The following is a 57,039-nucleotide window of genomic DNA, read 5'->3' as shown; positions in this document are numbered from 1 at the left end:
CGGCAGGCGATCCTCGCCGGGATGGTCGCCACCCCGGCGAGCCAGGCCCTGCTGTTCTGCTCGCCGGGTCCGGTCACGCTCTCGCTGGCCGCCGCACTGGTGGGCGCGGCCGGCTCCCTGCACGCGCCGGGCGTCGCCGCCGTCATCGTCGACTCGGCCGGCCCGGCGCGCCGCCAGGCGGCGTTCGGCCTCTACCACTGGGCGATCAACCTGGGCGCCGCCACCGCGGGCGCCGTCGGCGGCTTCCTCGTCGACCGTGGCTTCTGGCTGCTGTTCGTGGTGGACGCGGTGACGTGCCTGGGCTTCGCCGTGGTCGCGGCGGTGGCGCTCCCGCGCACGGCGCCGGCGGCCCGGGTCAAGGGAGCGCCGGGTGGCGGGGGTTATGGCGTGGTCGTGCGCGACCGGCTGCTGCTGGCGTTCGTGACGGTGTCGGTGGCGGGTGAATGCGTGTACGCGCAGACGGAGTTCACCGTCCCGCTGGCCATCCGCGACCACGGCCTGCCGGCCACCGTCTACGGCCTGGTGGCGGTCGTCAACGCGGCTCTCGTCGTGGTGCTGCAGCCGGTCACCAATGCCTGGGTGCTGCGTTTCGACCGGATGAGGGTCTGGGCGGCGGCCTCGGTGCTGGTGGCCGCGGGCGTCGGTCTCACCGGCACCGCCCGCACCACTGGCGGGTACGTGCTCACGGTCCTGGTGTGGAGCGCGGGAGAGGTGTGCGCGGGCGGCATCGCGACCTCGGTCGTCGCCGACCTGGCGCCGGACGACGCCCGCGCCCGCTACCAGGCCGCCCTCAACTGGGCGCGCGGGGTGGCGCGTTTCCTCGCCCTCGGCGTGGGTCCCGCCCTGTACGCGGCGGCCGGTCCCGGCACGCTGTGGTGGTCGGTGACCGCGGTCGGTCTCACCGGCGCCGCGGGCGCCCTGCTGATCCGCCCGGCCCTCGCACGGCGAACCGCCTGACCGGCGCGGTGACCGGCCGCGGCCGCCGAAAGAAGGGACCGAGGCGTTCGAGCGGCGGGTGCCGGGGCTGACCGCCGCCTGGGCGTGGGGGCTCGGCCTCGGCGGCGCGGCGACGCTCGCGGTGCTGATCGTCCGTGACCACCAGCAGGGCATCTCTCCGTACGCGGCCCGGCACGCGGCGCCGGCGAGCTGCCACGCATACCTGGAGTTCCGGCCCTCATGCTCATACTCGTCCCGGGCCCCGGGCCCCACCCCTGCCGCCGGTGATCTCCCCTCCGTACTTGACCGGCGCCGCCGGCCCCCGAGTCGCCCTTACGACCGGTAGGGGCGGCCCGCCGCGTGGTCCGTCCCGGCGCTGGTTAGGGTGGTCGGGTGAGCGATATCGGCAGGCTGCGCGGCGCCCGGGACGCGGTGCTGCTGTGGTTCGCACCGGCCAGGGTGCAGAACGAGGGGACCACCCCGGACTACCGTTTCTCGCTCGCCAACGAGCGGACGTTCCTGGCCTGGATCCGGACCGCGCTCGCGCTGATCGGCGGCGGCTTCGCGGTCGACCAGTTCCTGACCAATCACCTCACCCACTGGGTGCGGGTCGTGCTGTCCCTCGCGCTGCTCGCGGCGGGTGTGGCCTGCACCCTCCGGGCGGTCAACCACTGGATGCGCTGCGAGCGGGCGATGCGCCGCGGCGCGAACCTCCCGGTGTCCCGCTTCCCGGCCTCGCTCGCCCTGCTGGTGGCCGTCATCGCCATCGCCATGGTGGCCGTGGTGTTCTTCGGCTGGGCGGGCTGACGGTGGCGCCGGCCGGCCGCTACCCGGTCGAGACGGACCGCGATCCGGGGCTGCAGCCGGAACGGACCCGTCTGGCATGGCGGCGCACCACGCTGACCTGTGCGGTCACCACGGTGATCGCGATGCGCCAGGTCGTGCGCTCCGGGGGCTCCGCCCTCTCGGTGGCCGCGGTGGGCCTGGCGGCGCTGTCGTTCCTGGCCTTCCTGGTGCTGGCCCATCTGCGGATCCAGCGGCTGGGCGCGCCGCGGCCACCCGTGCTGTCGTCGCGGGTGGCCGTGGGGGTGGCGGGCTGCATGGTCGCGCTGGCGGTGTTCGGCGCGGCCGTGGTGTGGTGACCCGCCGGGCGGGCGCCGCCGCCCGGCGTCCGGTCGCCGCCCCGCCCGCGGGTCACCGCCGGTTCAGCGGCTGACCGGTGCCGCGCCCGGATTCGCGGAAGCGCCCTCGCCCGTCGCCTCGGCGTCCGCGCCGGCCGCGGAACCCGTCGCGGAGCCGGCCGCCGACTGCGCGTGGTGCGGCGCCACGTGGATGTGCCGCAGCCCCAGCCAGGCCACCACGGCGACCAGCGCGAGCGCGACCCCGGCGATGGCGAAGCTCAGCGTGTACTGCGACTGCGCGGGCAGTGCCGGCACGCCCGGCGGCAGCTGCGGGACGGTCTTCGAGGCGAGCACGGTGGTGACCACAGCGCTGCCGATCGCGCTGCCGGTGGACCGGGAGATCGAGTTGATGCCGTTCGCGATGCCGGTCTGGTGGTGCGGGACGCTGCCGACGATGATCGCGGGCATCGCGGCGTAGCCGAAGGCGATGGCGACGCCGACCAGGGCGCCGGAGCCGATCACCGAGAAGCTGTGGCCGTGGTCGGCCACCAGCCAGCCGAAGCCCGCCGCGCCCGCGAGCGCCGCCAGCACCAGGACCGCGCGGGGCCCGTGCCGCCGGACGAGCTGCCCGCCGACGGGCGCGGCGATCAGCGACACCAGCGTGCTGGGCAGCAGGTACTCCACGGAGGCCCGCAGCACGCTCGCGTCGAAGCCGTAGCCGACGATCGCCGACGGCATCTGCGCGAGGTAGGAGACGCCGATGAACAGGACGAACGCGCCGAAGCCGACGAGCAGGCCGGCCAGGTTGGCGAAGAGCACCGGCCGGTGGACGAACATCCGCATGTCCACGAGCGGTTCGCGGACCTTGCGCTCGACGAGCACCCACACCGCGGCCATGACCACGGATCCGGCGAAGGTGCCGATGGTGCGGCCGGACGACCAGCCCCACTCGTGGCCCTGGGTGATGGGCAGCAGGAGCAGCACCAGTGTGGCGGCCAGGGTGAGCGTGCCCAGCACGTCGGTGCGCCCGCCGGTCTTGTGCCGGGTGGCGGGCACCAGCGTGACCACGGCGACGAGCACAAGCACGGCCATACCGGTGGCCAGCCAGAACGCACTGCGGTAGTCGGGGTGGGCGCCGGAGGTGAGCAGGCCGGTGGCGACCAGGGCGATGCCGCTGCCGAAGGCGAAGGCGCCGCTGGCGACGGCCATCGCGCCGGGCAGCTTCCGCGGCTCCACCTCCTCGCGCAGGATCGACAGGGCGAGCGGGAAGATCGCGGTGGCGGCGCCCTGCAGGACGCGGCCCACGATCAGCCAGAGCAGCGAGTGGGTGGTGGCGGCCAGCACGGTGCCGGCGATCAGCACCACGAGCACGCCGATGAGGGTGGGCTTCTTGCCGTGCTGGTCGCCGAAGCGGCCGAGCAGCGGGGTGAAGACGGCGGCGGACAGCAGGGTGGCGGTGGTGACCCAGCTGGCGTTGGCCGCCGTGGTGTGCAGGCTCGTCTGGATCAGGCCGAGGATCGGCACGACGATCGTCTGCATCATCGACACGACCATGGCGGCGAGGCTCAGGGCGAAGACGGTCGCCGTCGTGCCGCGGGCGCCCGGTCCGCCGGAGGCCGCGGGTGCGGTCGGTGGCGTGGGGGCCGGGGATGCCGGGCCGGGCGGCGGTGCGGAGCTCATGGTGACGACGTCCTTCGGTCTTTCATGTCCTGGATACTTGAGGTTGCCAAGTAAATGACCGGACTGACGGTAGACCTCAATAGTTAAGGACGTCAAGCGAATGATTGATGGCCTGAAGCTTCCTGGGTACGCTGGACCCATGACCGCCGCGGCCGAGACCACGCCCTCCGCCCCCGCCACACAGGACCTGCTGCAGTCCCTGGCGGTGCTCGCGGGCGCCCAGTGGCGGGACTTCCAGGCCGCCGCCGCCCACGAGGGCCTCACCTCGATGCAGGCCAAGCTGCTGGGCCAGCTCGTCCGGCCGCTGCCCATGCGCGAGTTGGCGGCACTGCTGGGATGTGACGCGTCGAACGTCACCGGCATCGTGGACCGCCTGGAGGCCCAGGGCCTGGCCCGCCGCGAGGCCGACCCGCACGACCGCCGCGTCAAGCGCGTGATCGCCACCCCGGAGGGGCAGGAGACGGTCCGCCGCGTCCGCGCCCGCATGCACGCGATCCACCGCGCGCTGGACGCCCTCGACCCGGCCGAACGCACCGCGCTCTACGCCCTCGTGGAGAAGATGCGGCCGACGCTGGAGAGCTGACGCGCGGCCGCCGCATCGCGGCGCACGGGGCGACGAGCCGTACGGCGGCTACGGCGGCTACGGTGCCAGGATGTCCAGTTCCCGCAGGGCGCCGACGCAGATCTCCCGCATCAGGGACTCCGCGGCGACCGCGTCACGGGCCCGGACGGCCTCGGCGACCCGCACGTGCAGGGTGACGGCCTCAGGGTCCGGCGCGGTGAACATCACATGGTGCTCGGTACGGCCGGTGAGCACCTCGGCCACCACGTCGCCGAGCCGGGCGAACATCTCGTTGCCGGAGGCCTCCAGCACCACCCGGTGGAACGCGATGTCGTGCACCAGATAGGCGTCCAGATCGGCCGCACGCCCGGCGGCGGCCATCTCCGCGGCCAGCACGGTGAGTTCACGGCACTGCCCGGGGGTGGCCGCGTCCGCGGCGAGCCCGGCCGCGACGGGTTCCACCGCCGTGCGCAGGGTGGTCAGCGACTTGAGCTGACGGGAGCGGTCGGCGCCGGCCAGCCGCCAGCGGATGACCGCCGGATCGAAGACGTTCCACTCCTCGGTGCGCAGCACGGTGACGCCCACCCTGCGGCGCGACTCCACCAGGTGCATCGCCTCCAGCACCCGCACCGCCTCGCGGACCACCGTGCGCGAGACCCCGTAGCGGGACTCCAGATCGTCGATGCGCAGCACCGTGCCGGGCGGGTGCTCGCCCGAGGCGATGGCCGGGCCGAGTTCGGCCAGCACGCGGGAGTGCAGACCGCCGCCCTCACCGCGCTCCCGCTGGTCGCGCGGGGATTCCTGCTGAGGCATGGACCAAGCGTAGAGCCCGGCCGAGCGCCGCCGCCGGACGATCGGCTCGGCACAGTCATATGACTTTTGCGTCACAGCATCTTGAATAAGTAGTACCTATGGGTGTTCAGTGGTCGCCACACCGCCGGACGGGACCACCTGACCTCCGGCCGGCGGTTCCTTGACGAGCTCAACCCGAGCCTGAATCCGGCATATCCGGCAGATCTACCGGATCCGCCGGATGCGCCAGATCGGGCACACAGGACAATCCAGACAGCAGAGGTAGGAAGCATGACGGCCGCCGCACCCGCGCCGCTCCCCGTGATCGTGGTCATGGGCGTCTCCGGTTCCGGCAAGTCCACCGTCGGCGGCCTGCTGGCGGAGCGGCTCGGCGTCCCCTACGCCGAGGCCGACGACTTCCACCCGGCCGCCAACATCGCCAAGATGGCGGCCGGTCACCCGCTGGACGACACCGACCGGGCGCCCTGGCTCGACGCCATCGCCGCCTGGATCGCCGAACGCGGCGACCGCGGCGGCGTGGTGAGCTGCTCGGCCCTGCGCCGCCGCTACCGGGACCGGTTGCGCGCGGACGCCCCCGGGCTGTTCTTCCTCCACCTGGACGGCTCGCCGGAGCTGATCGCCTCCCGGCTGGCCGCCCGTATGCAGCACTTCATGCCGTCGGGACTGCTCGCCTCGCAGTTCGAGGCGCTGGAACCGCTCGAGGCCGACGAGGCCGGCGCGGTGATCCCCATCACCGGCGGCCCGCAGCAGATCACCGAACGGGCGCTCGCCGCCCTGCCCTGCCGCTCGGGTTCCGGCTCCGACTGACATCCGCTCAGCCCCTTCGACCCCTTCGTTCCCCCATCCCCCACCCCCATCCCTCTGCCCCCGTCCCCTTGGAGCACACCGTGTCCGCACTCAGCGTCGAGCTGCTGGCCGCCGCCACCCCACCCCCCATCGCCGACGCGGGCAACACCCGTCTCGCGCTCGCCGCACTGGCCGGCTTCGCCGTCATCGTGCTGCTCATCACGCGCTGGAAGATGCACGCCTTTCTCGCCCTGACCATCGGGTCCGGGGTGCTCGGCGTGGTGGCCGGCGCGTCGCTCGCCGACACCGTCACCAGCTTCACGACCGGGCTGGGCGCGACCGTCGCGAGCGTCGGCACGCTGATCGCGCTCGGCGCCATCCTCGGCAAGCTGCTCGCGGACTCGGGCGGTGCCGACCAGATCGTGGACACCATCCTGGCCAGGACCAGCGAGAAGCGGCTGCCCTGGGCGATGGCGCTGATCGCCGGCCTGATCGGCCTGCCGCTGTTCTTCGAGGTCGGCATCGTGCTGCTGATCCCGGTGGTGCTGCTGGTGGCCAAGCGCAGCGGCCAGTCGCTGATCCGGATCGGCATACCCGCCCTGGCCGGCCTGTCGGTGATGCACGGCCTGGTGCCGCCGCACCCGGGACCGCTGGCCGCGATCGACGCGATCCACGCCGATCTGGGCATCACGCTGGCGCTCGGCGTCCTCGTCGCGCTGCCGACGCTGGCGATCGCCGGCCCGCTGTTCGGCCGGGTCGCCTCCCGCTGGGTGGACGTCGCCCCGCCGGAACGCATGACACCGGCCCGGGCCTCGGACGAGCTGGAGCGGCGACCCAGCTTCGTCGCCACGGTGTCCACGATGCTGCTGCCCGTCGTGCTGATGCTCTCCAAGGCGCTCGTCGACGTCATCATGGACGACAAGTCGTCCCTGACCTACCGGGTGTTCGACGTGATCGGCACCCCGCTGATCGCGCTCCTCGCGGCTGTCGTGGTCGGCATGTTCACCCTGGGCCGGGCGGCCGGCTTCAGCAAGGAGCGCATCTCGGCGACCGTCGACTCCTCGCTGATGCCGATCGCGGGCATCCTGCTGATCGTCGGCGCCGGCGGCGGCTTCAAGCAGACCCTGATCGACTGCGGCGTCGGCAAGATGATCCTGGACTGGTCGAACGGCTGGCACATCTCCGCGCTGCTGCTCGGCTGGCTGATCGCGGTGCTGATCCGGGTGGCCACCGGTTCGGCGACGGTGGCCATCATCTCGGCCTCCGGCCTGGTCGCCCCGCTCGCCGCACACCTGTCCAGCACCCACACGGCGCTGCTGGTGCTCGCCGTCGGCGCCGGGTCGCTGTTCTTCTCGCACGTCAACGATGCGGGCTTCTGGCTGGTCAAGGAGTACTTCGGGATGGACATCCCGCAGACGCTGAAGACCTGGTCGGTCATGGAGACGGTGATCTCCGTGGTGGCGCTCGGCTTCGTGATGCTGCTGTCGCTGATCATGTGAACCGTCCGGGTGACGCCGCCGGGCCGCCGGGCGCGGCCCGGGGCATACACGAAGGGCGGGGCGCGACCGTGTCAGGTACGGTCGCGCCCCGCCCTTCGCGGTCGCGGGACGGCGTCACCAGCGCGGAACCGCCGGGGTCCGCCAGTCCGGGTCGGCCTTGCGCATGGCGGCCGCGTCGTCGCGGTCGCGCATGGCGCCGTCGTCGTCCAGCCAGCGCCGGTGCAGCGTGTGGAGGGCGGCGCGGTCCAGCTCGACGCCGAGGCCGGGGCGGTCGGAGACGGTGAGCGCGCCACCGGTGAACACATGCCGCTCGGTGATGACGTCCTCGGTCTGCCACGGGTAGTGCGAGTCGCAGGCGTAGTCGAGGTTCGGCACGGTCGCCGCGACGTGCGTCATGGCGGCGAGGCTGATGCCCAGGTGGGTGTTGGAGTGCATCGACAGCCCCACGCCGAACGCCTGGCAGATCGCCGCGAGCTGCTGGGTCCTGCGCAGACCGCCCCAGTAGTGATGGTCGGAGAGCACAACCTGCACCGCGCCCCGGCGGAAGGCCTCCTCGATCTCCCGCACGGTGGTCACGCACATGTTGGTGGCCAGCGGCACCTCGGTGCCGGCCGCGACCTGGGCCATCCGCTCGGTGGAGCTGGCCGGGTCCTCCAGGTACTCCAGCACGTCGGCCAGTTCACGGGCGACGGTCAGCGAGGTCTCCACCGACCAGGCGCCGTTGGGGTCCAGGCGCAGCGGGCGGCCGGGGAACGCGGCGGCCAGTGCGCGGATCGCCTCGATCTCCTGCTCGGGCGGGAACACCCCGCCCTTGAGCTTGAACGAGCCGAAGCCGTACTGGTCGGCGAAGCGGCGCGCCTGGGCGACCACGCCCGCGGGGTCGAGGGCGGCCCCCCAGTCGTCGGCCTCGCCCTGTCCCTGGGGGTGCTCGGCGTAGCGGTAGAAGAGGTAGGCGCTGTAGTCCACGGTGTCGCGGACCTTGCCGCCGAGCAGCGCGTGCACCGGCAGGCCGGTCGCCTTGCCGAGGGCGTCCAGGCAGGCCACCTCGAAGCCGGAGATGACCGACAGCCGGAGCTTGTCGGCGGTCTGCACGCCGCGCAGCCCGCCGACGTCGACGGAGTCCGACACCTCGGCGGGATCGCCGCACACCTGCTCGGCGAGGGTGAACAGGCCGTTCAGGTCGCTGACCGCGTGCCCGGGAAGGGCCTTGGCCAGCGGTGCGGCCAGGTCGAGGTACCGCGTGTCACCGTAGGTCTCACCGACCCCGGTGGTCCCGTCGGCGGTGACGACCTCGATGATGAGCCGGGGGGTGTAGGGCTGGTGGACCCCCTGGGTGTTGAGCAGCGGCGGGTCGGCGATCAGGATGGGAGTGAGCCGTACCTCGGCGACGGCGAGCGGCCCTGCGGCGGCTTCCGTCCCCGGAACCGCGGAATCCGTCGGCGCCGTCTGCATATGTGAATACTGTTCACCCATAAAACTGAGGGTAGGCGGGACCGCCCGCGGCCGTCAACGCGGCCTTCCCCGAGGTCACCCGGCCGGCTCCGCCCGGCCCCTCGGGCGACCGGCCCACCGGCCACCCGGCCCCACCGCCCGCACATCGGACCGGGCGCGCCCGGCGCGGGGGAACTGGACGGCATACCGACCAGTCGGTACGATTGCCCGCATGAGTGATACCGACGCCCCGCGGGGTCTGGACCTGGGCCGGCTGCGGCAGCACCTCGACCTCGAAAGGCCCGGCCTGGTGTCCGGTGAGCTGAGCGCCCAGCGCATCGAGGGGGGCCGGTCCAACCTCACCTACCGCGTCACCGACGGCACCACGGAATGGGTGGTGCGGCGTCCGCCGCTCGGCCATGTGCTGGCCACCGCGCACGACATGGCCCGCGAGCACCGGGTGATCAGCGCCCTGGCGCCCACGCCGGTGCCCGTGCCGGAGACCGTCCTGCTGTGCGAGGACACCGAGGTGATCGGCGCTCCCTTCTACGTCATGGAGTGCGTGCCCGGGACGCCCTACCGCACCGAGCCGCAGCTCGCGGCGCTCGGTCCCGACCGCACTCGCGCCGTCGCCCTCACCCTGGTCGACACCCTCGTCGACCTGCACGCGGTGGACCCCGCCGAGGTCGGCCTCGCCGGCTTCGGGCGGCCCGAGGGCTTCCTCGACCGGCAGCTCCGGCGGTTCGCCAAGCAGCTCGACGCGTCCCGCAGCCGCGATCTGCCGGGCATCGACGAGCTGCACGCCGCACTCGGGCGCAAGCTCCCGGTATCCCCCGCACCGGCCGTCGTCCACGGCGACTACCGCCTGGACAACGTCCTGTTCGACGGCTCCGACCGGCTGACCGCCGTCCTGGACTGGGAGATGTCCACCCTCGGCGACCCGCTCACCGACATCGGCCTGCTGGTCATGTACGGCGAGCAGCACGACATCCCGGACTTCCCGGTGCCCACGCCCGGCGGCGCGCCGGGTCACCCGACGCCCGAGGAGGTCGTGGAACGGTACGCCCGGCGCTCGGGCCGCGACGTCTCCGCCGTCGACTGGTACACCGCTTTCGCGTACTTCAAGCTCGCCGTGATCCTCGAGGGCATCCACTACCGGTGGACCCTCGGCCAGACGCTCGGAGCCGGCTTCGACCGGATCGGCGCCGTCGTCCCCGTGTTCATCGAGCGCGGCCTCGACCGGCTCCAGGGCGTCCGGCCGCCGCACCCGCAGGAGGGCTGACCCGTATGGACTTCGCATTCGACAGCAGGACGCTGGAACTGCAGGAGCGGCTGCGCGCGTTCCTCGACGAGCACGTCTACCCGGCCGAACCCGTCTTCGACGAGCAGCGGGAGCAGGCCACCGGTGACGAGCGCTGGGGCGCCCCTCCGGTCGTCGAGGACCTCAAGGCCGAGGCCCGGCGGCAGGGCCTGTGGAACCTCTTCCTGCCCGGTGAGCACGGCGCCGGCCTGACGAACCTGCAGTACGCGCCGCTTGCCGAACTCACCGGCCGCAGCCCGCACCTGGCGCCGCCCGCCCTCAACTGCGCGGCCCCCGACACCGGGAACATGGAGGTGCTCGCCGAGTTCGGCACGCCCGCCCAGCGCAAGGAGTGGCTGGAGCCGCTGCTGGCCGGCGAGATCCGGTCGGCGTTCGCCATGACCGAGCCGGACGTGGCGTCCTCCGACGCGACGAACATCGCGACCCGCATCGTGCGGGACGGCGACGCGTACGTCATCAACGGCCGCAAGTGGTACATCTCCGGAGCGATGAACCCCAAGTGCGCGGTGTTCATCGTCATGGGCAAGACCGATCCCGACGCCGAGCGGCATCGCCAGCAGAGCCAGATCCTGGTGCCCCGCGACACCCCGGGCCTCGAAGTCCGGCGCGGCATGCGGGTGTTCGGCTACGACGACGGCGACCACGGCGGTCACGCCGAGGTGGTCTTCCACGACGTGCGGGTTCCGGCGGAGAACCTCGTCGGCGAGGAGGGCGGCGGCTTCGCCATCGCCCAGGCCCGGCTCGGGCCGGGCCGCATCCACCACTGCATGCGGCTGATCGGCATGGCCGAGCGGGCCCTCGAGCTGATGTGCCGCCGGGTGAGCGGGCGCACCGCGTTCGGCAAGCCGCTGGCCGCGCAGGGCGTGGTCCAGGAGTGGATCGCCGAAGCGCGCGTGGAGATCGAACAGTTGCGGCTGCTGGTGCTCAAGACCGCGTGGCTGATGGACACGGTGGGGAACCAGGGCGCGCACACCGAGATCCAGGCGATCAAGATCGCCACGCCGGCGGCCGTGCAGCGGATCGTCGACCGCGCGATCCAGGCGCACGGGGCGGGCGGGGTGAGCCAGGACTTCCCGCTGGCGCACCTGTGGGCCGCGGCGCGGACCCTGCGGCTGGCCGACGGACCGGACGAGGTGCACAAGCGGTCGCTCGCTCGGCGCGAGCTCCGCAAGTACGCCTAGCGGCCGGCCCGCACCCTCCGACGTTGCCCTCCACCCGGGCAGGGGTTCGCCCTCCCGGGCGGGGGGATGCGCCCTGCCCGGGGCCGGGGCGGTTCACCTCTACCGGCGGGCGGTCCGCCTCCCCCGGGCGGGCGTTCACCTCTGCCGGCGGAGGGTTCGCCCTGTGCGGGCGACGGTCACCATCAGGGGCGCGGGGAACTGCGCGACCAGCCACGACGGCGTCGCACTCCGTCTGCCGCCCCAAAGGGGCTGTTCGGTCCGTTCCGAACCAGGGCTGCCGACGGAACGTGTTGACCTGCCGAAACGTGGGTCTTGGCGGACGTGTGGTCCCGGGAGGGAATGCCGTGTTTCCCTCGATGAGCTGACTGGGTTCTCGGCCGGTCAGGCCGCGTAGATGCGTTCGGTCACGCCCTTGGCGGAGGTGCGGTGGCGGTCCGAAGGCCGGGAGTTCAAGAGTGGCCGTGGGCGGTTGAGGCTCGTACGTGGGCCGGTGCCCTCATTCGTGGACGATGAGGATGGTGACGTAGTCGCCTGGCGCGGCACGGGTGCCTGCAACTGGGGAGGTTCGGGTGATCGTCCCCGGAGCGATCAGTCCGTTCTTGCCGACCAGGTCCGCGTGGGTTGGATGCTCGGAGCGGAAAGCCTCAGGGGAATACGGCTCGGTGATGGCGCCGACGGAGACGTTCAGGCCGGCAGCGGCGAGCGCGTGGGTGGCTGTCGTCTGGTTCATGCCGATCAGGTCGGGCACGGTGACGGTCTTGCGGGGGTCGTCGGATGCAGACGCCCCGGGCTGGGCGAATCCGGAGGTCGGGGAGGCGGAGGGGGCCAGTGATCCCTGGTGGGAGATCGGTGCTGCAGCTACGTCAGCCGGCTTCGAGGGCGACGAGTCGAGGGTGGCGACCAGCCCCGCGGCGGCGGCCAGTACCGCAGCGGAGGCGGTGAGTGCGAGGGTGACCCGGCGGCGGCGAGTGCGGCGTCGTATGGCGCCGGAGTCAAAGGATGGTGCTGGTGTGGAGCGGCCGTAGTGGTCCATCGCCTGGATCAGTGTCCTTTCGATTTCGGTGTCCGGCAGGGGGCCACGGCGCCCTGCGCGGTGGTCGGGGTGGCTGGGGAAGTTCACGGTCGTCACGTGCCTTAGGAGTGGAAGGAGGCGGAGGGTTGTGCGCCCCGCCTGTCCTTCGGCGGACTTGGGCTCTCCTGTGCGGTGCGCAGTTTGGCGAGCGCGCGGCACAGCTGTGACTGCACGGTGCCCGGCGAGACGCCCAGCATTTCGGCGACCTGTCGGTCGTCCATGTCGTGGAGGTAGCGCAGGACCACCACGGTGCGCATACCGATGGGCAGGAGCTGCAGGGCCCGGACCAGGTCCTCACGCAGGTCGATTAGCGCGTACGGGTCGCCGGATGCGGCCTGATCGACGAACTCGATCCGCTCGCCGATGCGGCGCTGCCGACGCCATCGGTCGTTGGCGGCGTTCACCACCATCCGACGCAAATAGGCCTCCGGCGAGTCTGTGGCACACACCCGCTGCCAGCGCCGATAAGCCTTCTCCAGCGACTCCTGGACGAGGTCCTCCGCCACCTCCCGGCTACCGGTCAACAAGAAAGCCGTACGGAACAACGCGCCCGACCTCAACGCCACGAACTCACCGAAGTCGATCCGCTCAACCTGGTCACGCTCCCGCCAGCGAGGTATCACCTGCGGGCCGCCGACGCACTCATACGTTCCTCCTGGTGTGTGCTCGCCCTACTGACGATCGGCCACCACGATCGACTGCACGACCCCACAGAATGTGACCCACGTCACTCACGGAGGATCAGTCCCCTGTGGCGACGACCAACCGACGGCAGGTGTTGACCTCAGAGCGCCCGCGCCGGCCCTCGCGTTCCGTCACCCCAGGAGTCTCATTTCGTCGGTTCTCCAACCACCGGCCGGTGACCGGTTGCTCGCGTTGGGGGCACCTCCCGGGCGAAGCCTGGGGGACCCCGCGCCCCCGAAGGGTTGCCCTCTGCCCGAACAGAGCGAACCGCTGCCCGAGCAGGGCGAAACGCTGCCCGGGTAGGGCGGACCCTGGCGAGGGGTCAGGGGGTGATGGTGAGGCGGCCCATGGTCGTGCCGTCGGCGACGCGCTGGACGGCGTCCCCCGCCCCGGATAGCGGCAACCTCTCGCTGACGAACGGCTTCACGACCCCCTCCGCCGCCAGCCGGCTCAGCTCCTCGTGGGCGGCGTGTACGGCCACCGGGTCGTGGCGGTTGTACAGCCCCCAGTGCAGCCCGAGGACCGAGTAGTTCTTCACCAGCGCGTGGTTGAGGCCGGGCGCGGGAATCGTGCCGCTGGTGAAGCCCACCACCACGATCCGGCCCTCGAAGGCGATGCACTTGGTGGACCGGGTGTAGGAGTCGCCGCCCACCGGGTCGTACACGACGTTCGCGCCGCGCCCGGAGGTCGCCTCCTTCACGATCGCCACGAAGTCCTCGCGGTGCCGGTCGACCACCAGGTCCGCGCCGAGGTCCTGCGCGGCCTTCACCTTCTCGGACCCGCCGACGACGCCGATCACCGTCGCCCCCGCGGCCTTGCCGAGCTGGACGGCCGCACTGCCCACACCGCCCGCCGCCGCGTGCACCAGCAGCGTCTCGCCGGGGCGCAGTGCGGCCCTGCGGTGCAGCCCGAACCAGCCCGTCTGGTACCCGATGTGCAGGGCCGCGGCCTCCGCGTCGTCCAGGGCCCCCGGCGCCGGGAACACGCCCGCGGCCGGTACGACCGCGAACTCGGCGAACGCCCCGCCGGGCAGCGCCGCCGGCCCGAGCACCCGGGTCCCGGGCTCCGGTCCGGTGACGCCCTCGCCCAGGGCGACGACCTCCCCGCACAGCTCGACACCGGGCGTGAACGGCAGCGGCGGCCGGACCTGGTACTCGCCGCGGCACAGCATGGCGTCGGGGAAGTTCACATTGGCGGCGCGGACCCGCAGCAGCACCTCGCCGGGGCCGGGCTCGGGGGTGGGGATCTCGTCGAGGCGCATCACCTCGCGCGGCTCCCCGTTCTCGTGCACGCGCCATGCCTTCACGTCGGGACTCCCAGGTGGGTCAGGGCCGCTGCACCGAGTGCAGCAGCAGGTCGGAGAACTCGGTGGCGACCTGGTCCGCCGACAGCGGACCGTCCGCCCGGTACCAGGTGCCGAGGTGGTGCACCGAACCGAAGAAGAAGTCCACGACGAGATCGGGCCGCAGCTCCGGCCGGAAGTGGCCGTCGCGCTGGCCCTCCTCGATCAGCGAGCGGAACGTCTCGTGGTAGCGGCGGCGTTCGGCCCGCACCGCCTTCTGCTTCTCCGGGCTGAGCTGGTGCATGGAACGGAAGAAGATCTTGGTGTCGTCCAGGTTCTGGATGCTGGTGACCACCACGTCCGCGGCGGCCTCGGCGAGCCGCCCCCGGACGTCGGTGTCCCGCGCGACGATCGCGTCCAGGCGCTCGGTCTGCAGCCGCAGCACCCGTCCGTAGATCTCGTGGAGCAGATCGTCCTTGGAGCCGAAGTAGTGGTAGAGCGCGCCCTTGGTGACGCCCGCCGCCTCGACGATCTCCTGGACGGAGGTGCGGTCGTACCCGCGTTCGGCGAAGAGCCGGGTGGCCTCGGCGAGCAGCCGCTCGGGGACCGCGGCGCCCGCGCCCGTTCCCGTGCCGCCGCCCGCACTCGTCGCGTTGCGTGCCATGACCTGCCCTCTCTTCCCGCCCGCCGGCTCGGTACCCGCCGGCGTTCCGACCGGTATGGACCCTATCCGGCCGTGGCCCTCAGTTCCCGCCGCAGGATCTTGCCGGTGGCGGTCTTCGGCAGTTCGCCGAGCACCTCCACCTCGCGCGGGTACTTGTACGCGGCCAGCCGTTCCTTGCAGTACGCCACGATCTCGGCCGGATCGGCGCTCGCGCCGGGCCGCAGGCTCACGTACGCCTTGACCGTCTCGCCGCGGTAGGCGTCGGGGACGCCGACGACCGCCGCCTCGCGGACGCCGGGGTGGGTGTAGAGCACGTCCTCGACCTCGCGCGGCCACACCTTGAAGCCGGACGCGTTGATCATGTCCTTCTTGCGGTCGACGACGTACAGCCAGCCGTCCTCGTCCATGAACCCGACGTCTCCGGTGAGCAGTTCACCGCCCGGCAGCGCGGCCTGCGACTCCTCGGGCCGGTTCCAGTAGCCGGGGACGACCATCGGCCCGCTGACCGCGATCTCCCCCGCCGTGCCGAAGGGCACCTCGGCGCCGGTGTCGTCCAGGATGCGGACCATCGTGCCCGGGCCGGGCACGCCCACCGCGAGGGTGCCCGAGGCCGGATCGACCGGGGCCTCGCTGCCCGGCGGGACGCTCGCGCACGGCGCGGTGCACTCGGTGAGTCCGTAGCCGTTGGCCAGGTACAGCCCGCCGGTGCGGGCCCGGAACGCCTCGACGACGGCCGGCGGCAGCGGCGCGCCGCCCGAGGAGATCAGCCGGAACGACGCGAAGTCCGCGGCGTCCGCGTCCGGCCGGGCCAGCAGCGCCATGAAGGCGGTGGAGGGGCCGACGGTGTAGGCCGGGCGGTGCTCGCGGAACGCGTCCAGCACCACACCGGGCTCGAAGCGGTACGCCAGCGCCAGCGTGTGGCCCCCGGCCAGCGCCGCGGAGAGCTGGCAGACCATGCCGGTGATGTGGAAGAGCGGCGCGAGCGCGAAGACCACCGCGTCGTCGTCCAGGCCCTGGACGCGCACCTGGCGGTGGGCGTTGAAGGAGATGTTGCCGTGCGTGTTGAGCGCGCCCTTGGGCCGGCCGCTGGTTCCCGAGGTGTAGCTGATCAGGGCGGTGTCGTCCGCCGCGGGGAGCACGGCGGCGTACGCCGGGCCGCCGGCCCGGGCGGCGGCCAGCAGGTCCTCGGCACCGCCGCCGCGGTCGGCCGCGCCATCCGCCGCGTCCTTCGCCGCGCCATCCGCCGCGCCACCTGCCGCGTCATTCGCCGGCCGGCGCGCGCCGGTCAGCACCCGCGGGTCGTCGCGGGTCTGCAGGTCGAACTCGCAGGCCGTCAGCGCGATCCGCACCGGCGAGCCGGCCGCGGTCTCCCGGACGTACTCCTCCCAGGCGGCCCGCGAGCACACGATGGCCGCGGCCCCGGCGTCCTGCAGGATGTGCGCCAGCTCCCCCCGCTTGTACATGGGGTTGACCGGGATCACGGCGCCCCCGGCCCGCCAGGCGGCGAGCAGCGCGACGACGAACTGCGGCACGTTCTGCAGCATCACCGCGAGCCGGTCGCCGGGCGCGAAGCCGCGCGCGACGAGGTGCCGGGCCAGGCCGTCGGACAGGGCGTCGAGTTCGCCGTAGCCGAGGACCCCGTCGAAGTAGCGCAGCGCCGGGTGGTCCGGGATGCGCTCGGCGGCGGCGAGGAAGGCGTGCAGCACGGACGGCGGATGCTCGACGTCCTGCTGCTGCTCCTCGGTGAAGTGCTTGAGCCAGGGCCGGTCGGCGTACGTGGTCATGCCCGGCCTCCTTCGGGGGCCGCCTGGGTCTCTGCCGCGGGGGCGGCCCCGGCGCCGGCCCCGCCCTCTCGTGTCTGCAGCGCTTCGAAGCCGCGCTGCAGCTTGTTCATGCCGCCGAGCCAGCGCTCCGGCTCGGCGGCGCGGGCTGCGTAGTACTCCGCGACCTCGGGGTGCGGGAGGATCAGGAACCGCTCCTCGGCGATGCCGTCCATCACCGCCTGCGCCACGTCCTCCGGTTCGATCGCGCCCGGGGCGAGCACGAGTTCGCCGGCCGCGCCCGCCGACCGCAGCATCGCGGTGCGCACGCCCTGCGGGCACACCGCGTGCACCCGCACACCGCGGTGCCGGTAGGTCAGGGACAGCCACTCGGCGAAGGCCAGGGCGCCGTGCTTGGTCACGGAGTAGGGCGCGGCGCCGATCATGGTGAGCAGGCCCGCGGCGGACACGGTCGAGACGAACCGGCCCTCACCGCGCTCGAGCCATTCCGGCAGCAGGGCGCGGGCGGCGCGGACGTGGGCCATGACATTGACGTCCCAGGCGAGTTCCCAGGCGGCGTCGTCGGCCTCGGGACCCCCGCCGGTGCCGACGCCGGCGTTCGCGCAGAAGACGTCGATGCCGCCGCCGAGCGCGGTGCGGGCCGCGGGCACGATGCCGGAGGCGTCACCGGGGACGACCGCCGCGCCGATCTCGTCGGCCACCTTGCGGGCGGCGTCGGCGTCGAGGTCGTTGACGACGACCCGGGCGCCCTCGGCGGCGAAGCGGCGGGCGAGCGCGGCTCCGATGCCGCCGCCCGCACCGGTGACGACCACCCGGGCGTCGCGCAGGGCTTCCACGACCACGACGTGTCTCCTTCGACTCGGTGTCCGGTCGGACGTGGCCCCGCATGCGGCTCCGGCATGCGCGGGCCGATCCGCCCACGCTCGCATACTAAGCGGTCGGTCACATCCACGGAAGGGCCGGAAGCTGCGCCGCGCCACATCCGGGACGCGTGGTGCGCCCCCGGCGGCGGCTCGCGGCCCGCACGCCCCTGCCGTCCGTGCGTAACTGCTGCGTATTCACCCGCCCGAGGGATGGACGGTTTCCCGTGCGATGAGGATGATGCGGCGCACAGCGGACAATAGCGGCGCTCCCGGGCGGAACGCCGCACGTTTCGAGGGGGAAGCCGTGGCCGTGGACGCCGGGGTGAGCGCGACCAGCGTGACACAAGTGACGAGCGTGCAGCCGTACTGGGACCTGACCTTCGACGCCGGCGGCGATCCGGACCCGCATCAGCGCGACGCGCTGCTGTCCGGCGCCCGCGGGCTGACCGACCTGGTGGTCTTCTCGCACGGCTGGAACAACGACCTGTCCACGGCCAACGCGCTGTACGACCGGTTCTACGCCCCCTTCCCCGGGCTGGTGGCCGCCGCCCCGAAGGCCCGGTTCGGCTACGTGGGCGTGCACTGGCCGTCGATGCGGTTCAGCGACGAGCCGATCCCGGACTTCCCGCACGCCGCCGCCCTCGCCGCGCCGGCCGCCGGCGGTCCCGCCCTCGCCGCCCCGGCCGTCGGCGGCACCCCTTCCGCCGCTCCCGCCGCCGGCGGCTCCGCCCTGGACGCGCGCACCCGGGCGGATCTGGCGGCCGTCTTCCCCGGCAGTGAGGACGTGGTGGCCCGCATCGCGGACCTGCTCGCCCAGCAGCCCGAAGAACCCGAGCGGCTGGCGGAGTTCGCCGGGCTGGTCCGCCGGCTCACCGGCGTGGCACCGCAGGCGGCGGTGGCCTCCGTCCTCGCCGAGGACATGGCGTCCGCCGCCGCGGGCATCGAGCCGCAGTTGCTGGCCGGCGATCCGGCCGCGATGTGCGACGTGCTCGCCGACGCCCTCGCGCAGGTGGGCTGCCCGGTCGCGCCCGCCCAGGGCGAGACGATCCTCGGCGGTCTGGGCGGGCGGGTGTGGGACGGCGCCAAGGAGCTGCTGCGGCAGGCGACGTACTACGCGATGAAGCGCCGGGCGGGGACCGTCGGCGAGCAGGGGCTCGGGCCTCTCCTGGGCGGGCTCGCCGCCGCCGCGCCAGGCGTGCGGGTGCACCTGGTCGGGCACAGCTTCGGGGCCCGGCTGGTGTCCTTCGCGCTGCGCGGCCTGCCGCCGGGGGTACGGGTGGCCTCGGTGACCCTGCTGCAGGGCGCGTTCTCGCACTACACCTTCAGCGGGCCGCTGCCCTTCGACGCCAAGGGCGGCGCGCTGCACGGCATGCAGCAGCGCGTCACCGGGCCCGTCGTGGCGTGCCACTCCAGCCACGACCAGGCCCTGTCGGTCTTCTATCCGCTGGCCTCGCGGATCGCCGGGGAGGACGAGTCGCTGCTGGGCTTCGGCGACCGCTGGGGCGCCATGGGCCACGACGGCTTCCAGTCGCTGGACGGCACGCCCGTGCTGACGCTGGCGGCCGCGCTGGCCGGCCCGTTCCCCGGGGGCGGCTGTGTGAGCGTCGACGCCTCGGCCGTGGTCTGCGCAGGCGGACCGCCGTCCGGCGCCCACAGCGACATCTGCCACGAGGAGCTGGCCCGGCTGGTGCTGCGCGCGACCAAGGTCTGACGCGCGGGCCGCCGCTCTGGCCGGCCGGGTGCCGGGCCGGACGCGGAGGCGGCGGGCCGGGCGCCTCGGTCCGCACAGCAACCGCGCAACGGCCCGGGTGCCCGGAGGAATCCTGCCGGAGCAGGTCCGGGGCACCCGGTCCGCGCGCCCCGCCGCCGCTGAGACCGGTCAGCGGTGGGCGGGGAACTCCACGACCTGCTGGAAGGTGGGCCGGTTCTGCCAGCTGATCCGGTCGTCGGTGACGCCGCCGAGTGGCCGCTGGACGATCGAGTCGGCGCACCACTGGTCGCCGGCCGAGCAGCCGCCGTCGTCACCGGGGTACACGGTGTTCGCGGGGACCGCGGCGGCCTGCTTCAGGGTGGACAGCAGCATGTCGCGGCAGGCGGAGAGCTGCCCGCCGCCGCAGTAGGTCCGGGCGAGGCCGCCCTGCACGGGCTTGCCGAGCACCGCGCGCAGGTCCTTGTCCGCGTAGGACCACCAGCCGTACTGGAACGAGCTGCCCGCGTGCGACCCGGTCGGCCCGTGCCCGGCGGAGGGCGACTCGTCGACGGTCAGGTCGGCGGTGAGCGCGCTGTACAGGTCGCTGCCGAGCCCGGGCTCGAACTCGCCCTGGATCAGCAGCGGCCACCAGGCGTCCATCAGCCGCACCGCGGTCGCGTCGGCGTAGGTGTGCGAACCGGCCGAGGTCTCGCGGCGCTTGGTGCCGTCCTGGGCCCACTGCGTCAACTGCTGGACGGCGGTGGCCTCCTGGGGATCGGTGACGGGCGCGCTGTTGACGACCTGGAGCAGGTCGGGCAGCACGTCCTCGCCGCGCAGGTCGGTCAGCGCCGCGTCCTCCATCGCCTTGACCAGGGCGGACCTGGTCACCGCCCCTTGCTGGACAAGGGCCTTGACCCGGGCGTCGAGCAGGTTGCCGCGGTGCACCGAGCCGTCCCCGAAGCCGGCCGCGGTGTAGCCGCGGGCCTGCCTGTTGTTCCAGCTCACGTAGTAGTCCTGGTTCACCGACTGGGGGTGCTGCGAAGGCGGCGTGTAGTCCGCGGTGTTGTAGGCCGGGTCCCAGCCGCGCCAGTCATAGGCCGCCTGCGCCCACACCGGGAACGACGGGTCGACGCCCGGCGCCCGCACCGGGTTGGTGCCGCTGTTGTAGTAGGCGGTCTGCCGGGAGTCGGCGTAGAACCAGTTGAAGGTGTAGTTGATGTTCTGCGCGGCCTGCTGGAACGAGGCGGCGTCATGGACGAAGCCGGGGTCGTTCAGCTCCTGGAAGCCCAGGATGGAGTCGGCCTCGTGCCGGTAGGAGCTGCGCAACTGCGTGTAGGCGACGGGCTTGCCGCCGACCGTGGCCCGGTACTCGACCGGTCCGTACGCGGTCCGCCACACCTGCATCCGGTACGAGCCGGCGGGCGTGGAGTCCGCGGTGGTCGGCGACCAGGAGTTGGTCCGCTCCAGCTTCTCCATGGGCACGCAACTGCCGTGGTACAGGTAGTGCGTGGAGTCCTGGCAGAGCTCGACCGCGTAGGTGTCCGTGACGTCCTGCGAGGCGGAGGTGGCGCTCCAGGCGTAGTCCTGGCCCCGGCCGAGTTCCACGTACATGCCGAGTCCGGCGAACGAGGCGCCGCGGGCGCTGATCCCGGGGCCCTGCAGCTCCTGGAGCATCAGCAGCTGCGGCGCGAAGTAGCCGGTCTGCGGGCCGAACACGGCGATCGGGTGGCCGCTGGCGGTGTGCGCGCCGCTGACCAGCAGCGCGTTGGACATCCCCTTGCGCGGCGAGGAGAACAGGTTCGACGGCAGCACGCCCGGGCTCTTGGTGGTGGCCTGGGTGGCGCCGCCGGTCGCGTCGTAGACCAGCGGTTCCGGCACCACCGAGCCGGGGTCGGGCAGCGCCTCGCCCTGGGGGTTCGCCGGCTTGCCCGCGTACGGGAAGGAACTGCCGTCGTGGACGGTCAGCATCGCCTCGGGGTCGTCGCGCTCCCGGAAGGACTCCCAGACCTGGGTGCCCTGGTCGACCCCGTACTTCTGCTGGGAGGCCAGCAGCGACAGCGCGGACTCCACCTCTCCCCCGCCGCCGGTGCCGAAGAGCGCGCCGATCACCGACGCGAGCGCGATGAGGTCGGTGAGCTGGAACGGCTCGATCGTCCCGGCGTTGGTGATGGCGTCGACGTGCCCGGTGAGCACGTACTCGCCCGGGAAGTAGCGGCCGTTCTTCGCCGCGGTGATGTACGCGTTGATGCCGTCGATGTACGACTGCGCGTCGGCCAGCGCCTGCTGCCCGCGCGCGCCGCCCTGGGTGGCCAGCCAGTCGACCTGCGACTGCAGATCGGCCTCGGTGTACGGGGCCTGCCGCCAGAACTCCTGCTCCAGGCCGCGGTTGGCGGCCGCGCCGCCCGCGAACGAGGACAGCTCGCCGCGGCCGACGTGCCGGAACAGGTCCATCAGCCACAGCCGGTCCTGCGCGGCCGCGTAGCCCGCGCCGAACTCGGTCCCGGAGCGGGTGGTGCCCTTGATGTGGGGGACTCCGGTGGCCTTGTCCCGGGTGATGGTCACGTCCGAGCGCGGGCTGGTCACCGAGGCCACCTGGGCGGCGGGCACGCCGAACGAGGAGTTGTTGAAGAAGTTCGTGATCGTCGCGTCGGTGAGGTTCGGGTAGCCCGAGGCGAGCGAGGAGTAGGGCCCGAGCTGGTCCATGGTGTGCGCGGGGCGGGTGCCCAGCACCTTGTTGGCCAGGATGTCGGCGAGGGTGGCGTTCCCGTTCTCACCGGGGGGCAGGATGTCCGCGCACTGGTTCGCGCAGTAGTCGGTGGTGGGGTCGGCGGCGTGGGCCGCCAGTGGCATCGGGGCCACCAGGGTGGCGCCGAGTGCCAGGAGGGCGGAGGCGGTCACCGTTCTCAGCGTGCCGATCCGTCGTGGGGTCCGTCGCGGCATGTCTGCTCCTTCCGGATGCCGGTGCGCGGAGGTTACCGCCGGTACACCCACCCCGGAAGATGAACATACGTCAACTTTTCCCCAGCGCCCGGTCGGTGGCGCGGCCGGCGGAGAGGAAGGGCCGAAACTCGACCAGGTGGGCCGCCCGGCAGGGCTGCGCCCGCGGATCGACGCCCGGGCGGCGGCCGCGCCCCGGGGGCTGGCGGTTACCCGTGGGTAGTGCGAGGATCGCGCCCAACGCGAGGGCGTGCTGCGGCGAAGGGACGACCATGGGCGAGTTGCACGATCTGACGGCGGTGGAGCAGGGCGCGGCGATCAGGGACGGCTCGCTCTCGCCGGTCGAACTCACCGAGCACTACCTGGCGCGGATCGACAGGCTCGACGCGTCGCTGGGCGCGTTCGTCACCGTCACGCCGGAGATCGCGCGCAAGCAGGCCGCCGAGGCCGAGGCGCAGGCCCTCGCCGCCCGCCGCGACGGCCGGGCGCGGGAGCTGTCCCCGCTGCACGGCGTGCCGGTCCCGGTGAAGGACCTCAACTTCGTGGCGGGTGTGCGCTGCACCCTGGGCTCGGCGGCCTTCGCCGACCACGTGCCGGACACCGACGACCACGTGGTGACCCGGATGCGGGCCGCCGGCACGGTACTGCTGGGCAAGACCAACACCCCCGAGTTCGGCCTGCCCGCCTACACCGAGAACCAGGTGGCCCCGCCCGCCCGCACCCCCTGGGACCTGGAGCGCTCCGCGGGCGGGTCGAGCGGCGGCGCGGGAGCCGCGGTGGCGGCGGGCCTCGCACCCCTGGCCCAGGGCAGCGACGGCGGCGGCTCGATCCGCATCCCCTCCTCGGTGTGCGGGCTGTTCGGCATCAAGCCCAGCCGTGGCCGCGTCAGTTCGGGACCGGTGCAGCACGACGTGAGCGGGCTGAGCACCGCGGGCCCGATCGCCCGCACGGTCGCGGACGCGGCGGCCCTGCTCGACGTGCTCGCCGGCCCGATGCCCGGCAGCCCCTACGGCGCGCCCTCGCTGCCGCCCGGCGAGACCTTCGCCGCGTACGCGGAGCGCGAGCCGGGCCCGCTGAAGGTCGTGGCGCTGCCCGAGCCACCGGTGCCGGGCGTGCGGCTGCACCCCGACTGCCGGGCGGCACACGACGGCGCGGCCGCGCTGCTGCGTGACCTCGGCCACCAGGTCGACGAACTCGCCCTGCCCGTGGACGACTCGGTGCGGGACGCGTTCAGCACCGTGTGGGCGGTGATGGCCACGGTGTGGCCCGTCGCCCCGCAGGACGAGGAGCGGCTGATGCCGCTGACCCGCCACCTGCGCGGGCTGGGCGGCCGGGTCACCGGGCCCGGTTTCGCGAACGCGCTCTACGGGTTCCGCGCCCTCGGCCAGCTCGTCGCCGACGCGCTGCTCAGCACCTACGACGTGATCCTCTCCCCGACGCTCGCGCAGCCCCCGTCCCTGATCGGCGGCCTGCGCGACGACGCCGACCCGGAGGCGGAGTTCGACGGCCTGGCGCAGTTCACGCCGTTCACACCGCTGTACAACGCGACCGGCCAGCCCGCCGTCAGTGTGCCGCTGCACTGGAACGCGGAGGGCTTGCCGATCGGGGTCATGCTCGGCGGCCGCTACGGCGACGAGGCGACACTGATCTCGCTGTCGGCCCAGCTGGAGCGGGCCCGGCCGTGGGCGGACCGGCATCCGGCGATGTGGGGGTAGTGCGGCGCGGCTAGTGCGGTGGGGGGCTTCACCGCGGTCGTGCGTTGACACGCCAGGCCACCGGAAACCATGCTGGGCACGCGCGCTGAGCAAGCGCTTGGAAAGCCTTTGACCCGGAGGAGCCCCCATGCCGCAGGCCGTGCCGCACCAGCCCCGCGTCTTCGCCTCGATCGACGAGCTGCGTGCCGCCGTCGGCGAGCAGCTGGGCTGGACCGACTGGCTGGAGATCGACCAGAAGCGGATCGACCAGTTCGCCGAGGCCACCGGTGACCACCAGTGGATCCACGTCGACCCCGAGCGTGCGGCGCAGGGTCCGTTCGGCACCACCATCGCGCACGGCTACCTCACGCTGTCGCTGATCCCGTCACTGACCCCGCAGCTCTTCCGCGTCGAAGGCATCCGGATGGGCGTCAACTACGGCGTCAACAAGGTGCGTTTCCCGGCGCCGGTGCCGGTGGGCTCGCGGCTCCGGGCGACCGCCGTGGTCGCCGAGCTGACCGAGGCTGGCGGCGGCGTGCAGCTCGTGACCCGGGTGACGATCGAGCGCGAGGGCGGCGACAAGCCGGTGTGCGTCGCGGAGACGGTGGCCCGCTTCTACCTCTGAGCGGCGCGGGCCGGGGGGCCGGGCGCCGGGGCCTGGCGCTCCAGCCGGGTCGAGCCTTCAAACGGGTCGAGCCTTCCGAGGGGGCAGGCGGTCCGACGGTTCACGCGGGTCACGTCGGTCACGCGGGTTACGCGGGTCACGCGGTCTGCCGCACCATCCGCAGCACGAGGTCGGCGTAGAGCGCGCCGACCTCGTCGGGCGTCCTGCGGCCGTTCGGGTTGAACCAGCGGGCCACGTCGATGCAGAGCGACAGCACAGCCAGGGTCGTCCCGGAGACGTCCGGCACGTCGAACTCGCCGTCGGCCACCCCGTCCCCGATGATCGACCGGATGGCGTCCTCGCTCTGCCGCCGCAGGTCCACGATCTCGGTGTAGTGCTCGGGCGCCAGCGCGCCCAGCTCGTACTGCACCACGCGTCCGGTGGTGTGGTGCTCGGCGTGCCACCGGACGAACACCCGCACCGCGGTGGCCAGCCGTTCCGCGGCGGTGCCCTCCGCCTCCCGCGCCTCGGTGAGCATGGCCAGCGAGCGCTGGTGGCCGACCTTGCTGATCTGGTAGAGCAGCTCTTCCTTGGTCTTGTAGTGGATGTAGAGCGCGGCGGGGCTCATACCGGCCCGGCCCGCGATGTCGCGCGTGGTGGTGGCGTGGTAGCCGCGCTCGGCGAACGCCTGCACCGCGGCGGTCACCAGCCGCCTCGCGGCGTCGGGGGTGATGTCGCCCCAGGCTTCGCCTGGTGCCGCCTCCGCAGTCATCGCGTGCTCCTCCCACCGTTCGGTTGACAGGGTCACACCCTACCCGGGAACCTGAGCAAGCGCTTAGATACCGAGTGGTCGCTTAGGGCGCGCTGCGGCCGGCCTGGGCGGGGCGGCCCGGGCAGCGTGGCCGCGGAGGAGTGGGCGCGGACGGCCCGGTCGCACACGAGCGGGGCGCGCGGGCCCAGCGGGCCAGGACGGGATGACCGGGAGGGCGCTCCTCCCTCCGGCGGACAGCTCCCGGGCACGCAGGGCCTCGCGTCCGTCGTCATCCGATCCGTCCGCACACAGTGCAGCGTGACGCGTTCTCGTGCGGCGCCGTTGTGCGCCGCGACCCTCCTCGGCACGGTCCGCCCGGCCGCGCCGCCGTCCTTCCCGCGACAGCCTCCCCCGCCGCGCCCACTGCGGCCACCGCGCGCGGCACCTGCAGGCGTACCTGCCCGCGACCGGGCCGTCGATCGCTCTCTCCATGACCAAGACGCCCGCCACTCCGGACGGCGACACCGCGCAGGAGGTCGACTCACGCATCGCCGCGGCGCCGGCGCCCGGGCATCCGTTGCCGGTGGGCTGACGAGTGGGGTGCGGGCTCACGCCGGGGCCACGTCGAGCGCGGGCGGAGCCGCGGGGGCGCGGGGCTGCGGGGCTGCGGGGCTGCGGGATCTCGTGGCTTTCGCCGGGGCAGGGCCCCCGCACAGGGCCCCATGCGCATCGGGTCGAGCGGCTGCCCATCGATGGCCGCCCGGAACGTCAGAAGGCCGAGACCCCCGTCAGCGCCCGGCCGATGAGCAGCTTGTGGATCTGGCTGGTGCCCTCGTACAGGGTCATCACCCGTGCGTCGCGCAGCAGTTTGCCGGCCGGGTACTCATCGATGTAGCCGTAGCCGCCGAAGACCTGCAGCGCGTTGTTGGCGCAGCGCACCGCGGCCTCGCTCGCGTACAGCTTGGCGACCGAGGATTCGGTGGCGAAGGGCAGCCCGCGGTCGATGAGGTCGGCCACCCGCCAGGTGAGCAGCCGGGCGGCGTCGACGTCCACGGCGATGTCGGCGAGCAGTTCCTGGACGAGCTGGCGGCCGGCGATCGGGGTGCCGAACTGCTCGCGCTGGCCCGCGTACTCCACGGCCGCGTCCAGGCACGCCTGGGCGATCCCGACGCAGCCCGCGGCGACCGACATCCGCCCCTTGGCGAGCGCGGACATCGCGACCGAGAAGCCCTTGCCCTCGGGTCCGACCATGGTCCCCGCCGGCACCCGGACCTGGTCGAGGACGAGTTCGGCCGTGGCCTGGCCGCGCAGTCCGAGCTTGCCGTGGATCTCGCGCCGGGTCAGGCCGGGCGTGTCCGTGGGCACGAGGAAGGCGCTGACGCCGCGGTGGCCGGGGCCGCCGGTGCGGGCGAAGAGCAGGACCACGTCGGCCCAGGTCCCGTTGGTGATGAACATCTTGCTGCCGGAGAGGACGTACGCGTCGTCGTCCCGGACCGCGCGGGTGGTGAGGTTGGCGGCGTCCGAGCCGGTGCCGGGCTCGGTCAGCCCGAAGCAGCCGACCGCTTCGCCGGAGGTGAGCCGCGGCAGCCAGGCCCGCTTCTGCTCCTCGCTCCCCCAGTGCGCTATCGACTTGGCGACAAGTCCCAGCGAGACGGACACGATCCCGCGCACCGACGAGTCGCCGCGGCCGAGTTCCTCGGTGACCAGGCAGTAGGCCAGGTGGTCGCCTCCGGAGCCGCCGTACTCCTCGGCGATGGTCAGGCCGAGGAAGCCGAGTGCGCCGAGCTTCTTCACGATCGCCCGGTCGACGCTCTCGGCGCGATCCCAGGCGACGGCGTTCGGGACGATCTCGCGGTCGGTGAAGTCCCGCGCGAGCGCCTTGACGGCGGCCTGTTCCTCGGACAGCTCAAGGTTCACGGCGGTACCCGGGCCTTTCCACGACTTCGAAACTACCACCGCTAGTTTTCTGGTGGCAGCCTCTACTATGTGCCGCATGGCCCGCCCCCGCAAGCCCCTGCTCAGCCGCGACCGCATCGTGACGGCCGCGCTCGCGCTCATCGACACCGAGGGGCTGGACGCGCTGTCGACCCGGCGGCTGGCCGCGGAGCTCGGGGTCAGCGGCCCCTCGCTCTACAACCACTTCGCCACCAAGGAGGCGATCCTCGACGCGGCGGCGGACCTGGTGGTGCGGCAGGTCGACCTGTCGATGTTCAGCGACGGTCGGGACTGGCGGACCGCCCTGCTGGACTGGGGCCGCTCCTACCGGGCCGCCCTGGCCGCGCACCCGCACATCGTGCCGTTCCTCGCGGTCGGGCCCGGCCTGCGGCCGGCCGGTCTGCGGATGGCCGACGCCGTCTTCGGCGGCATGGTCGGCGCCGGCTGGCCGGCGGCGCAGGCGACCCGGATCGGCGCCCTGATGCGGTTCTTCGTCACCGGGTCCGCGCTGGGATCCTTCGCCGGCGGCTTCGTCGGCGACGCCGAGGCGTACGATCCGGCCGACTACCCGCACCTCGGGCAGGCGCATCTGCTGTCCCGCCACCCGGAACGCGTGGACAACGCCGCGTTCGAGACCGGCCTGCGGGCCCTGGTGGACGGGCTGGAACTGCATTATCGGAAGCTCGCGGCCGCCCGGGACTGACACCATGGCCGCATGACGACCGAACAGGAGAAGGAAGCGGCCGCCGAACGGGAGAGCCCGGACGCTGCCGGACGTCCGGTGTCACGGGCGGAAGCCGGGTCGGACCGACTCGTCCAGGTCGATTACCACAAGTACGACGGCAGCCTGCACTGGAACCTGCGGATGCGGCGGCTCGGCGAGGACGAGCACGGCGTCTGGCTGGGACTGCCGGCCAACAGCGTGATGCGCAAGGGCCACGGCCCCGACGTCCCGCTGCCCGAGGCGCATGTCATCCTCATCCCGCGCGACGCCTGGTGGACCGCGTGCTTCAACGCCGCGCCGCGCACCACCGAGATCTACTGCGACATCACCACGCCGCCGGACTGGACCTCGCGCGAGACGGTCTCCATGATCGACCTCGATCTGGACGTGCTGCGCAAGCGCGGTTCCGCGGAGCCGCTGCTCGTCGACGAGGACGAGTTCGCCGAGCACCAGGTGCGCTACGGCTACCCGGCGGACGTCATCACGTCCGCGCAGGACTCCGCCGCCTGGCTGATGGCCGCCGTGGCCGGGGGCACCGGCCCCTTCGGCGGGGCGCACGCCCGGTGGCTGGCGATGGTCGACGGGGACTGACGGGAGTCACCGGGACGGGCTGACCCGGCGGCCGCCTGTCAGCGGGCGCCGGTCAGAAGACGACCAGCGCGCGGCCGCCCCGTCCCGCCGACATGGCCGCGAACGCGTCCGGAATGCCGTCCAGGCCGATCCGGTCGGTGACCATGGCGGACAGATCGAGGCGGCCCGCACGTACGTGTTCGGCAAGGACGGGGAGGTCCTGGGCTGGGTCGCAGTTGCCGTACACGCACCCCGACAACGTCCGGCCGAAGTAGAAGAGTTCCAGCGCCGTGAAAGTCACCTGCTGGTCCTGGCCGCCGATGCCGACCACCGTCGTCCGGCCGCCGCGCCGGGTGGACGACCAGGCTGTCCTGATGGTGTCCGCCCGGCCCACGCACTCGATCGCGGCGTCGGCGCCGTGCCCTCCGGTGAGCTTGCGGACCTGCTTGGCCGTGTCGTCGCCCGCCACCACGAAGTCGGTGGCGCCGGCCGCCAGCGCCAGTTCCTCCTTGCCGGGAGAGACATCGACGGCGACGATCCGCCCCGCACCCGCGATGCGCGCGGACTGCAGGACCGCGAGCCCCACCCCGCCGACGCCGTAGACCGCCACCGACTCGCCGGGGCGCACCGCCGCCGAGTGGTGAACCGCGCCGTATCCGGTGAGGACTGCGCAGCCGAGCAGGGCCGCGTCGGTCAGCGGCACCCCGTCGGGCAGCGGGAGCACGGCCCGCGCCGGCACCACGGTCTCCTCCGCGAAAACGGCGGACCCGAGGCCCGGGTAGAGGGCCGATCCGTCGCCCGCCAGCGTGGCGTAGGGGGCCGCGGCCGCGGCTCCCGAGTTGGCGCACAGCCACGGCTCGCCCAGGCCGCAGAAGTGGCACTCGCCGCACGCCGGCGCCCAGTTCAGCACCACGCGGTCGCCGGGCGCGACATGACCGACCTCCTCGCCGACCGCCACCACCGTCCCGGCGCCCTCGTGCCCCAGCACCGCGGGCACGGGCTGGCGCAGCGTGCCGTTGGACAGCGACAGGTCGGAGTGGCAGACACCGGCGGCGGCCAGACGCACCCGCACCTGGCCGGGGCCGGGATCCGGCAACTCGATCTCGGCGACGGCCAGCGGGGCGTTCACGGCGGGCAGGACGGCGGCGCGGACCACGGGCTCTCCTGGACTCGGTATCGGGTGACATATCGGCTGGTCGACGGGACGGGGACGTGAGCGGTGGGTCGGCCGTTCGAACCCTGGTACACCGGCGGCCGGCTCAGAACTGCAGCGACTTGGTCTGCAGATACTCGGACAGGCCGTGCGGACCCAGCTCGCGGCCGACTCCGGACTGCTTGTAGCCGCCGAACGGCGCCAGGGGGTTGAACCGTCCGCCGTTGATGTCCACCTGGCCGGTGTCCATCCGCCGGGCGAAGGCGACCGCGGTGTCCTCGTCGGCCGCCCACACCGCCCCGGCCAGCCCGTAGACCGTGCCGTTGGCGATCCGCAGCGCGTCCTCCTCGTCCCGGTAGCGGATGAGGACGACGACCGGGCCGAAGATCTCCTCCTGCGCGATGGTCATCTCCGGCCGCACGTCGGCGAAGACGGTGGGCCGCACGTAGTAGCCGGTCGGTATGCCCTCGGGCTCCTCGGGCCCGCCGGCCGCGACCCGGGCGCCCTCCTCGATCCCCGAGCGGATGTACCCGCGCACCCGTTCACGCTGCTTGGCGTTGACCAGCGGCCCGATCCGGTCGCCCGGCCGGTACTTGGCGGCCGCCGCCGTGGCGAGCTCCACGGCCTCGTCGTAACGGGCGTCGTCGACCAGCATCCGCGTCCAGGCGCTGCACGTCTGGCCGGAATTGGCGAAGACGTTGGCCACGCCCACATTGACGGCCTTGGCGAGGTCCGCCCCCGGCAGGATCACGTTGGCGGACTTTCCGCCCAGTTCGAGGGCCACCCGCTTGACCGCGCCGCCGGCGGCCGCGCCTATCTGCCGTCCCACGGCCGTGGAGCCGGTGAACGACACCAGGTCCACCCCCGGGTGCTCGGCGAGCGCCTGTCCGGCCACCGGTCCCAGTCCGGTGACCAGGTTGAACACCCCGGCCGGCAGTCCCGCCTCGTCCAGGATCCCGGCGAAGAGCTGGGCGACCAGCGGGGTGTCCTCGGCGGGCTTGAGGACCACCGTGCAACCGGCCGCCAGCGCCGGGGCCACCTTGGCGACGATCTGGTGCAGCGGGTAGTTCCAGGGCGTGATGGCCCCGACGACGCCGACCGGTTCGTGCAGTACCCGCGAGTTGCCGATCCGCTCCTCGAAGGGGCGGTCGGCGGCGAGTGCCGCGTAGGAGCCCATGACCGCGGTGGGCAGGTCGGTGTGGACGGCGGCGGCGAACGGGGGCGGCGCGCCGAGCTCCGCCCCCACCGTGGCGGCGACGTCCTCCCGGCGTGCGGCCATCAGGTCACGCGCGGCGCTCAGCACCGCGGCACGCCGCTCGGGCGGAGTGGCTGCCCATGCGGGCAGCGCCGCCCGGGCCGCGGCGACGGCCTCGTCCACGTCCTGCGGGCCGCCGGCCGGCACCTGGCCGATGACCAGCTCGGTCGCCGGGTCGACCACGTCGATCCGCTGCCCGCTCACGGCCGGCCGCCACCGGCCGCCGATGAAGACCTCGTCGCGGCCCTGGTGGACGCTGGGCGCGCCGTCCACCTGCTGCTTGTCCGTGCCGTCCGCCACCGTGCTGCCCTCCGAACCGTCGCCGCTCTGCGTCACGAGCCCAAACTAACGCTGTTAGTTTTATGTGACCAGGGGCCACCGCCGCGCGCTGGTCACCCGGCTGCCTCCACCTGGACGGGGAAGCCGTTGAGCACCGCGGTGCCCGACAGCGGGTCGATCCGGCTGCCGTCCAGCAACTGGTTGACGTTGACCCCAGGCTCCCGTGCCGCCGCCGTCAGCCGGGTCCCCTCGCGATCGTGGCCCCACCCGTGCGGCAGGCTGGCCACGCCCGGCCGCAGCGCGTCGGTGATCTCCACCGGTGCCGTGATCTCACCGCCGTCGCCCTTGATCCGGGCCTGTGCTCCGTCGGTCAGCCCCAGCCGGGCTGCGTCCTCCGGGTGGATCTGCACGGTGCAGCGGTTGCTGCCGCCGGTCAGGGAGGGGACGTTGTGCATCCAGCTGTTGTTGGAGCGCAGGTGGCGGCGCCCGATCAGAACGAGCCCGGATCCCTCGCCACCACGTGCGACGGCCTCCCTCAGCCGCGGCACATCCCCGGCGACGGCCGCGGGCGCCAGCTCCACGGTGCCCGAGGGCGTGCGCAGCACACCAGGTATGCGCGAGCGCAGGGCGCCCAGGTCGATCCCGTGCGGACGCCTCAGCAGCGCGTCCAGAGTGAGGCCGTCCGGGTCGGCCCCGAATCCCTCACCGTACGGGCCGAGACGCAGCATCAGGTCCAGCCTGCGCTCGTATCCCGTGGCGCCGGTCAGCGCGGCCTCGAGCTCGGCCGCGTCCCGGCCGTGGACCGGCGAGTGCGGGTCCGCGGTCTCCCGGTCCAGGCGGTGCCGGATCGCCTGGGCGTCCACCAGCGCCGGATCCGCGTCCGGTCCGCCCTGTCCGAGCACCCCGAGGATCAGCCGGGCCATGATCTCCGGCTCGTCGAGGACTCCCTCGGCCGGCGGAACCGCGGGCGGGCTGTACCGCACGGTGTTGCGCACGGCGAGCGTGGAGAACGCGAAGTCGTAGTGCGCGCTCTGCGCGGGCGGAGGCGGCGGCAACACGACGTGCGCGTGCCGCGAGGTCTCGTTCAGGTACGGGTCGACGCTGACCATGAAGTCCAGCCCGGCCAGGGCCCGGTCGAGCCGGTCACCGTCCGGCGCGGACAGGACGGGGTTGCCCGCGACGACGACCAGGGCACGCAGCCGGCCTTCTCCCGGCGTGTCGATCTCCTCCGCGAGCACGGCCGCGGGCAGCTCGCTCTTGACCTCGGGCCGGCCCGACACCCTGCTGTGCCAGCGGCCGGTCCGGAACCCCTTGCCCGGCGCGGCGGGGCGAGGCGCCCGGGCGGTCGCCGACAGCGGGAACATCGCCCCGCCGGGTCGGTCCAGATTGCCCGTGAGCGCGTTGAGCACGTCGACCAGCCAGCTGGCCAGGGTACCGAACTCCACCGCCGTGCTGCCGAGCCGCCCGTACACCACCGCCCTCTCGGCGGCGGCCAGTTCACGGGCCAAGACCCGGATCTCGTCGGCCGGCACGTCGCAGTAGGAGGCGACCGTCTCCGGGCTGAAGTCCGCCGCGAGCGCCCGTACCTCCGCCATTCCGCTGAGGTGTGAGGTGAGGGCCGGGCCGGGGGCGGCCAGGCCCTCGGCGAAGAGGACATGGACCAGTGCGAAGAGCAGCGCCGCGTCGGTACCGGGCCGGGGGGCGACATGCCGGTCCGCGGCGGCAGCGGTCCTGGTGCGGTGCGGGTCGACCACCACCAGCCGCCCGCCGCGCCGCCGCAGCGCCTTGAGCTTGCCCGGGAAGTCGGCGGCGGTCGCCAGACTGCCGTTGGACACCAACGGGTTGGCGCCGATCAGCAGCAGATGGTCGGTGCGGTCGAGGTCCGGTACCGGGATCGCGTTGGGGTCGCCGAAGAGCAGGCCCGAGGAGACGTGCTTGGGCATCTGGTCGAGCGTGCTGGCGGTGAACACGCTGCGGGTGCCCAGCGCGCCGATCAGCTGTCCCGGGTAGAGCCCGCCCGCGACCGTGTGCACATTGGGATTGCCGAGGAAGACACCCACGGCCGTACCGCCGTGCGCCTGGGTGACCGCGCCCATACCGGCGGCGACGGCGGCGAACGCCTCCTCCCAGGTGGCCTCTTCGAGCCGTCCGTCCCGCCGGACCAGCGGTTTCCGCAAGCGGTCCGGATCCGCGTCGAGCTGGCCGAAGGAGGCGCCCTTGGGACAGATGAACCCGGCGCTGAAGACATCCAGGGCGTCACCGCGGGCATGGGTGACCCGGCTCTCGGCGATGGTGAGTTCGAGGCCGCAGGTGGCCTCGCAGAGCGGGCAGATGCGCAGAGCGGTACGGGACATCGGTGACTCCCCTGGACGGCGACGGCGTTGGATCGCGTGTCGGATCCGACATTACCCGCCGGTACCGGCACGGCGACGGTCCGTGCACGGCGCCTGTGGATAACTCCTTGAGACCGTCTCGGGCGGCGTTCCGGTACGGCCTGCGCGGGCTTTTCCGTCGCTGTGCGCGGCCGTCAGCCCAGGACCGTGGCCAGATACGCCCGCAGCAGCGCCTTCGTCTCGGCGACCACCCGAGCGTCGCCCGCGGGATCGGTCCGGAACGCCAACTGCAGTGCGGCGTCCGCCGTTTCCACCGCGACGACCAGGGCGAGGCGCAGCCTCGGGTCGCCCGGATCGGCGGTGAGCCGGTCCCCCAGCAGGGCCGGCAGGCGATCGGCCAGATCCTCGTTGGTCTCGCCCGGCACTCCGAAGTCGACCAGGGCGAATCCCGGCGCTGTGCGTTTCATGGCGGTGTACTCGTCGACGAGGACATCGACCGCGGTGCGCCAGTCGGGGCCGGTGCCGGGCTCGGCGAGACGCGCGGCCGCCCGGTCCAGGAACTCGTCGAGATTGCGGTGCGCCAGCGCGTCGGTCATGGCCCGCTTGTCGGTGAAGAACCGGTACACCGACCCGATGGGAACGCCCGCCCGGGCCGCCACCGCCCGCGTGCTCAACCGCTCGTAACCCCCTTCGTCCAGCTCCGCCGCGCAGGCGTCGAGGATCCGCGCCAGGCGTTCGGTGCTGCGCCGTTGCACCGGCGCGCGCCGCAGGGCTGCGTCGGGCGGCATCGCCCGGGGCGTGTGCGGGCGTGGTGCGCCGGGCATGCCTCAGTCCTTGCCTGCGAGGGCGTCGAACATCAGCCGGAGTCCGGCCAGGGACTCGGCCAGCGCAGTCTCGGGGTCCTCGGAGCGCACGACCGCCATGGCGCTCTCGCTGAGCCCGCCGTACAGCATGGAGGCCAGCGGTTCGGCGGCGCGCGGCGCGATCGCCCCGCGTCTGATGGCCCGTTCCACTCCACGCAGGGTCAGCTCACGGCAGTTGACGCCCAGTTCGTGCATGGCCTCCCAGCCGAGCGCACCGGGGGCGTCGAGCAGGGTGATGCGCTGGACCCCGGGGTCCAGCGACGCTTCCAGGTAGGCGCGGCTGCCCTCGTACACCGCTTCCCACGGATCGTCGGCCACCTCGCGGTAGGCCGCGGAGATGCGGGCGTTGAGCAGGTCCTGCTCTCGCGCGTAGACGGCGGCGAACAGCTGCTGCTTGCCGGAGAAGTGGTGGTAGAGCGCGCCTTTGGTGACGCCGGCGCGGTCGCACACGGCGTCGAGCGAGGTCGCCGCGTAGCCGTCGGCGGCGAACAGTGCGCGGGCCGCGGCGAGCAGGTCCTCCACCGTGGCGTCGGAGCGTTCGCGCTGACGGCGTCCTGCGGCGCCCGCGGTCGCGGCGCGCGAAGGTGCGGCGGCGGTTCCGCGGACGGTTGCCGCGGCGCGGCCGCCGCTCGGGCGTGCGCCGTCATCAGTCGCTGTGCGCGGTGCTGCCACGGCCCACTCTCCTGTCGTTCGGACTGCGCTCCCAGCGTAGCCAACAGGCGAGCCTTGACATAGACATACCTACGGTATGTATGTTCCGTACCGTCAGTATGTTCCGTCTCCCACAAGGCAGGACGGCCATGTCGTCATCGTCTTCACCGCCCTCTCCGTCCGCTCCCCCGCCCTCCTCCACCGCCCCACCCGGCCGGGCTCCCGCCGCCGGCGTCCGGGATCCGGCGGGCGGCCTCCGCCCCGGCCTGGTGCTACTGCTGACAGCGGGCGCCACCTTCATCGCCTTCCTCGACACCACCGTGGTCAACGTGGCCTTCCCCGACCTGGCGAGGAGCTTCCCCGGTGACCGCCTCTCGGACCTGTCCTGGGTGGTGAGCAGCTACGCGGTGCTCTTCGCCGCACTGCTGACCCCGGTCGGCCGCCTGGCCGACGCCTTCGGCCGCAGGCGCGTCTTCCTGTTCTCCCTCACCCTCTTCACCTGCGCCTCGGCGCTGTGCGCCGCCGCACCCGGCCTGTCCTGGCTGGTCGCGGCCCGGGCCGTGCAGGGGGCCGCGGCAGCGGGGATGATCCCGGCCGCGCTCGGCCTGCTGCTCGCCACCACCCCACCCGCCGGGCTCGCGGCGGCGATCGGCGCCTGGGGCGCGGCGGGGTCGCTGGCCACCGCGGCCGGGCCCGCGCTGGGCGGTGTGCTGGTCGACGCCTTCGGCTGGCGCTCGGTCTTCCTGATCAACGTGCCCGCGGGCCTCGTGCTGATCGTCGCCGGCCTGCGCGGGCTTCCCGAACGCAGCGGCGGTGGGCGGCGGTTGCCCGATCCGGTGGGGACGGTGGCCTTCTCGGCGGGCATCGCACTGCTCGTCCTCGGACTGACCAAGGGCAGCGACTGGGGCTGGACGTCAGCCGCGACGCTGGGCAGTTCGGCCGGCGGACTGCTGCTCAGCGCCGCCGCGCTGGGACGGTCCGCGCGGCACGAGGTGCCGGCCGTCGAAACGCGTCTGTTCCGCAACCCCACCTTCGCCGTGGCCTCCGTCGCGGCCGCCTGCACCGGGGCGGCCCTCTTCGCCTGGCTCCTGTGCAGTCCGCTGTTCCTCACCACGGTCTGGCACTACTCGGTGCTCAAGGCCGGCTTCGCGGTCACGCCGGGCGCTCTCACCTCCGCGGTCGCGGCGGTGGCGGTCGGCAGGCTCGCGCGACCGCGCCACCTGCCTGCGGTCGTGGCCGTCTCGATGGCGGCTTACGCGCTGGTCAGCGTCTGGACGTACGCCCACCTCGGGGCCGAACCGCGCTTCCTGGCGCTGTGGCTGCCGATGGGGCTGGTCGGCGGTGCGGCCTTCGGCGCCACGCTGACCGCGCTCTCCACCGCGGCCGCGACCTCCCTGCCGCCTCGGCAGTTCGCCTCGGGCGTCGGCATGACCACCACGGCACGGCAGTTGGGCGGCGCCCTCGGCGTCGCCGCCACCGGCGCGATCTTCACCGCCCACTCCCTGAGCGGGCCGCAGGCCTTCCGTGACGTCTACCTGGCCTGCGGCGTACTGGGCGCCCTTGCCGCGGCCGTCGGGCTCCTCATGGCCCGCTTCCCCCCCGCATCTCCGGCCACGGCCCGCACCAAGGAGTCCTGAGATGGCGAACGCCACACCGTACGCGCACGACCCCGCCGTGTTCCCGGCCGAGGCCGCCGACCCGCACTGCCTGGCCGAGGGCGAAGGGGCCCTGCTTCTGCGCGACGCACCCTGGAAACGCTTCGCCGTGGTCGGCGACAGCCTCGCCGAGGGGCTGGGCGACCCGCTGCCCGGCTACCGGACGGCCTCCTGGGCGGACCGGGTGGCCGAGGTACTGCGCACCGCGACGCCCGATCTGGCCTACACCAACCTCGGCGTGCGCGGCCGGACCGCCGCCCAGGTGCGGGCCGGGCAGGCGGCCGCAGCCGCGGGGTTCGGGCCCGATCTGGTGTGCGTGGTCTGCGGCGGCAACGACCTGCTCCTGCCGGGCTTCTCCCCCGCCCGCGTGGGCAGGGAACTGGACCTCCTGTTCGCCGGGCTCGCGAACCCCGGCACAACAGTCTTCACCTACGCCCTGACCGACGTGGCGCGGGCCGTACCCGAACTGCGCGGCAGCCCGCTGGAGCAGGGCGTCGGCGTACTGAACTCCGTGACCGGCGCGGCCGCCGCCCGGCATGGCGTGCTGGTGGTCGGGATGGACGGGCATCCGGCCGCCGGCGACCGCGACCTGTACAGCGCCGACCTCGTGCACTTCTCGGCGCGCGGGCACGCGGTGGCCGCCGCGGCGACGGTCCGCGCCCTGGCCACCCGGTTGCCGGGAGGAGCCGCTCCAGTCTGACAGAGCGGGCCTGACCTGCGTCGGCGTTGTCCACAAGCCCGGCGCCAGGGGTTGTCCACAGGCCCAATCGAGGGCTTGCCGTCCTGATTCCTATGGCTCAGCATAGGAATCAGGACGACAGGACAGGACGGGGAGCACCTCATGGGCGGCAAGGACCTCGACTATTCGCCGGGCTTCGGCAACGAACACAGCAGTGAGGCCGTGTCCGGAGCGCTCCCGGTAGGGCGCAACGCCCCGCAGCGCGCGCCCTTCGGGCTCTACGCGGAGCAGTTGAGCGGGACCGCGTTCACCGAACCGCGGGCGCGCAACCGGCGCAGCTGGCTGTACCGCATCCGCCCCTCGGCGGCGCATCCGCCGTTCCGCCGGGTGGACAACGGCTGGTTGCGCGGCGCTCCGTTCCGTGACGTGGAGCCGGACCCGAACCGGCTGCGCTGGAGCCCGCTCCCGATGCCCGACGAGCCCACGGACTTCGTCCAGGGCCTGGTGACCGTGGGTGGCAACGGGGACGTACTGCGCCGCGAGGGCATCGGCATCCACTGGTACGCCGCCAACCGCTCGATGGAACGCCGGGTGTTCTCCTCGTCCGACGGGGAGTTCCTGATCGTGCCGCAGCGCGGCATCCTGCTGATCAGGACCGAACTCGGCGTGCTGCAGGCCGAGCCCGGCCACGTGGCCCTGATCCCGCGGGGTGTGCGCTTCCGGGTCGAACTCCCGGAGGGCACGGCTCGCGGCTACGTCTGCGAGAACTACGGTCAGCCGTTCCAGCTGCCCGACCTCGGCCCGATCGGCGCCAACGGCCTGGCCAACGCCCGTGACTTCCTCGCCCCCGTCGCCGCCTACGAGGACGGCGACGAGGAGACCGAGGTGATCAACAAGTTCGGCGGCAACCTGTGGGCCGCGGTCTACGGCCACTCCCCGCTGGACGTGGTGGCCTGGCACGGCAACCACGTCCCGTACCTGTACGACCTGCGCACGTTCAACGTGCTGGGGTCGATCAGCTACGACCACCCCGACCCGTCGATCTTCACGGTGCTCACGTCGCCGTCCGACACTCCCGGCCTGGCGAACGCGGACTTCGTGGTCTTCGCTCCCCGCTGGCTGGTCGGGGAGGACACCTTCCGTCCCCCGTACTTCCACCGCAACGTGATGTCGGAGTTCATGGGCCTGGTCGAGGGCGCCTACGACGCGAAGGCCGAGGGGTTCGTCCCCGGCGGCGCCTCCCTGCACAACATGATGTCCGCGCACGGCCCGGACCGGACCACCTTCGACCGGGCGAGCACCGCCGAGCTCGTCCCGCAGAAGATCGACGACGGCCTGGCCTTCATGTTCGAGACGCGCTGGCCCGTCGTGCCGACCGAGTTCGCGCTGGGCGGCTCTCACCGGCAGGAGGGGTACGACCGGGTCTGGGAGGGGCTTGAGAGACACTTCGGGCTGTGAACGCCTTCGCTCCCGACTCGCTGGTCCTGAACCGCAAGCTGCCACTGTGGTACCAGGTCTCGCAGTCGCTGCGCGCCTCGATACTGGGCCGGCGCCCGGAAGCCCCGCTGCGCCTGCCCACCGAGGACGACCTCGCCGGGCACTACGGAGTGAGCGTGCTCACCATGCGCCAGGCCCTCAAGGAACTGGAGGACGAGGGTCTGATCTCCCGCCACCGCCGGCGCGGCACCTTCATAGAGCCGGCGGCGCAACGGGGGGCTCCGGTGAAGCTGCTCGGTTCGGTCGACGCGATCGTGGCCCAGCAGTCGGGCGGCCGCACGTCGGTGATCGGCCACGGCACCGAGCCGCTCCCCGCGGAGGCCGCCGAGCACTTCCCCGACCTCAAGGAGGCCGTGGCGTACCGGCGGCTGCGCTGCGACGAGAAGGGGGAGCCCACCAACTGGGCCGAGAACTTCGTGCGCCCGGACCTCGCCGCCCGCATCGACCTCGGCGACCTGGAGCGCTGGCCGATGACCAAGGTGCTGCGGGACGCGCTGGGCGTGCGGATCAGCCGGATCACCGACACGGTGGAGGCCCGCCTGGCCGCGCCGGAGACCGCCCGGCTGCTGCAGGTCCCGCTGCTCAGCCCGATACTGCACTACACCGGGGTGACGTACGACGACACCGGCCGAGCGGTGGACGTGGTGCGGATCCACTACCGGGGCGACCGCTTCTCCTTCACCGTCACCATGGACGCGCCCTGAACCAGCGCCCCACCGCCCGCCAGCCACGCAAGGCGGCGGCAACCCCTTTGGGCCCCAAGGCCGTTGCCCCGACGCCGAGCGGGGAGCCACGGCGAACCGTGGAGGCTGCGAGAAGCCGTCAGTAGCATGCATGCAGTGAGCGATGACGCGCCCTTGCTGCACGACCTGATGCCCTGGTCCGTGCGCCCGCTGCGCCTCGGCCGCGGCTGGCCGATGGCCCCGGAGCCGGCCTGCCTGCGGGCGCGTTGGAACTTGCTCACCGCCGGGCCCGACGACGCCACCCGGGCATCCCTGCTGCACACCACACGTGCCCGCGGCCTTCGCACGCCCGTCGCCCAGTTGCCCGGGCACCGCACCCCCACGAGCGCGCTGGCTCGGGAGGACGGCCGGTGCCCGGAACCGGTCCGGGTGCAGCACGGCGCGTTCGACCAGCAGTGGCTGATCCCCGACCACCGTCTGATCGACGTGGCACGGCCCGAGTTGTGGCGGGTCGCCGACGAGCACCAGATCTTCGTGCTCGAGCAGGGACAGCTCCCCGACGCGCGCGAACCGGCCCTGTCCTTCTCCGCGTTGCTGCCCGACGGCCGCTCCCCCGCGGGCAAGCCGGGGCTGATACGCCCGCTGTACCGCCGACCGGGCGGCCTCGACCCCAACCTCGCGCCGGGCCTCACGGACTGGCTCGCGGACCGGCTCGGCCTGCCGGTGACCGCCGGTGACGTCCTCGCCTGGATCGCCGCGGCCGCCCGCCCCGGTCCGGCCGGCTGCGCCGTGCCGCTGCCCGTCGACCCGGAGGTCTGGCGCCTCGGGCTCTCCCTGGGCGCACGGTCGCTGTGGCTGCACACGCGGGCCACCAGGGCCGTCGACGCCGCCGCGGGCCGCGAACACGGCCGGCTGCGCCTGCCCGGCGGCAGCCGCCCCTACGTCCGCTCGCCCTTGCCGGCCGCACCTCGGCCCGGCGAGCTGGAGTACGAGGCCGAGGAGGCGGCGCTGCGGATCGGCGAGGGCGTCGTCGCGCCCGTCTCCGCCGGCGCCTGGGAGCTGACAGCGGGCGGGGTCCGGGTGCTGGAGCAGTGGTACGAGCGCCGTACCGATCCGGGGACCCCGGGCTCGCTGGAGGCGCTGCGGCCGGCCACCTGGACCCGCGAAGTCACCTCCGACCTGCTGGAGCTGATCAGCGTCCTGACGCTGCTCGCCGCGCTGCGGGAGGAACTCGCGCTTTTCGCCGATCGGTTGGCGGACGTCGGGCGGCCGGGCACACGGACTTCGGCGGGGCTGCGGAGTGCGGGGGTGCTTCCCGTGCCGGCGGCGCGGCGCCGGCCGGCCTCCGTGCTGGAACACCACGAGGAGGGCCCGGACGGGCAGTTCGCCCTGGTATGAGAACTTCGGCCCGGGCTGCGAGTCCGAGTCCTCCCGCGCGGCCGTCAGGCCACTGCCGGGGAGAGGCGACAGAGAGGCCTGGAGGGGCGCGGGAGGCGCGGACAGGCAGGGTCGGGGCCTGGGACCGGGCAGCCCGTTTGCGGAGCGCTGGGCCACCGTCAGAGGTTCCGACGGGGAGGAGGCCGGGAGCGGGGAGCCCTGGACCGGGGTCGGGCAGGGCGGAGTGCCGGGACGCGGGAGCGGCTGGCGCCGCGGTTCGGAGTGCCGGGGCGGTCAGCCGCGGTTGCCGAACAGCGAGCGCCGCAGCCTGCGCAGCGGGGCGAACAGGGACACGCGCGCTCCGCGGTTGGCCTTGGTGTGCGGGGTGTTGCGTGAGGTCAGTTCCCGCATCAGCACGGTCGCCTCTTCCGTCTCGCGCTGCGGCAAGGCAGGCCCGGCGAGCACGGCGAGGTGCCGGTCCAGACGCGCACTGGACGCGCTGGTACCGAAGTTGGTGATGGCAGGCACTCGCGGCCTGCTCGGCATCGCTATCTGTTCCATGACTCTCCCCACCCTGTCGAGGGCACCCCGGCACGGGCAGGGTAACCCTATCGCCCCGTCACGTCACGCGCGCATCCCCAGGCGTCTCCCACGCCGGATTCACCTTTCGTGCAAGGCCGTTGACAACTCAGTGGCACATCCGCACATCCGCCGCCGGGCCTTGCGGCGGTCTCGCCACGTGGCCCGGCAGCCGCTGCGGCGCAGGTCAGACAGCGGCGGTGAAGGCCGGCAGGTAGCCGCCGGACTGGCCGTCCGCCGTCGGGTGGTAGGACTCGTCGACCGGCAGCGTGACACTGTGCAACCAGGGTGCACCCGAACAAAGTTCGTGGCCCTTGAACCTTCCGCGCACGTCCGCGAAGGCGAACCCGTGGTCGGCGGCACGCTTGGCGATCACGGTGTCCAGGTCGTCGGCGGCCGCGTCGATGGCCTTCCGCGAGGCGTCGGTGAGGCCCAGCAGACAGTCACCCGGCACCTGGTAGAGGTGCGGGTAGCCGAGCACGACCACGCGGGCGTTCGGTCCCTTGGCGTGAATGGCCGCGTAGGTGCTGTCGAGCAGTCGGGGCATGCTGGTGTCGACAAAGCGACGTGCTTGGGCGACCCGGTTGAGGCAGGTGGCCTCGGAGTAGAAGACACATGTCGTCATGACGTCACTGAAACCGGCGTCCTGACCGCCGACGCTGACGCTGATCAGAGTGGTGGAGGCGCTGACCGGGCCGAGCTGGCGCGCGGCGATGTCACCGGTGAGCGCGCCCGCGCAGGCGCTCGACACGAACGAGGCGGGGGCGTGCGCGGCGGCCCACAGGGCCGGATAGGCCTTGCTGCTGCGCTTGCAGGCGCCGGACGAGGAGGCGTAACCGCCCGCCCCCAGGCCGCTGGAGTAGGAGTCGCCGAGCGCGACGTAGCGCTGTCCGGCCGCCTGGGCCGGGCTCGCCCCTGCCACCGTCAGCAGCGACGAGAAGACCAGCGCGAGCAGCAGCGTAAGCCGGGACAAGGGGACGGACGAGAAGTGCGCGGACGGCGTCGAGGGGGGCGTCGGCATGGATCCTCCGGGTGCCTGATCAGTGATGCCGCGTACCTGTCCGCACACCTGTGCCCCGAATCCGCCCATACGGTGGATTCGAGGTGCGGCAGGGTGACATGACACCGCCTCCACGACGGCGTGACCGGCGCGGCCGGGGTGACGCGCCGGGGACGGAAAAGCGGTGGGCGAAACGTTCCCGGGTGGCGGATCATGGGCCCATGTCCGTGACACCTGAGAACCCGAGGAGGCAAGTGCCGCCCACTCCCCGCAGCAGGCCGAGCGAGCCCGCCGAACGACCCGCAGGACCGGTGGACCCGCACCGCGCCCTGCCCGTCCACCTGCGCCTGGACGACAGCGACTCCCCCTCGGACGTCGTCGACGCCCTGTTCCTGGGCCGGTTCATCTCCGGGGAGCAGCCGTTCGCCCGGGGCGCGTCGCTGGACCGGGTCAAGTCCGGGCTGACCCTGCTGCCGCCGGACGCGGTGGTGCTGCGCCAGGCACGGGACAAGGACCGCAGCGCCGTACTCGCCGAGGGCGACGGCTGGACCGTGCTGATCTCCCGCTGGAGCCGGGGCGCCGACGTCACGGTCGCCGCCGTCACGGACGAACTCGCCGAAAGCGTGCTGCGCTCCGCGGTCGACGACGCCGAGGACGAGCCCGAGCCCCAGCCGGAAGCGGTCACCATGGGCTTCTGGTACGTCTCGCCGCGCCGCGGCCCGTACCGCACGACCCGTCAGATCTCCGCCGCGACCTGGGAGGAGCTGCGGGGCAACTACACCGCGCCCGTCGCGGACGCGATGGACGGCCTGATGAAGATGACGGCGGACGACGTCACCGGCCGTCTGCTGCTGCTGCACGGCCCGCCCGGCACCGGCAAGACCTCGGCCCTGCGCACGCTCGCCCGCTCATGGCGCGAATGGTGCCAGGTCGACTGCGTCCTCGACCCGGAGCGGCTGTTCAACGACGTCGGTTACCTGATGGACATCGCCATAGGTGAGGACGACGCGGCCGGCGGTCGCTGGCGGCTGCTGCTCCTGGAGGACTGCGACGAGCTGATCCGGGGACAGGCCAAGCACGAGACCGGGCAGGCGCTGTCCCGCCTGCTGAACCTCACGGACGGCCTGCTCGGCCAGGGACGCAACGTCCTGGTCGGCATCACCACCAACGAGGACCTGGAGCGGCTGCATCCGGCGGTCGTCCGCCCGGGTCGCTGCCTGGCCCGGATCGAGGTGGGGCCGCTGACCCGGCCCGAGGCCGTGGCCTGGCTCGGCACCGGCGACGGCATCGGCCGCGAGGGCGCCACCCTGGCCGAGCTCTACGCCCTGCGCCGCGGCGCCTCGGCCGCGCTCCCCGCACCGTCGCAGCCGGCGGACGGCCTCTACCTGTGAACGGAGTTGCGGGGGCCGTGGCCGGTGGACAGGCCGGGGCCGAGGTCGCGGCCGCGCTGTGGACGGAGCTCGGCGGTGCGCCCGAGCTACTGGATCGCGTGACGTACGGGACGCCCGGCGGGCTCGCCGCCGCCGTCCCCGTCATGCGGCTGGCGCGGTCCGCCACGGCCTGCTGTGCACTGGCCGCGGCCGAACTCCTCGCGGTTCGCGGCGGTGGTCAGGTCCCCGCGGTGCCGGTGGACGACGGAGCCGTGGCCACCGCTTTCACCAGCGAGCGGCACCTGCTGATCGACGGACGGCCCGGCGCCACCTTCGCCGCGCTGTCCCGGTTCTGGCCGACGGCCGACGGCTGGCTGCGCACCCATGCCAACTACCCGCACCACCGCGCCCGGCTGCTGTCCGCGCTGGGCATCCCCGACAGCGGGGACGAGGACAGGCTCGTGGCCCGGGTGGCGGCGACGCTGGCCCAGGGCCCGGCCGCCGCGTTCGAGGACACGGTGTACGCGGGCGGCGGCCTGGCGGTCGCGGTGCGCGCCACCGACGACTGGACGGCGAGCGCACCGGGGCTTGCCGCTGCGGCCCGCCCGCTGATCGAGCAGCACGCGTTCCCGGGCCCGGTGTCGGCTCTGCCGCCGCTGCCACCGGGCAGCCCGCCCGCTGCGGGAGTGCGGGTCCTGGACATCACCCGGGTGATCGCCGGGCCGGTCGCCACCCGCACGCTGGCGCATCTGGGCGCCGACGTGCTGCGTATCGACTCGCCCCGCCTGCCGGAAGCGTGGGACGCCCATGCCGACACCGGATTCGGCAAACGTTCGGCGAGCCTGGACTTCGCCGACCCGCGCGGCCAAACCGTCCTCGACCAGCTTCTCGCCTCCGCCGACGTCGTGGTGACCGGCTATCGGCCGGGCGCGCTGGACCGCTTCGGTCTCTCGGCGGCAGCTCTGCAGGAGCGCCATCCGGGCCTGGTCGTCGCGGAGTTGTCGGCCTGGGGCTGGGACGGCCCGTGGGCGCGACGCCGCGGCTTCGACAGCCTGGTCCAGGCCGCGACCGGCATCGCCCTGCTGCAGGCGGATCCGGACGGGCGTCCCGGCGCGCTGCCGGGACAGTTCCTCGACCACGGCACCGGTTATCTGGTCGCCGCCGCGGTGCTGCGGGCCCTCACCGCGCGTCTTTCCGCCGGCGGCGGCCGACTCGTTCGGTGCGCGCTCGCGACCACGGCGGCCCACCTGCTGAGCCTGCCTCATGAGCCCGCGCCACCCGGCGTGTTCGACCCCGCCCCGCACCTCGCCGAGACCGACTCCCCCATGGGCCGGCTGCGGTACGCCCTTCCCCCCGTCCGGTACGAAGGCGCTCCCACGACCTGGGCACGGCCGCCGGGCCGGCCGGGGGAGGATCCGGCTCGCTGGTGAGCGACGGCAGCCTGCTGGACGTGCGGGCGCCCAGGGGGAGGAGCACCGGGGCCGGCAGCACACCGGACGTACCAGGGCGGCAGTCCACGCCGACCGCGGTGCGCGGTCAGAACCGAGTCCGAGCGGATTGAGCCGACCGGTCAGCTCTGGTCGTCGCCATAAGCGGCGCGCAGCGCCTCCTCGACTGCCGCGCGGGCGCCTTCCCGATCCAGGCCGAGGCGGCGGGTCCGCTCGACATAGGCGTTCGCCGCGGCCGCCAGTTCGCGGGCGCGGGCGTCGGCGGCCGCGATGTAGGTGCCGTGCCGCCCCCGCGTCTCGATCACCCCGTCCTCCTCCAGTGCCCGGTACGCCTTGGCCACGGTGTTGGCGGCGAGCCCGAGTTGCTCGGCGAGGCCGCGCACGGTGGGCAGCTTGTAGTTGACCGGGAGACGGCCGGCGCGGGCCTCCTCCGCGATCTGCTCGCGCAACTGCTCGTACGGTGCCGTGGCCGCGTCCGGGTCGACGGTGATCTTCAGACTCATGTCCGGATCCTGGCACAGCCCGGGCCTACAAGGGCATCACCCGGTCGGGCCCCGCGGGGTCATGGGCGATCGTGTCACCCGGTTCGTGGAGGTGGAGCACGAACCGCTCCCCCGCCCGGTACGCCTCGAGGCCCGCCCTGCAGTACGCCACCATGTCGTCGGGCAGCGCGTGCAGCGGATACCAGCCGATACCCGAGCACTTGGCGGGTTCGCGGTTGACCGGTTCGGGCGCGCCGTCGGGCAGGCGGGCGGCGAAGAACCAGCCGATCCTGGCCTGGCCCTGCGGCGCCCGGTGCTGCATGACGAGCACCGCCTCCAGGTCGCCCGGGTCCAACTCGATGCCGATCTCCTCATGGGCCTCGCGGATCATGCCGCTCCGGACGTCCTCACCGTCCTCCAGGTGCCCCGAGGGCGCGTGCAGCAACCCGTCGGCGTATCCCGTGCCGGCCCGGCGGGCGAGGAGGACGTCGTCTCCGCGCAGCAGCACCAGGTGGACGTCCACGATCTCTCTGTGCCGCCCGGTCGCGGCCGGGCGGATCACCGCTGCGTACCGCTCGTCCTCGACCGCCCGCCCCCACAACTCCTCAGCATGGGAGAGCTGTTCGATCCGGGTGACGCCGCCGAGCGGGGCGGCCAGGTCGGCCAGCGCCTCGGCGGGGATCCCCACCGGGCTGAGCGTGCCCCAGCGCCCCTCGATCAGGACCAGGCGGCCGCCCGGCCGCAGCAGCGCGGCCCAGCGGCGCAGTACCGCCTCCGGTTCGGGCAGCGTCCACAGGACGTGGCGGACCAGCACCACGTCGAAGGAGGCGGCGGCGACCGGGGGCTGTGCGGCGTCGCCGACGAGCACGCGCGCGCCGGTCCCGGCCAGTTTCTCCCGCGCGCGCTCGGTCATCTGTTCCGACCGGTCGACCGCGGTCACCCGATGCCCCTGCTCGGCGGCGAGCAGCGCGAGGCTGCCGGTGCCGCAGCCGAGGTCGAGCACGTCGGACGGCCGCACCGGCAGCCACGACCGCAGGCGTATCGCCCACGCGTCGCGGACCCGGGGGTCGCGCAGGCCGTGGTCGGGCTCGTCGTCGAACCGCTCGGCGGCGTCGTCCCAGTATCGGCGGTCTTCTGAGTCGGCGGAGCCGTCGGGGGTGCCGTTGCCGGTCTCGGTGGTCATGATCAAAGCCTGCCACCCACCTCTGACAACGCGGCCCGGACGGCTGGAGCCGCCATGCGGCGGCTCGGGACACAGCCTCGGAACAACCCGTCCGCGGCCGCCGGATCCCACCGGCGTCCTTCACCGGGTGGGCCGCAGCGGCCCTCCGGGAGCGAGCCGGACCAGTTGGTCACGCATCGCCAGCAGCCGCGGCTCGCCGAGGATGTCCTCCCAGGTCTCCAGCGCCTCGACGGCGGCTTCCTCGGCGGCGCGTGTGCAGCGAACGCCCCGCGTGGTGAGGACGACCAGGCGGGCACGCGCGTCGACGGGATGCGGCCGGCGCTCGACGTACCCCTTCGCCACCAGTTCGTCGACGATCTGACTGGCCGCCTGGCGCGTGACGCCGAGGTGCTCGGCGATTTCGGTGACCGTGGCTCCGGTCGGCGACAGCCGGGAGAAGACGAAGCCGTGCGTGGGGCGCAGATCGGTGAAGCCGCGGGCCACCACGCCGCTGTGGATGTCGTCGACGAGCACGGTGGCAGCGGTCAGCAGGGACGCTGTCAGGCTCATGGCATCGGATCGGTTCACAGGGACAGCTTGACACAATGCGCAAGCTGCTTGAATATATAGGCAAGCAGCTTGAGTAAGCAGCTTGCCTATATATCTCAGGGGGTCCGTCATGCCTTTCACCACCGCGGACGACGCCGTCGTCCATGAACTGCAGGGCGTCCGCTTCGTCTCGTACGCCGCGCCGGCACTCGGCAGCGCGGAGTTGTGCGCCTGGCGGGGCGAGGTTCCGCCCGGCACGTCGGGGCCGGCCCATCGGATCTCACGCGAAGAGGTCTTTCTCGTCCTGTCCGGCTCGCTGGAGCTCGCCATCGACGGCGAGAGGCGCACACTCCACGCCGGGGACGCCGCGATCGCACCGGCCGGCTCCTCCTTGGAAGTCGCCAATCGCACGGAGGCGCCGGCCGCGATGTGGGTCTCCACGAGCGTAGGGCTCGAAGCGACCCTCGCCGACGGCTCGCGAATAGCCCCGCCGTGGGCTAACTGAACGCCGACAGGCAGGTCGTCGGGGTGGCGTGGGCGGGGTCCAGGGCGTTCGCCGCCTCGTGGAAGGCGATGCGGTCCGTCAGCCCGATGGTCACGTGCTCGGAGACGTCGAGCGGGCACAGATTCTGCAGCACGACGTTGTGCACGTCGGGTCCGGACAGGGCCTGCGAGGTGTACGGGGTGACGACCTCGTCGTAGATCGTCGAGATCACGGTGTAGTGCACGCCCGGCACCGTGTCGCCACCCGCGTTCAGCTGCCGCTGGAACGCTGATCCGGCGATCTGGTCGGCCAGTCCGGGGAGCGTGGACTGGAAGAAGCCGGACGCGCCCGGGAAGTACGGGAGCAGTGCGGTCAGCCCGTCCAGGGTCGTCCCGTGATTGTCGGGGGCCAGGCCGACCAGCGCGTTCACCTTGGCCGCGCCGCCGAGGAACCTCAGGTAGTAGCGGGGCATCATGCCGCCCTGCGAGTGTCCGATGATGTCGACCTTGGCGGCATGCGTCGCGGCGAGCACCCGGTCGGTGAAGGCCGACAGTTGCTGGGCGGAGTCGGCGATCGGGCCGAGCCCGCCGATGAGCGACTCCCCGGGCAGCATGCCGTAGTCGAAGGAGAAGACGCAGTATCCGCGCGCCTCCAGATAGGGGGCGAGGACGAGCCAGTTGTCGGTGCCGTTCGCGAAGGTCCCGTGTACGAGGACAACGGGACGGGGGTGTTGGGCCGAAGGGCGGCAGGAGAAGTCGTTCCAGCCGCTGGACGGTGCGGAGTTGGCCGACGCGGCGGCGGTGGGGACGACCGCTGTCGCGGTCGCCAGGAAGAGCGCGGCCAGGAGCCGTCTCCAGGGCAGCCTCATGTGATCTCCTCGCAGGTCGGGAAGTGGACGCAACACGACACACTCACGCCCTGTGATCCGGATCACGCGCGCTGGGCACACGACAAGTTACGCACGAGTAGAAAGGAGATGACTAGTAACGCGTGAGTAAAAACTCGGAGCGCCCGGTCGGTTGACGGCCGGTTGACGGACAAAGGAACCAGCAGGTCGCCGTCACGCCGAAGACGACTCGCGCCACTCGCGGATGGTCATCCCGCGCTTCCCGGGCTGGAGTGCCACAGCTTGCGACCGGTGGCGGCGCCGTTGCCCGCGGGCCGCAGGTCGGCCCAGGGATGCAGCTCGTAGCCGGTGGACAGCCTGATCCTGCGATCGTCCGCGGGATGCGGGGGGTTCTCCTCGGCGCCGTCGGCGCCGGCACCGGTCACGCCCTCGTCGCCGGAGCCCTCCGCCAGCCGCTCGGCGACGGCCTCCAGGCCGCCGGTGCGGCGGAGTTCGGCGAGTTCGGCGAGGTTCCACGCGGCCGCGCCGACCACGCTCAGGCTCTGCGGCCCGCGCCGCTGGACCACGCCCCGCACCAGCAGCAGGAAGGAATGGAAGACGGTGTGGGCGCACGCTTCGTGGCTGTCCTCGAAGAAGGCGCAGTCCACCAGACCGGTGCCGTCGTCGAGCGTGGTGAAGATGACGCGCCGGCCGGAGCGGATCGGCGGGGTCTGCGTGGCGCCCTTGGCCCCGGCGACCAGCACCGTCTGCCCGTGCCGCACCCCGCGCAGGGAATTCGCGGGCACAACCCCCAGCTCGGCCAGGAAGGAGTGGTGATCGTGCATCAGATGACGGGAGGCGTCCATGCCGAGGACACCCAGCTCGGCGCCGAGACGCTCGGCCTCGTCCATGTCGGGCAGACCGGCGGGCGTGGCAGCCTCCTCGTTCCCGGCCAGCGGGAGCTGCCCTTCGAGCGCACCCTTGGTCCGCCCCTGCCGGTGGAGTTCCGCGATCTGCAGCAGCAGGTCGCGGCGGTTGGAGCCGAAGGAGTCGAGCGCGCCGACCTGGGCCAGCCGTTCGGCGACCGGGCGCCCGGGCCGGGCCCGCTGCCACAGGTCCTGCAGCGAGGAGTAGGGCCGGCCGGCCACCAGCCGTGCGGTCTCGGCCTCACTGATGCCGTGCACGTCCGCGAGCCCCAGCCGCAACCCCCATTTACCGGACACCAGTTCGATCCGATAGTCCGCGTCGGACCGGTTCACGTCCAGCGGCAGCACCGGCACACCGCGCCGCCGGGCGTCGGCGAGCAGCAGCCGCTTGGGGTACATGCCGGGGTCGTGGGTGAGCACCCCGGCATAGAAGGCGGCCGGGCGATGGGCCTTGAGCCAGGCCGACTGGTAGGTGGGCACGGCGAAGGCGACGGCGTGCGCCTTGCAGAAGCCGTAACTGCCGAACGCCCTCAGGATCTCCGAGGCCTGCCGGATCACCTCGGACGAGTAACCGCGGGCCCGCGCGGCCGCGCCGAACCGGGCCATCACCTGGCCCTGGCGCTCCGGATCCGACAGGGCGCGGCGCTGCTCGTCCGCGATCGCCAGGCCGCAACCGCTCATCTCGTCGAAGATCCTGATCACCTGCTCGTGGAAGACCACCACTCCGTAGGTCTCCCGGAGCACCTTCTCCAGGTCCTGGTGCGGCACCCGTATCGGCGCACGGCCGTGCCGGGCCTCGATGAAGGGCCGCACCATGTCGGCGGCGACCGGCCCCGGCCGGAAGAGCGAGATGTCGACCACCAGGTCGTGGAAGGTCGCGGGCTGCAGCCGGCCGACCAGGTCGCGCTGCCCGGGGGACTCGATCTGGAAGCAGCCGAGCGTCTCCGCCGACCGGATCAGGTCGTAGGTGGCCTGGTCGCCCTGCGGCACGTCCTGGGGATCGTCGAGGTCGATCCGCTCGCCGGTGGCGCGTTCGATCTCGTCGACCGCGTAGGCCATCGCGGACTGCATCCGGACGCCCAGGACGTCGAGCTTGAGCAGCTTGAGGTCCTCCACGTCCTCCTTGTCGAACTGCGACATGGGGAAGCCCTCACCGCTGGTCGGCATCACCGGGGTGCGGTCCAGCAGGGTCGCGTCGGACAGCAGGACACCGCACGGGTGCATGGCGATCCCGCGCGGCAGTCCGTCCAGCGCCTCGACGAGCTCCCACAGCCGCCCGTGGTCCTCGCCGGACACCGCGCGCAGTTCGGGGAGTTCGGCCAGCGCGGCGCGGGCGTCCTTGGCCCGGATGTGCGGGAAGGACTTGGCGAGCCGGTCGACGACCATCGAGTCCATGCCGAGCGCGGCCCCCACGTCCCGCACCGCGTGCCGGACCCGGTAGGTCTCGGGCATGGCGACGGTGGCGACCCGCTCCGCGCCGAACCGGTCGAAGATCGCCTGGTAGACGTCGATCCGGCGGGCCGACTCCACGTCGATGTCGATGTCGGGCAGCTCCTTGCGGTGGACCGACAGGAACCGCTCCATGAGCAGTCCGTGTTCGAGCGGGTCCGCGGACGCGATGCCCAGCAGGTGGTTGACCAGCGAACCGGCGCCCGAGCCACGGGCGGCCACCCGCACCCGCATCTCTTTCACGTCCTCGACGACCTGGCCGACGGTGAGGAAGTACGGTGCGAAGTTCAGCCGCCGGATGATCCGCAGCTCCTCCTCCAGCCGGTCCCAGTAGCGGGCCTTGCGGTCGTAGCCCCTGCGGACCAGGCCGGCGGCACAGCGCGAGTGCAGGATCCGGTCGGCGGTGCGGTCGCTGGCGTCCAGGAGCGCGGACTCGGGGAAGCGCGGCCGGCCGATGCCCAGGTCGTCCCGGGGATCCACCACACACCCCGCGGCGGTTTCCTCGGTCGCCTGCAGCAGCCGGTGGGCGCCGGTCCGCCCCTGCCCGGCGGCCTCGGCGATCCGCTCGGCGAGGCGGCCCATGTCGGCGGCGCCCTTGAGCCAGCGCTCGCCGCTGTCCAGCCGCTCGGGCCGGTGCGTGTCGATGGGCACCAGCCGGCGGGCGGCGTCGAGGATGTCGGCGACCTCGCTCTGGTCCGGGTCGGGGTAGCGCACCGCGTTGCTGAGCACCGCGGTCACGCCCTGTTCCGCGGCGAAGCCGACGATCCGGGCCGCCAGCCGCAGCGATCCGGCCCCGGTGCCCTGCCGGTTGTGGCAGACGGCCTCCAGGCGCAGCGCGGAGCCGTAGACCTCCCGCCAGGGCCCGAGCAGCCGGGCGGCCCGGTCCGGGCGGCCCGCGGCGAGAGCACGCCCCACCTCGGAGTCCGGCCCGAGCAGCACGTACAGCCCACGGTCGGTCAGGTCGTCCCAGCCCAGCCGGGGGCCCGTGCCGCCGGCCGGCCGGGCGGGAGCGACCGCGCGGTCGGCGACTCCGACGCCCGGTGTCGTGCGATGGGCGGCCGAGATCATCCGGCACAGGGACGCCCAGCCCTCACCGTTCCTGGCGAGGAAGACGGCGCGGGGGGCACCCTCGTCGACGAAGGCGCCGCCGCGCGCCGGCGTGCGGCGGCGGGCAGCAGGCTGCCGGGGACCGTCGTCGTAGCCGGGGACGGCGAGACCGGCGCCGAAGAGGGGCCGCACACCTGCCCGCTCGCAGGCCTTGGCGAAGCGGACCACTCCGGCGACGGTGTCCCGGTCGGTCAGCGCCAGCGCGTCCATGCCGCGTTCCGCCGCACGCTCGGCCAGGTGCGCCGCGTGCCCGGCCCCGTAGCGCAGGGAGAACCCGGATACGGCGTGGAGATGGGTGAACCCGCCACCGCCCATCCGTGCCTCCAGCCGCGCTCACCCCCGGTACAACCATGCCCCTCTCGTCACCCACCATAGACCAGATTTCGAACGTGCGTACGATCGACACTCCGCGTCGCCCTGCCCGCTCCACCTGCGGCGATACAGCCCGTACCCCGCCGCCCCACCGGCTGCGGGGCCGCACCCGGCGGCCCTCCCCAGGGGCGGCAATTGGCGCGGCCCGACGCCGGGCGGGCACCATACGGAGCATGGGCGACGGGGCGGGCCAGCGCTGGACGGCGGGCAGGACGGCACTGCTGATCACGGTGCCGGAGGCGGATCCTCTGGTGGCCGGGGCACGCGACAAGTACGACCCGGAGGGCGGCAGAGGAGTGCCGGCCCACGTGACGGTGCTCTACCCCTTCCTGCCCGCCGAGCGGATCGACGCCGAGGTACTGCTGACGCTGCGGGAGCTGTTCACCGGACATCAGCCGTTCGACCTGGACTTCGCCGGGTTCGGCCGTTTCCCCGACCTGCTGTGGCTCGCCCCGGAGCCGCAGGCCCCACTGCGGGCGCTCACCACGGCCGTCACGCGGCGCTGGCCCGACGTGACGCCTTACGGGGGCGCGTACGGCGACACGGCACCGCACCTGACGGTCGCGAGCGGCCGGCCCCAGGAGACGTACGAGGTCGTGGAGCGGGAGTTCGCCGCGGGGCTACCGCTGCGCACCCGGGTCGCCGGGGTCCATCTCGTGGTCAGCGACGGGGACCGGTGGCACCTCCGGGAGACCTTCCCGCTGGGCGCGGCCGGTCCCAGCGCCGACGCCGGAGCCCCCGTCTGACTCCCCGCCCGTGTCCGCGGCCTCGACGCCCGGCCCCTCCCCCAGGCCGCCGCTCCGCACGGCCGCACCTCGCCGTAGCAGCAGGAACCACGCGGCCGGCGGCCCGGCGACGCCGACAGCGATGAGCTGCAGGCGGTAGTCGGCGACCGCGACGAGCCCGGCGCCGAGCGCCGCGGCGAGGGCGGTCGGCGCGAAGACGACCGTGCCCGCGGCAGCCGACACCCGCCCCACCATGGCCGGCCGGGTGTACTGCTGCACCGCGGTGAAGGCCGCCACGATCACCCAGGGCAGCCCGACGCCGATCGCGAGGGTCCCGACGAGCACCACGGGCAGCTCGGAAACCGCCCGCAGCGCCGCCCCCGACGTGAACAGCAGCAGCCCGGCAGCGGCGAAGGCGCCCTCCGGCAGCCGGCGCATGACCGCGCCGGCCACGACTCCGGCCACGATCGAGCCGCTCCCCTGTACCGCGTACAACACGGCGACGAAGGCCGGCGGCCGGTGCAGCCCGACGTCGTTCATCTGGAAGATCGCGGCGCTGCTGATCCCCGACAGAAGCATCGCCAGCGCCCCGGCCGCGACCAGCCGCCGCAGCAGCGAATGCCGCCGCAGATGCCGGATGCCCTCGGCGGTCTGCTCCCGCCAGCCGGACTCCGGAGGGGCGGACGGCCGTTCACGGACCCGGATCGACGCGAAGGTCGCGGCGGCCAGGACGAACGTGAGGGCGTCCAGCACGGCGACGGCCGCGCCACCGAAGCGCACGAACAGGCCCGCGCCGGCCAGCGGGGCGAGCAGCTTCATCGCCTCGTTGACGGTCATCCGCAGACCGTTGAAGTCCCCGCGCAGCGCAGGCGGCACGGCCGCGACCACCAGCCCGGCCTCGGCCGCGTCCGTCAGCACACCGGCGACACCGATCAGGACGAAGACGGCGAACAGCAGCCAGACGTCCCGCCCGGCGCGCACCGCGAGGAGCAGCGGCAGCAGCGCGGCAAGCGCCATGTTGACCCAGACCAGCAGGGGTTTGCGACGAACCCGGTCGGCGACGGCGCCCAGGACGGGACCGGCGAGCACCGGCGCCCACACGCAGAAGGTCACCACCGCGGCCAGGCTGCTGGACCCGGTGAGGGTCTTCACCCACACCCCCGCGACCAGCAGCATCGCCGAGTCGCCGAATCCGGACACCAGCACCCCGCCCAGGTACGTCGCCGCCACCCGGTCCCCCAGGACCCTTCGTACCGTCATGACTCCCAAGTTATTGCTAGGGGGTTGGCATCGGCAATCCCCGGAACGGGACAGCGGGCCACGCGGGATCCCCAGGGCGGAGAGACCACCGAAAGGGACCGCGATGTAATGGGGGCATGACGGCGACCGATCCCTTGCTGCGGGCCCTGGCCCACCCGGTGCGGCTGCGCATGGTGTCCCTCGTCTGGAACGCGCCGTTGTCAGCGGCCGAACTCGCCCGCGAGCTGGGCATTTCACACGCCTTGGCCAGCCAGCACCTACGACGGCTGGACGCGGTCGGCGTCGTGGAACTCGCCGAGATCCGCACCAACCGCGGAGGCCGGGAGCGCCGCTACCGCGCGGTGCACGGTTCGCCGCTCTCCGACCAGCGGCACGAGGCGGCCGCGCCCCTGCTCGCCGAGGCGCTCGCGCACAACCTCCGGGAACGCGCCGCCCGTCGCGCCCCCGACACCGAAGGGGTCACCTCGGACGCGGAGTTGTGGGTGGCCCCGGAGGTCTGGACGGACTTCAGGACCCGACTGGCCGCCCTCTTCGACGACTTGCACGCGGCGGCCCAGGCGCCGCACACGCCCGGCACGACGGGCATCGGCGTGACCGCCATGGTCTTCCCGTTGCGGGAGGACGCGGCCGGGGTGACCGGAGAAGAGCCGGGCGCGAGCCCGGAAGAGGGCTCAGACGAGGGCTCAGACGGGGGCTCAGATGCCGGCTCATCAGCGGACGGAGGCCCGGGCGGGAAGCCGATTCGGCCGAACGGGTGATCTTGCCACGAGGAGCGGCCGGACTGGAACAACCGTGCGAGCGCCCTCGTTGGCACCTGTGAGCGAGGACACAGAAGGAGAGACGAGAGGGGGAGGACGCGGCCCGAGACCCGGACGGCCCTCCACCCCACCGGCCGGCCGAAGGGCCGAACCCACCACCCAGGGGCACCATCGAGACCACCCGGCCGGGCCCAGCGCCCCCCCCAGCAGCACCGCCGCACGACGCCACCACACCCGGCACAGCACCCGGCACAGCAACGGACCACAACCACGAACCACGGATCCCATCGGAGCGATCATGAGCCAGCCGCCTGCCACCAGCCCCCTGTTCGACCTTCTGCGCGAGCGCAGCACCGGAGTGCTCGTGACGCTGAAGAAGGACGGCCGGCCGCAGTTGTCCAACGTGTCGTTCACCTATGACGGGCCGAGCAGGACGATCCGCATATCGGCCACCGACGGCCGCGCCAAGACCCGCAACCTGCGGCGGGACCCGCGTGCGAGCTTCTACGTCACCACACCGGACATGGGGGCGTATCTGGTCGCCGAGGGGGGCGCCGAGGTGACCCCGACGGCCGCCGATCCGCACGACGCCACCGTGGAGGAGCTGATCGAGGTCTACCGCGCCATCGCGGGCGAGCACCCGGACTGGGACGAGTACCGGGCCGCGATGGTGGCCGACCGCAGGCTGGTGATCCGGCTGCGCGCCGACCGCGCCTACGGTTGGGGTCGCGCCCAGGGTGGGACGAGCGGCGCGGTGGACTGAGGCACCGCCGCGGCGGTTCCGGGCTCTCCGGCGGCAGGCGCGTTCGGCGGCGTCAGGCGGATGTGGTCGAGCGGGCCAGACGTGCGGCCACCACGCGCAGGTGGTCGACGAGTTCGGGCGGCTCCTTGACCTCGAAGTCCGCGCCGAGCAGACCGAGGAACATCGCCAGCGCGTCCAGCGACTCGAAGCCGGTGGCGAGTTCGCAGGAGTCCTCGCCGAGCGCGGTGATCGTGCCGAATCCGGACCAGGCGAACCGCCCGACGCTCTCCGCGGAGGCGTGCACCACCACTCTGGCCTGATACCGGTAGGCCCGGGAGGTGACGCCTTTGGCGACGTACGAGGCGGCGTCGTCAGGGAGTTCGCGTGGGGTGAAGCGCGGGCCGGCCGGGGGCTTGGGCTCCACGCGGTCGACACGGAAGGTCCGCCAGTCGTCACGGGTGACGTCGTAGGCGAGCAGGTACCAGCGGCGGTTGTGGTGCACCAGCCGGTACGGCTCGACCTCACGGCGGCTGGCGGCGCCGGAGTGGTCGAGGTAGTCGAAGCGGAGCCGTTCGTGGTCACGGCAGGCGGCGCCGATCACCGTCAGCACCTCCTGGCCGACGGCAGGCCCGGTCGTCCGTGGCTGGACGGTCACCGCCTGCATGGCCTGGACGCGGTGCCGGAGGCGTGACGGCAGGACCTGTTCGAGCTTGGCCAGCGCCCGGACGGAGGTCTCCTGGATGCCTTCGACGATGCCGCCCGCGCCGGTGCGCAGACAGAGCGCGACGGCCACC

General features: G+C 73.2%; 49 protein-coding genes and 1 pseudogene (2 of these 50 only partly in view). 24 read left to right on the top strand and 26 right to left on the bottom strand.

What is annotated here, in order from left to right; translation table 11 throughout:
* From K7862_RS13315 to K7862_RS13305, 3 genes are all read left to right on the top strand, one after another.
* Positions 1-957, top strand: the 3' portion of a protein-coding gene (locus K7862_RS13315; RefSeq protein ID WP_222962739.1) for an MFS transporter. 426 nt of this gene lie to the left of the window's left edge; only the last 957 of its 1,383 coding nucleotides appear in the window; its start codon lies beyond the left edge, outside the window; it ends in the stop codon at positions 955-957.
* Positions 958-1,338: 381 nt separating this feature from the next.
* A complete protein-coding gene (locus tag K7862_RS13310) occupies positions 1,339-1,743 on the top strand; it encodes a YidH family protein (protein ID WP_308011969.1) in 405 nt (134 codons plus the stop codon).
* 2 nt (positions 1,744-1,745) lie between these two features.
* Complete coding sequence (locus K7862_RS13305; RefSeq protein ID WP_222962738.1) at positions 1,746-2,078, top strand: DUF202 domain-containing protein; 333 nt, start codon at positions 1,746-1,748, stop codon at positions 2,076-2,078.
* Positions 2,079-2,141: 63 nt separating this feature from the next.
* On the opposite strand, the gene K7862_RS13300 is transcribed toward K7862_RS13305, so the two are convergent.
* The gene (locus K7862_RS13300; protein WP_222962737.1) at positions 2,142-3,737 is read right to left on the bottom strand and encodes an MFS transporter; all 1,596 of its coding nucleotides are present in this window, start codon (positions 3,735-3,737) and stop codon (positions 2,142-2,144) included.
* A 139-nt stretch (positions 3,738-3,876) separates the two neighbouring features.
* Here K7862_RS13300 and K7862_RS13295 point away from each other — a divergent pair, with 139 nt between their 5' ends.
* Complete coding sequence (locus tag K7862_RS13295) at positions 3,877-4,320, top strand: MarR family winged helix-turn-helix transcriptional regulator (RefSeq protein WP_222962736.1); 444 nt, start codon at positions 3,877-3,879, stop codon at positions 4,318-4,320.
* A gap of 57 nt (positions 4,321-4,377) precedes the next feature.
* Here the strand turns inward: K7862_RS13295 and K7862_RS13290 are convergent, their stop codons facing one another.
* A complete protein-coding gene (locus K7862_RS13290; RefSeq protein ID WP_222962735.1) occupies positions 4,378-5,112 on the bottom strand; it encodes a FadR/GntR family transcriptional regulator in 735 nt (244 codons plus the stop codon).
* 270 nt (positions 5,113-5,382) lie between these two features.
* On the opposite strand from K7862_RS13290, the gene K7862_RS13285 reads away from it, so the two are divergent.
* Both K7862_RS13285 and K7862_RS13280 read left to right on the top strand, forming a co-directional pair.
* On the top strand, positions 5,383-5,919 hold the full coding sequence (locus K7862_RS13285; RefSeq protein WP_222962734.1) for a gluconokinase: 537 nt from the start codon (positions 5,383-5,385) through the stop codon (positions 5,917-5,919).
* A gap of 80 nt (positions 5,920-5,999) precedes the next feature.
* On the top strand, positions 6,000-7,397 hold the full coding sequence (locus tag K7862_RS13280; RefSeq protein ID WP_222962733.1) for a GntP family permease: 1,398 nt from the start codon (positions 6,000-6,002) through the stop codon (positions 7,395-7,397).
* Between the two features lie 114 nt (positions 7,398-7,511).
* On the opposite strand, the gene K7862_RS13275 is transcribed toward K7862_RS13280, so the two are convergent.
* The gene (locus tag K7862_RS13275) at positions 7,512-8,849 is read right to left on the bottom strand and encodes a glucarate dehydratase family protein (RefSeq protein WP_222962732.1); all 1,338 of its coding nucleotides are present in this window, start codon (positions 8,847-8,849) and stop codon (positions 7,512-7,514) included.
* 211 nt (positions 8,850-9,060) lie between these two features.
* Here K7862_RS13275 and K7862_RS13270 point away from each other — a divergent pair, with 211 nt between their 5' ends.
* Both K7862_RS13270 and K7862_RS13265 read left to right on the top strand, forming a co-directional pair.
* Positions 9,061-10,110, top strand: a complete 1,050-nt coding sequence (locus tag K7862_RS13270; protein WP_222962731.1) for a phosphotransferase family protein — start codon at positions 9,061-9,063, stop codon at positions 10,108-10,110.
* 5 nt (positions 10,111-10,115) lie between these two features.
* Positions 10,116-11,330, top strand: coding sequence for an acyl-CoA dehydrogenase family protein (locus K7862_RS13265; protein ID WP_222962730.1), 1,215 nt, complete (start codon positions 10,116-10,118; stop codon positions 11,328-11,330).
* A gap of 496 nt (positions 11,331-11,826) precedes the next feature.
* Here the strand turns inward: K7862_RS13265 and K7862_RS13260 are convergent, their stop codons facing one another.
* The 6 genes from K7862_RS13260 to K7862_RS13235 all read right to left on the bottom strand — a co-directional run bounded on the left by K7862_RS13260 (position 11,827) and on the right by K7862_RS13235 (position 17,649).
* Positions 11,827-12,459 (bottom strand): PASTA domain-containing protein, encoded by a 633-nt coding sequence (locus K7862_RS13260; protein WP_222962729.1) that lies wholly within the window; start codon positions 12,457-12,459, stop codon positions 11,827-11,829.
* A 5-nt stretch (positions 12,460-12,464) separates the two neighbouring features.
* Positions 12,465-13,025, bottom strand: coding sequence for a SigE family RNA polymerase sigma factor (locus tag K7862_RS13255; RefSeq protein ID WP_372461567.1), 561 nt, complete (start codon positions 13,023-13,025; stop codon positions 12,465-12,467).
* A gap of 383 nt (positions 13,026-13,408) precedes the next feature.
* A complete protein-coding gene (locus K7862_RS13250; RefSeq protein WP_222962728.1) occupies positions 13,409-14,392 on the bottom strand; it encodes an NADPH:quinone oxidoreductase family protein in 984 nt (327 codons plus the stop codon).
* A gap of 19 nt (positions 14,393-14,411) precedes the next feature.
* Positions 14,412-15,032 (bottom strand): TetR/AcrR family transcriptional regulator, encoded by a 621-nt coding sequence (locus K7862_RS13245; RefSeq protein WP_222962727.1) that lies wholly within the window; start codon positions 15,030-15,032, stop codon positions 14,412-14,414.
* 62 nt (positions 15,033-15,094) lie between these two features.
* Positions 15,095-16,816 (bottom strand): AMP-binding protein, encoded by a 1,722-nt coding sequence (locus tag K7862_RS13240; protein ID WP_222962726.1) that lies wholly within the window; start codon positions 16,814-16,816, stop codon positions 15,095-15,097.
* A complete protein-coding gene (locus K7862_RS13235) occupies positions 16,813-17,649 on the bottom strand; it encodes an SDR family oxidoreductase (protein ID WP_222962771.1) in 837 nt (278 codons plus the stop codon). Before K7862_RS13235 ends, K7862_RS13240 begins: the two co-directional genes overlap by 4 nt.
* A 382-nt stretch (positions 17,650-18,031) precedes the next feature.
* On the opposite strand from K7862_RS13235, the gene K7862_RS13230 reads away from it, so the two are divergent.
* Entirely contained in the window at positions 18,032-19,387 is a 1,356-nt protein-coding gene (locus K7862_RS13230; RefSeq protein WP_372461569.1) for a serine-threonine protein kinase, read from the top strand.
* A 168-nt stretch (positions 19,388-19,555) separates the two neighbouring features.
* On the opposite strand, the gene K7862_RS13225 is transcribed toward K7862_RS13230, so the two are convergent.
* Positions 19,556-22,306: a penicillin acylase family protein gene (locus K7862_RS13225; protein ID WP_222962725.1), complete on the bottom strand. Its 2,751-nt coding sequence runs from the start codon at positions 22,304-22,306 to the stop codon at positions 19,556-19,558.
* A gap of 269 nt (positions 22,307-22,575) precedes the next feature.
* On the opposite strand from K7862_RS13225, the gene K7862_RS13220 reads away from it, so the two are divergent.
* Both K7862_RS13220 and K7862_RS13215 read left to right on the top strand, forming a co-directional pair.
* Positions 22,576-24,018, top strand: coding sequence for an amidase (locus K7862_RS13220; RefSeq protein WP_222962724.1), 1,443 nt, complete (start codon positions 22,576-22,578; stop codon positions 24,016-24,018).
* 127 nt (positions 24,019-24,145) lie between these two features.
* Positions 24,146-24,622, top strand: a complete 477-nt coding sequence (locus K7862_RS13215) for a MaoC family dehydratase (protein WP_222962723.1) — start codon at positions 24,146-24,148, stop codon at positions 24,620-24,622.
* Positions 24,623-24,758: 136 nt separating this feature from the next.
* On the opposite strand, the gene K7862_RS13210 is transcribed toward K7862_RS13215, so the two are convergent.
* Together K7862_RS13210 and K7862_RS13205 are read right to left on the bottom strand one after the other, a co-directional pair.
* On the bottom strand, positions 24,759-25,373 hold the full coding sequence (locus K7862_RS13210) for a TetR/AcrR family transcriptional regulator (RefSeq protein ID WP_222962722.1): 615 nt from the start codon (positions 25,371-25,373) through the stop codon (positions 24,759-24,761).
* Positions 25,374-26,120: 747 nt separating this feature from the next.
* Positions 26,121-27,269 (bottom strand): acyl-CoA dehydrogenase family protein, encoded by a 1,149-nt coding sequence (locus K7862_RS13205; RefSeq protein WP_222962721.1) that lies wholly within the window; start codon positions 27,267-27,269, stop codon positions 26,121-26,123.
* 76 nt (positions 27,270-27,345) lie between these two features.
* Here K7862_RS13205 and K7862_RS13200 point away from each other — a divergent pair, with 76 nt between their 5' ends.
* Positions 27,346-27,990, top strand: a complete 645-nt coding sequence (locus K7862_RS13200) for a TetR/AcrR family transcriptional regulator (RefSeq protein ID WP_222962720.1) — start codon at positions 27,346-27,348, stop codon at positions 27,988-27,990.
* A gap of 12 nt (positions 27,991-28,002) precedes the next feature.
* The gene (locus K7862_RS13195; protein WP_222962719.1) at positions 28,003-28,602 is read left to right on the top strand and encodes a DUF402 domain-containing protein; all 600 of its coding nucleotides are present in this window, start codon (positions 28,003-28,005) and stop codon (positions 28,600-28,602) included.
* 52 nt (positions 28,603-28,654) lie between these two features.
* Here the strand turns inward: K7862_RS13195 and K7862_RS13190 are convergent, their stop codons facing one another.
* The 5 genes from K7862_RS13190 to K7862_RS13170 all read right to left on the bottom strand — a co-directional run bounded on the left by K7862_RS13190 (position 28,655) and on the right by K7862_RS13170 (position 35,136).
* The gene (locus K7862_RS13190; RefSeq protein ID WP_222962718.1) at positions 28,655-29,737 is read right to left on the bottom strand and encodes a Zn-dependent alcohol dehydrogenase; all 1,083 of its coding nucleotides are present in this window, start codon (positions 29,735-29,737) and stop codon (positions 28,655-28,657) included.
* Between the two features lie 103 nt (positions 29,738-29,840).
* Positions 29,841-31,262, bottom strand: coding sequence for an aldehyde dehydrogenase family protein (locus tag K7862_RS13185; RefSeq protein WP_222962769.1), 1,422 nt, complete (start codon positions 31,260-31,262; stop codon positions 29,841-29,843).
* Between the two features lie 119 nt (positions 31,263-31,381).
* Positions 31,382-33,622 carry a molybdopterin oxidoreductase family protein gene (locus tag K7862_RS13180; RefSeq protein WP_222962717.1) on the bottom strand — a complete coding sequence of 747 codons (2,241 nt, stop codon included), beginning with the start codon at positions 33,620-33,622 and terminating at the stop codon, positions 31,382-31,384.
* A gap of 173 nt (positions 33,623-33,795) precedes the next feature.
* Positions 33,796-34,425: a TetR/AcrR family transcriptional regulator gene (locus K7862_RS13175; RefSeq protein WP_262413057.1), complete on the bottom strand. Its 630-nt coding sequence runs from the start codon at positions 34,423-34,425 to the stop codon at positions 33,796-33,798.
* A 3-nt stretch (positions 34,426-34,428) separates the two neighbouring features.
* Complete coding sequence (locus K7862_RS13170; protein WP_222962716.1) at positions 34,429-35,136, bottom strand: TetR/AcrR family transcriptional regulator; 708 nt, start codon at positions 35,134-35,136, stop codon at positions 34,429-34,431.
* A 248-nt stretch (positions 35,137-35,384) separates the two neighbouring features.
* Between K7862_RS13170 and K7862_RS13165 the strand changes: the two genes are divergently transcribed.
* The 5 genes from K7862_RS13165 to K7862_RS13145 all read left to right on the top strand — a co-directional run bounded on the left by K7862_RS13165 (position 35,385) and on the right by K7862_RS13145 (position 41,027).
* Positions 35,385-36,752 (top strand): DHA2 family efflux MFS transporter permease subunit, encoded by a 1,368-nt coding sequence (locus K7862_RS13165; RefSeq protein WP_222962715.1) that lies wholly within the window; start codon positions 35,385-35,387, stop codon positions 36,750-36,752.
* 1 nt (position 36,753) lies between these two features.
* A complete protein-coding gene (locus K7862_RS13160) occupies positions 36,754-37,470 on the top strand; it encodes an SGNH/GDSL hydrolase family protein (protein ID WP_222962714.1) in 717 nt (238 codons plus the stop codon).
* Between the two features lie 141 nt (positions 37,471-37,611).
* Positions 37,612-38,907 carry a homogentisate 1,2-dioxygenase gene (gene hmgA, locus K7862_RS13155; RefSeq protein WP_222962713.1) on the top strand — a complete coding sequence of 432 codons (1,296 nt, stop codon included), beginning with the start codon at positions 37,612-37,614 and terminating at the stop codon, positions 38,905-38,907.
* Positions 38,904-39,650, top strand: a complete 747-nt coding sequence (locus K7862_RS13150; RefSeq protein WP_222962712.1) for a GntR family transcriptional regulator — start codon at positions 38,904-38,906, stop codon at positions 39,648-39,650. Before hmgA ends, K7862_RS13150 begins: the two co-directional genes overlap by 4 nt.
* Before the next feature lie 126 nt (positions 39,651-39,776).
* On the top strand, positions 39,777-41,027 hold the full coding sequence (locus tag K7862_RS13145; RefSeq protein WP_222962711.1) for a type ISP restriction/modification enzyme: 1,251 nt from the start codon (positions 39,777-39,779) through the stop codon (positions 41,025-41,027).
* A 273-nt stretch (positions 41,028-41,300) separates the two neighbouring features.
* Here K7862_RS13145 and K7862_RS13140 read toward each other — a convergent pair whose 3' ends face one another.
* On the bottom strand, positions 41,301-41,567 hold the full coding sequence (locus tag K7862_RS13140) for a hypothetical protein (protein WP_222962710.1): 267 nt from the start codon (positions 41,565-41,567) through the stop codon (positions 41,301-41,303).
* Positions 41,568-41,772: 205 nt separating this feature from the next.
* Positions 41,773-42,606, bottom strand: a complete 834-nt coding sequence (locus K7862_RS13135) for an SGNH/GDSL hydrolase family protein (RefSeq protein WP_222962709.1) — start codon at positions 42,604-42,606, stop codon at positions 41,773-41,775.
* Between the two features lie 200 nt (positions 42,607-42,806).
* On the opposite strand from K7862_RS13135, the gene K7862_RS13130 reads away from it, so the two are divergent.
* Both K7862_RS13130 and K7862_RS13125 read left to right on the top strand, forming a co-directional pair.
* Positions 42,807-43,976, top strand: coding sequence for a DUF5925 domain-containing protein (locus K7862_RS13130; RefSeq protein WP_222962708.1), 1,170 nt, complete (start codon positions 42,807-42,809; stop codon positions 43,974-43,976).
* A gap of 17 nt (positions 43,977-43,993) precedes the next feature.
* Complete coding sequence (locus tag K7862_RS13125) at positions 43,994-45,385, top strand: CoA transferase (protein ID WP_308011963.1); 1,392 nt, start codon at positions 43,994-43,996, stop codon at positions 45,383-45,385.
* A gap of 140 nt (positions 45,386-45,525) precedes the next feature.
* Here the strand turns inward: K7862_RS13125 and K7862_RS13120 are convergent, their stop codons facing one another.
* The 3 genes from K7862_RS13120 to K7862_RS13110 all read right to left on the bottom strand — a co-directional run bounded on the left by K7862_RS13120 (position 45,526) and on the right by K7862_RS13110 (position 47,635).
* Positions 45,526-45,906, bottom strand: coding sequence for a GntR family transcriptional regulator (locus K7862_RS13120; protein WP_222962707.1), 381 nt, complete (start codon positions 45,904-45,906; stop codon positions 45,526-45,528).
* Positions 45,907-45,931: 25 nt separating this feature from the next.
* On the bottom strand, positions 45,932-47,068 hold the full coding sequence (locus K7862_RS13115; RefSeq protein WP_222962706.1) for a methyltransferase domain-containing protein: 1,137 nt from the start codon (positions 47,066-47,068) through the stop codon (positions 45,932-45,934).
* Positions 47,069-47,188: 120 nt separating this feature from the next.
* Positions 47,189-47,635, bottom strand: coding sequence for a MarR family winged helix-turn-helix transcriptional regulator (locus K7862_RS13110; RefSeq protein WP_222962705.1), 447 nt, complete (start codon positions 47,633-47,635; stop codon positions 47,189-47,191).
* A gap of 91 nt (positions 47,636-47,726) precedes the next feature.
* On the opposite strand from K7862_RS13110, the gene K7862_RS13105 reads away from it, so the two are divergent.
* Complete coding sequence (locus tag K7862_RS13105) at positions 47,727-48,101, top strand: cupin domain-containing protein (protein ID WP_222962704.1); 375 nt, start codon at positions 47,727-47,729, stop codon at positions 48,099-48,101.
* Here K7862_RS13105 and K7862_RS13100 read toward each other — a convergent pair.
* Positions 48,094-48,948 carry an esterase/lipase family protein gene (locus tag K7862_RS13100; RefSeq protein ID WP_222962703.1) on the bottom strand — a complete coding sequence of 285 codons (855 nt, stop codon included), beginning with the start codon at positions 48,946-48,948 and terminating at the stop codon, positions 48,094-48,096. The genes K7862_RS13105 and K7862_RS13100 overlap by 8 nt on opposite strands.
* A 227-nt stretch (positions 48,949-49,175) precedes the next feature.
* Positions 49,176-52,703, bottom strand: coding sequence for a DNA polymerase III subunit alpha (locus K7862_RS13095; protein WP_222962702.1), 3,528 nt, complete (start codon positions 52,701-52,703; stop codon positions 49,176-49,178).
* A 35-nt stretch (positions 52,704-52,738) separates the two neighbouring features.
* Between K7862_RS13095 and K7862_RS37505 the strand changes: the two are divergent.
* Positions 52,739-53,377, top strand: a pseudogene (locus tag K7862_RS37505) (2'-5' RNA ligase family protein); the annotation flags it as partial.
* 3 nt (positions 53,378-53,380) lie between these two features.
* On the opposite strand, the gene K7862_RS13090 reads toward K7862_RS37505, so the two are convergent.
* On the bottom strand, positions 53,381-54,745 hold the full coding sequence (locus K7862_RS13090; RefSeq protein ID WP_222962701.1) for an MFS transporter: 1,365 nt from the start codon (positions 54,743-54,745) through the stop codon (positions 53,381-53,383).
* A gap of 116 nt (positions 54,746-54,861) precedes the next feature.
* On the opposite strand from K7862_RS13090, the gene K7862_RS13085 reads away from it, so the two are divergent.
* Together K7862_RS13085 and K7862_RS13080 are read left to right on the top strand one after the other, a co-directional pair.
* Positions 54,862-55,503 carry an ArsR/SmtB family transcription factor gene (locus K7862_RS13085; protein ID WP_222962700.1) on the top strand — a complete coding sequence of 214 codons (642 nt, stop codon included), beginning with the start codon at positions 54,862-54,864 and terminating at the stop codon, positions 55,501-55,503.
* 298 nt (positions 55,504-55,801) lie between these two features.
* Entirely contained in the window at positions 55,802-56,266 is a 465-nt protein-coding gene (locus K7862_RS13080; RefSeq protein ID WP_222962699.1) for a PPOX class F420-dependent oxidoreductase, read from the top strand.
* 52 nt (positions 56,267-56,318) lie between these two features.
* On the opposite strand, the gene K7862_RS13075 is transcribed toward K7862_RS13080, so the two are convergent.
* On the bottom strand, positions 56,319-57,039 hold the 3' portion of the coding sequence (locus K7862_RS13075) for a helix-turn-helix transcriptional regulator (RefSeq protein WP_222962698.1). 236 nt of this gene lie beyond the right edge of the window; 721 of the gene's 957 nt are visible here — the last part of the coding sequence; its start codon lies off the right edge, out of view; its stop codon occupies positions 56,319-56,321.

It is taken from the genome of Actinacidiphila acidipaludis (assembly GCF_019890725.1).
Lineage (GTDB): Bacteria > Actinomycetota > Actinomycetes > Streptomycetales > Streptomycetaceae > Actinacidiphila > Actinacidiphila acidipaludis.
This window is presented reverse-complemented; position numbering and strand designations above follow the sequence as displayed.

Excerpts from the sequence above, each read along its gene's own strand:
- K7862_RS13085 (WP_222962700.1), top strand. The coding sequence starts at position 54,862 with ATGACGGCGACCGATCCCTTGCTGCGGGCCCTGGCCCACCCGGTGCGG.
- K7862_RS13285 (WP_222962734.1), top strand. The coding sequence starts at position 5,383 with ATGACGGCCGCCGCACCCGCGCCGCTCCCCGTGATCGTGGTCATGGGC.
- K7862_RS13100 (WP_222962703.1), bottom strand. The coding sequence starts at position 48,948 with ATGAGGCTGCCCTGGAGACGGCTCCTGGCCGCGCTCTTCCTGGCGACC.
- K7862_RS13160 (WP_222962714.1), top strand. The coding sequence starts at position 36,754 with ATGGCGAACGCCACACCGTACGCGCACGACCCCGCCGTGTTCCCGGCC.
- K7862_RS13265 (WP_222962730.1), top strand. The coding sequence starts at position 10,116 with ATGGACTTCGCATTCGACAGCAGGACGCTGGAACTGCAGGAGCGGCTG.
- K7862_RS13275 (WP_222962732.1), bottom strand. The coding sequence starts at position 8,849 with ATGCAGACGGCGCCGACGGATTCCGCGGTTCCGGGGACGGAAGCCGCC.
- K7862_RS13095 (WP_222962702.1), bottom strand. The coding sequence starts at position 52,703 with ATGGGCGGTGGCGGGTTCACCCATCTCCACGCCGTATCCGGGTTCTCC.
- K7862_RS13105 (WP_222962704.1), top strand. The coding sequence starts at position 47,727 with ATGCCTTTCACCACCGCGGACGACGCCGTCGTCCATGAACTGCAGGGC.
- K7862_RS13225 (WP_222962725.1), bottom strand. The coding sequence starts at position 22,306 with ATGCCGCGACGGACCCCACGACGGATCGGCACGCTGAGAACGGTGACC.
- K7862_RS13215 (WP_222962723.1), top strand. The coding sequence starts at position 24,146 with ATGCCGCAGGCCGTGCCGCACCAGCCCCGCGTCTTCGCCTCGATCGAC.
- K7862_RS13270 (WP_222962731.1), top strand. The coding sequence starts at position 9,061 with ATGAGTGATACCGACGCCCCGCGGGGTCTGGACCTGGGCCGGCTGCGG.
- K7862_RS13080 (WP_222962699.1), top strand. The coding sequence starts at position 55,802 with ATGAGCCAGCCGCCTGCCACCAGCCCCCTGTTCGACCTTCTGCGCGAG.
- K7862_RS13245 (WP_222962727.1), bottom strand. The coding sequence starts at position 15,032 with ATGGCACGCAACGCGACGAGTGCGGGCGGCGGCACGGGAACGGGCGCG.
- K7862_RS13300 (WP_222962737.1), bottom strand. The coding sequence starts at position 3,737 with ATGAGCTCCGCACCGCCGCCCGGCCCGGCATCCCCGGCCCCCACGCCA.
- K7862_RS13200 (WP_222962720.1), top strand. The coding sequence starts at position 27,346 with ATGGCCCGCCCCCGCAAGCCCCTGCTCAGCCGCGACCGCATCGTGACG.
- K7862_RS13180 (WP_222962717.1), bottom strand. The coding sequence starts at position 33,622 with ATGTCCCGTACCGCTCTGCGCATCTGCCCGCTCTGCGAGGCCACCTGC.
- K7862_RS13090 (WP_222962701.1), bottom strand. The coding sequence starts at position 54,745 with ATGACGGTACGAAGGGTCCTGGGGGACCGGGTGGCGGCGACGTACCTG.
- K7862_RS13195 (WP_222962719.1), top strand. The coding sequence starts at position 28,003 with ATGACGACCGAACAGGAGAAGGAAGCGGCCGCCGAACGGGAGAGCCCG.
- K7862_RS13145 (WP_222962711.1), top strand. The coding sequence starts at position 39,777 with ATGCATGCAGTGAGCGATGACGCGCCCTTGCTGCACGACCTGATGCCC.
- K7862_RS13175 (WP_262413057.1), bottom strand. The coding sequence starts at position 34,425 with ATGCCCGGCGCACCACGCCCGCACACGCCCCGGGCGATGCCGCCCGAC.
- hmgA (WP_222962713.1), top strand. The coding sequence starts at position 37,612 with ATGGGCGGCAAGGACCTCGACTATTCGCCGGGCTTCGGCAACGAACAC.
- K7862_RS13290 (WP_222962735.1), bottom strand. The coding sequence starts at position 5,112 with ATGCCTCAGCAGGAATCCCCGCGCGACCAGCGGGAGCGCGGTGAGGGC.
- K7862_RS13130 (WP_222962708.1), top strand. The coding sequence starts at position 42,807 with ATGTCCGTGACACCTGAGAACCCGAGGAGGCAAGTGCCGCCCACTCCC.
- K7862_RS13140 (WP_222962710.1), bottom strand. The coding sequence starts at position 41,567 with ATGGAACAGATAGCGATGCCGAGCAGGCCGCGAGTGCCTGCCATCACC.
- K7862_RS13120 (WP_222962707.1), bottom strand. The coding sequence starts at position 45,906 with ATGAGTCTGAAGATCACCGTCGACCCGGACGCGGCCACGGCACCGTAC.
- K7862_RS13115 (WP_222962706.1), bottom strand. The coding sequence starts at position 47,068 with ATGACCACCGAGACCGGCAACGGCACCCCCGACGGCTCCGCCGACTCA.
- K7862_RS13210 (WP_222962722.1), bottom strand. The coding sequence starts at position 25,373 with ATGACTGCGGAGGCGGCACCAGGCGAAGCCTGGGGCGACATCACCCCC.
- K7862_RS13240 (WP_222962726.1), bottom strand. The coding sequence starts at position 16,816 with ATGACCACGTACGCCGACCGGCCCTGGCTCAAGCACTTCACCGAGGAG.
- K7862_RS13220 (WP_222962724.1), top strand. The coding sequence starts at position 22,576 with ATGGGCGAGTTGCACGATCTGACGGCGGTGGAGCAGGGCGCGGCGATC.
- K7862_RS13295 (WP_222962736.1), top strand. The coding sequence starts at position 3,877 with ATGACCGCCGCGGCCGAGACCACGCCCTCCGCCCCCGCCACACAGGAC.
- K7862_RS13135 (WP_222962709.1), bottom strand. The coding sequence starts at position 42,606 with ATGCCGACGCCCCCCTCGACGCCGTCCGCGCACTTCTCGTCCGTCCCC.